This window comes from Pseudomonas sp. A-1, from assembly GCF_004801855.1.
Lineage (GTDB): Bacteria > Pseudomonadota > Gammaproteobacteria > Pseudomonadales > Pseudomonadaceae > Geopseudomonas.
Genome location: NZ_SSTC01000028.1, coordinates 1 through 50244, shown reverse-complemented (window position 1 = coordinate 50244; position 50244 = coordinate 1). Strand labels below are relative to the sequence as shown.

Below are 50244 nucleotides of genomic sequence, written 5' to 3'. Positions count from 1 at the left end.
TGGGCGGCGCAGCTCGGCTGTCCGGCGGCGCAGCTGGCGGCGCTGGAGAACCAGGCGCTGGGGCGCGGCCTGCCGCTGGTCCGCCGCGACGACGCCTACCGCACGGCGCTGGACCTGCTCGGCGTCACCCCCGACACGCCGCCGGCGGCCATCCGCCAGGCCTACCGGCGCCTGCGCAGCCGCCACCATCCGGACAAGCTCGGCCGCGCCGATCCGGTGCGCCTGGCCGCGGCCACCGAGCAGAGCCGTCGCCTGCAGGCGGCCTGGGAGCTGGTGCGCGCCCGCCACGGTCTGCGCTGAGCCCTGTAGCGGCGCAGGCCGATGGGATAGGCTGGCGGCGGACCGTGCGCAGTGCCCGGCCTACGGAGTCTTCGCCATGCCCCTTTCCGCCCACCTGGTTCGCTGCCTGATATCCGCGATGCTGCTGCTCGGCCTCTGCCTGACGCTGCCGGTACGTGCCGAGCCGGCGGCGCTGGCGGTGGATGCGGCGCAGCGCCAGTGGCTGGCCGATCATCCGCGGCTGCAGGTCGGCGTTGTGCTGCAGGCGCCCTATGCCCAGTTCGAGCGGCGCCAGCGCCAGCAGCAGCTGGTCGGCGCCCATGTCGAGCTGATGGGCGCGCTCGCCAGCCGCCTCGGCGTGGACCTGAACTGGCATGCCTATCCCGACCAGGCCGCGCTGGAGGCGGCGCTGCAGCGCGGCGAGATCGAGCTGGCCCCCGGCCTGCAGCAGACCCCGGCCGGCCTGCGCCTGTGGCGCTACTCCGATCCCTACCTGCGCATTCCGCACCTGGTCGTCGGCGAGCGCAGCGGCGCCGCGGCGGTCCGCCTCGACCGCCTGGGGCGCGGCGAGCCGGTGGCGGTGCGCGAAGGCAGCCCGGTGCAGCGCTTCCTGCGCAGCAGCCACAGCAGCCTCGAGCTGCGCCCGGCCAGCTCCGAGCGCCAGGCGCTGCGCCAGGTGCTGGCCGGCGAGGCGAGCTATGCGGTGCTCGACGAGGCGCAGTACAGCCGTCTGCACGGCGAAGTCGAGTTCGCCGCGCTGGCAGTGCTCGGCGAGGTCGGCTATCCGCTGCTGCTGCGCGTCGCCGTGCGCCCCGACCTGCCGGAGCTGGCCGGGCTGATCGACCGGGCCCTGCGCGCGCTGCCCGCCGCCGAGCTGGAGGCCATGCAGCGGCGCTGGCTGCAGCCGCCGGTGACGAGCCTCGGCGAGTCGGCCGGCTTCTGGCGCAGCCTGGCCCTGCTGCTCGGCCTGCTGCTGCTGGCGTTGCTCGGCGCGGCCTGGTGGCTGCGGCGCCAGCACGATGAGCTGGAGCTGCGTCTGGCCGTCGCCCGCCACGACCTGAGCCTGCGCGAGTCGGCCGAGCAGGCGCTGCGCCTGGCCCAGTTCTCCATCGACCACAGCACTGTCGGCATCCTCTGGGTCAACTGGGACAGCCACCTGCGCTACGCCAACCGCGCCGCCGAGCAGCTGCTCGGCTACCCGGCCAGGGGCCTGGTCGAGCGGCCGCTGAGCGAGCTGGCGCCGAACCTCGACATGGATCGCTGGCTGGCGCTGTGGAAGCGCGCCCGCGCCAGCGACGAGGCGCTGGCCTTCGAAACCCGCTGCCGCTGCGCCGACGGCGAGTGGCTGCCGGTGGACCTGTCGCTCAGCTTCCTGCGTTTTCGCGACACCGAATACCTGGTGATCTATCTCACCGACGTCACCGAGCGGCGCCGCGCCCGCGCCGCCCTCGAGGAGAGCGAGGCGCGCCTGAAGGGTATCGCCGGCAACGTGCCCGGCCTGCTGTTCCGCCTGGAGCGCGCCGCGCCGGGCGCCGAGGTGCACATCGCGTTCATCGGCGAGGGCAGCGCCGGGCTGGTCGGCTACCCGGCGGCGACCCTGCTCGAGCCCGAGCGCGGCATCCGCAGCCTGGTCCACCCCGACGAGCGCGAGCACTACTGGAGCAGCCAGCAGGCGGCGCTGGCGGCCGACGACGACTGGCGCTGGCAGGGCCGCCTGCTGACCCGCGACGGCACGCCGATCTGGGTCGACATCAAGGCCACCGCGCGGCGCCTGGAGGCCGGCCGGGTGGTGTGGGACGGCATGGTCTGGGACATCAGCGAACTCAAGCGCACCGAGCTGGCGCTGGCCGAGTCGCAGGCCCAGCTGCGCGAGCTGGCGGCGCACCTGGAGAGCGTGCGCGAGGAGGAGAAGGCGCGCATCGCCCGCGAGGTGCACGACGAGCTGGGGCAGATGCTCACCGTGCTCAAGCTGGAACTCTCCATGTGCCAGCTGGCCCATGGCGAAGGCGACGCCGACCTGCGCCAGCGCCTGCAGCACATGAGCAAGCTGCTCGCCCAGCTGTTCCAGGTGGTGCGCGACGTGGCCACCGCGCTGCGCCCGCCGATCCTCGACGCCGGCATCGCCTCGGCCATCGAGTGGCAGGCGCGGCGCTTCGAGGCGCGCACCGGCATCCCCTGCCTGGTCGAGGTGCCCGAACAGCTGCCGGCGCTCGGCGAGGGCAAGGCCACCGGGCTGTTCCGCGTGCTGCAGGAGGCGCTGACCAACATCATGCGCCATGCCCAGGCGCACAGCGTGGAGATCCGCCTCAGCCGCGAGGCTGGCGAGCTGCAGCTGTGCATCGCCGACGACGGCGCGGGCTTCGATCCGGCGCAGGTGCGCAGCGGCTCGTTCGGCCTGGTCGGCATGCGCGAGCGGGTCGCCATGTTCGGCGGCAGCCTGCGGCTGGACAGCACCCCGGGGCAGGGCACTACCCTGTACGTGAGGGTTCCCCTCGACCGGGAGGATAAGGAGACGGCATGATTCGGGTACTGGTGGCCGAAGACCACACCATCGTCCGCGAGGGCATCAAGCAGCTGATCGGCATGGCCAGGGACCTGACGGTGGCCGGCGAGGCCGGCAACGGCCAGCAGCTGCTGGAGATCCTCCGCCAGACGCCCTGCGAGGTGGTCCTCCTCGACATCTCCATGCCCGGGGTCAACGGCCTCGAGGCGATCCCGCGGATCCGCGCGCTGAGCAACCCGCCGGCGATCCTCGTGCTGTCGATGCACGACGAGGCGCAGATGGCCGCCCGCGCGCTGAAGATCGGCGCCGCCGGCTACGCCACCAAGGACAGCGATCCGGCGCTGCTGCTCACCGCGATCCGCAAGGTCGCCGGCGGCGGCCGCTACATCGACCCGGCGCTGGCCGACCGCATGGTCTTCGAGGTCGGCCTGACCGACTCGCGGCCGCCCCACGCGCTGCTTTCCGAGCGCGAGTTCTCGGTGTTCGAGCGCCTGGTGCGCGGCGAGGGCGTCAACGAGATCGCCCAGCAGCTGTCGGTCAGCAGCAAGACGGTGAGCACCCACAAGGCGCGGCTGATGCAGAAGCTCGACGCCCACTCGGTGGCCGACCTGGTGCGCTACGCCATGGAGCACAAGCTGGTCTGACGCCTGCGCGGGGGCGCATGGAACCGCTACCCGTGTAGGGCAATCCCTACAGAACATCTTCCGGCGGGCCTAGCCGATGTCGTCCTGCCCGCCGATTTGCCCGTCGCCGGCACCTGCCTACGCTGTAGCCATAGTCCACCCAGTCCTACAGGTGCGGTCATGGCCGAGACGCAAGGCAACGACATCCTGGTCAGCTTCCGTAGCGTGCAGAAGAGCTACGACGGCGAGAACCTGATCGTCAAAGATCTCAATCTGGACATTCGCAAGGGCGAATTCCTCACCCTGCTCGGGCCGTCCGGCTCGGGCAAGACCACCAGCCTGATGATGCTGGCCGGCTTCGAGACCCCCACCGCCGGCGAGATCCTCCTCGGCGGCCGGGCGATCAACAAGCTGCCGCCGCACAAGCGCGACATCGGCATGGTGTTCCAGAACTACGCCCTGTTCCCGCACATGACCGTGGCCGAGAACCTCGCCTTCCCGCTCAGCGTGCGCGGCATGGGCAAGGCCGACATCGCCGAGCGGGTCAAGCGCGCGCTGAGCATGGTGCAGCTGGAGGCGCTGGCCGGGCGCTACCCGGGGCAGATGTCCGGCGGCCAGCAGCAGCGCGTGGCGCTGGCCCGCGCCCTGGTGTTCGAGCCGCAGCTGGTGCTGATGGACGAGCCGCTCGGCGCGCTCGACAAGCAGCTGCGCGAACACATGCAGATGGAGATCAAGCACCTGCACCAGCGCCTGGGCGTCACCGTGGTCTACGTCACCCACGACCAGGGCGAGGCGCTGACCATGTCCGACCGCGTGGCGGTGTTCCACCAGGGCGAGATCCAGCAGATCGCCCCGCCGCGCGAGCTGTACGAGGAGCCGTGCAACGCCTTCGTCGCCAACTTCATCGGCGAGAACAACCGCATCAACGGCCGCCTGGTGCGCCGCGACGGCGAACGCTGCGTGGTCGAGCTGCCGCGCGGCGAGCAGGTCGAGGCGCTGGCGGTGCGCGTCGGCCAGCCGGGCGAGCTGGTCAGCCTGTCGGTGCGCCCCGAGCGGGTGCGCATCAACGGCCACAGCAGCGGCTGCGACAACCGCTTCTCCGGCCGGGTCGCCGAGTTCATCTACCTGGGCGACCACGTGCGCGTGCGCCTGGAGGTGGCCGGGCAGAACAACTTCTTCGTCAAGCAGCCGATCGCCGAACTCGACCCCGCGCTGGCGGTGGGCGACGTGGTGCCGCTCGGCTGGCAGGTCGAACATGTCCGCGCCCTCGATCCGCTGAGCGCGGAATAAGGATCGCGGCCCGATAGTGGCAAGTACCCCCAAACGCAGCATCCTGGAGAAGAATAAATGTCGAAATCCCTGAGGTTCGCGGCCCTGACCCTGGGCCTGGGTTGCACCCTGTCGGCCGTGGCGGCCGATCTGACCACCATCTCCTTCGGCGGCGCCAACAAGCAGGCGCAGGTCAAGGCGTTCTACGAGCCCTTCGAGAAGGCCAGCGGGCACAAGGTCATCGCCGGCGAGTACAACGGCGAGATGGCCAAGGTCAAGGCGATGGTCGATACCGGCAGCGTGAGCTGGAACCTGGTCGAGGTGGAGTCGCCGGAACTGGCGCGCGGCTGCGACGAGGGGCTGTTCGAGGAACTCGATCCGGCGCAGTTCGGCCCGGCCTCGGACTACATCGACGGCGCCATCCAGCCGTGCGGCGTCGGCTTCTTCGTCTGGTCCACCGTGCTGGCCTACAACGCCGACAAGCTGAAGACCGCTCCGACCAGCTGGGCGGACTTCTGGGACGTGGAGAAATTCCCCGGCAAGCGCGGCCTGCGCAAGGGCGCCAAGTACACCCTGGAATTCGCCCTGATGGCCGACGGCGTGGCGCCGAAAGAGGTCTACAAGGTGCTGGCCACCGACGAGGGCGTCGACCGTGCCTTCAAGAAGCTCGACCAGCTCAAGCCGCACATCCAGTGGTGGGAAGCTGGCGCCCAGCCGCCGCAGTACCTCGCCTCCGGCGACGTGGTGATGAGCTCGGCGTACAACGGCCGCATCGCCGCGGTGCAGGGCGAGAGCAATCTCAAGATGGTCTGGGACGGTGGCATCTACGACTTCGACGCCTGGGCCATCCCCAAGGGCGCCAAGGATCAGCAGGCCGCCCGCGAGTTCATCGCCTTCTCGGTCAAGCCCGAGCAGCAGAAGGCCTACGCGGAGAACATCGCCTACGGTCCGGCCAACAAGAAGGCCATCGACCTGCTGCCCAAGGAGCGTCTCGGGCTGATGCCGACCACTCCGGAGAACATCGCCAACCAGGTGGCCATCGACGTGACCTTCTGGGCCGACTACGGCGAGCAGCTGGAACAGCGCTTCAACGCCTGGGCCGCCAAGTAACAGCCTCGGCGGGACGGCGCTGCGCCGTCCCGTCCGCGGGAAGCATCCCGCCGTCTTGCCCGGCCGCCGGCGGCGGCCTTCTGTCCGGAGTTGAACATGGCCATGGCTAGCGCAGTGTCCGTCCCCAATGAGGTCGCCGGCCTCCCCCTCAAGCAGCGCCTGGCGCGCGCCGAGCGGCTCAACCGCCTGAAGTCGCAGGTGCTGATCCTGCCGCTGCTGGCGTTTCTCCTGCTGACCTTCCTGGTGCCGATCGGCGCGCTGCTCTGGCGCAGCGTCGACAACCCCGAGGTGGTCGGCGCCCTGCCGCGCACGGTGGCGGCCATCGAATCCTGGGACGGCCACGGCCTGCCGCCGGAGCCGGTCTACCGCGCCCTCGGCGAGGAGCTGCCGGTCGCCCGCAAGCAGCAGCTGCTCGGCGACCTGTCCAAGCGCCTGAACATGGAGCTGTCGGGCTATCGCAGCCTGCTGTCGAAGACCGCCCGCCAGCTGCCGCTGGCCGCCGAGCCGGTCTCCTGGCGCGAGGCGCTGGAGCGCATCGACGAGCGCTGGGGCGATCCGGCCTACTGGCAGGCGATCCAGCGCAACGCCAGCGGTACCACCGCCTACTACCTGCTGGCCGCCCTCGACCACCGCATCGACGAGCTGGGCGAGCTGGCCCCGGCCACCCCCGACCAGGCGATCTACCTGGAGATATTCGCCCGCACCTTCTGGATGGGCCTGGTGATCACCGTCATCTGCCTGGTGCTGGCCTATCCGCTGGCCTACCTGCTGGCCAACCTGCCGGCGCGGCAGAGCAACCTGCTGATGATCCTGGTGCTGCTGCCGTTCTGGACCTCGATCCTGGTGCGCGTCGCCGCGTGGATCGTGCTGCTGCAGTCGGGCGGCCTGATCAACGGCACGCTGCAGGCGCTCGGCATCATCGACGAGCCGCTGCAGCTGGTGTTCAACCGCACCGGCGTGTACATCTCGATGGTGCACATCATGCTGCCGTTCATGATCCTGCCGATCTACAGCGTGATGAAGGGCATCTCGCCGACCTACATGCGCGCCGCGGTGTCGCTCGGCTGCCATCCGTTCGCCAGCTTCTGGCGCGTGTACTTCCCGCAGACCCTGGCCGGGGTCGGCGCCGGCGGCCTGCTGGTGTTCATCCTGTCGATCGGCTACTACATCACCCCGGCGCTGCTGGGCAGCCCGAACGACCAGATGATCAGCTACTTCGTCGCCTTCTACACCAACACCACCATCAACTGGGGCATGGCCACGGCCCTGGGCGGCCTGCTGCTGGCCGCCACCCTGCTGTTCTACGCAATCTACAACTGGCTGGTCGGCGCCGGCCGCCTGCGCCTGGGTTGAGAGGAGAATCGTCATGCTGAGCCCGTACATGTCGCCCGTCGAGCGGATCTGGTACTACAGCCTGCGCACCCTCTGCGGCCTGATCCTGCTGTTCCTGATCCTGCCGGTGCTGGTCATAGTGCCGCTGTCGTTCAACTCCGGCACCTTCCTGGTCTACCCGCTGCAGGGCTTCTCGCTGCGCTGGTACGAGGAGTTCTTCACCACCGCCGAGTGGCTGCGCGCGCTGAAGAACAGCCTGATCATCGCCCCGGCCGCCACCGTGCTGGCCATGACCTTCGGCACCCTGGCGTCGATCGGCCTGACCCGCGGCGAGTTCCGCGGCAAGGCCCTGCTGATGGGCATCCTGATCTCGCCGATGGTGGTGCCGGTGGTGATCGTCGCGGTGGCCAGCTACCTGTTCTTCGCCCCGCTGGGCCTGGGCAACAGCTACATCTCGCTGATCCTGGTGCACGCGGTGCTCGGCGTGCCCTTCGTGATCATCACCGTGACCGCCACCCTGCAGGGCTTCAACCAGAACCTGGTGCGCGCCGCCGCCAGCCTCGGCGCGCCGCCGCTGACCGCGTTCTTCCGCGTCACCCTGCCGCTGATCGCGCCGGGGGTGATCTCGGGGGCGCTGTTCGCCTTCGCCACCTCGTTCGACGAGGTGGTGGTGACCCTGTTCCTCGCTGGCCCCGAGCAGGCAACCATCCCGCGGCAGATGTTCAGCGGCATCCGCGAGAACCTCAGCCCGACCATCGCCGCCGCCGCCACCCTGCTGATCGGCTTCTCGGTGGTGATGCTGCTGATCCTCGAGTGGCTGCGCGGACGCAGCGAGAACCTGCGCACCCAGCTGCCGGAGTGAGGCACGGCATGGACATAAGGAATGTGACGATGCGAGAGCTGTGCAAGGGCGGCCTGCTGGCCGCCCTGTTCGGAGCGGCGGCCCCGGCGCTGGCCGACTACGTGACGGTGGTTTCCTTCGGCGGCGCCAGCCAGGAGGCGCAGCGTGGGGCCTTCTACGAGCCGTTCAAGCAGGCCACCGGCGATGCGGTGGTGTACCGCGCCTACAACGGCGACCTCGCCAAGCTCAGGCAGCAGCTGGAGCAGAGCCACGTCTCCTGGGACGTGGTCGAGGTGGAGGCTCCCGAGCTGATGCGCGGCTGCGCGGAGGGCCTGTTCGAGCGCCTCGAGCCCGGCCTGGCGGGCAGTCCGGACGACTTCGTGCCCGGCGCGCTGCAGCCCTGCGGGGTCGGCATCTTCGTCTGGTCGATGGCCCTGGCCTACGACCCGCAGCGCCTGGCGCAGGCGCCGCAGGGCTGGGCCGACTTCTGGGACGTCCGCCGCCTGCCCGGCAAGCGCGGCCTGCGCGAGGGCGCGCGCTACAACCTGGAGTTCGCCCTGATGGCCGACGGCGTCGCGGCCCGCGACGTCTACCGGGTGCTGGGCAGCGCCGAGGGCGTCGAGCGGGCCTTCCGCAAGCTCGACGAACTGAAGCCGCACATCCGCTGGTGGAAGACCGGCGAGGAGCCGATCCGCGCCCTGCGCGACGGCAGCGTGGCGATGAGCGCCGCCTACAACGGCCGGGTCAGCGCCGCGCGCGCCGAGCAGCCGCTGGCGCTGGTGTGGGGCGGCAGCATCTACGACTTCGACTACTGGGCGCTGCCCAGGGGCGTGTGGAAGGGCGAGCTGGCGCGGCGCTTCGTCGCCTTCGCCAGCCAGCCGCAGCAGCAGAAGGCGCTGGCCGAGCGCATCGCCTACGGCCCGACCAACCGCCAGGCGCTGGCGCTGCTCAGCCCGCAGGTGGCGGGCGAGCTGCCCACCGCCGCGCAGAACATCGCCGGCGCGGTGGGCATGGACGCCGAGTTCTGGAGCCGGCACGGCCCGGATCTGGAGCAGCGCTTCGCCGCCTGGCGCAAGGGCTCGTGAGGCGCGCGCCGGGCGGCGTGGTCGTCCGGCAAGCCTTGCCCGGGGCGGGATGAAGCGGGAAACTTCGCCTTTTCCGGCTTCCTGCCCCGAGGTACCCATGCAGCCCTTCGCCATCGCCCCGTCGATCCTGTCCGCCGATTTCGCCCGCCTGGGCGAGGAGGTCGACAACGTCCTCGCCGCCGGCGCCGACATCGTCCACTTCGACGTGATGGACAACCACTACGTGCCCAACCTGACCATCGGCCCGATGGTGTGCAGCGCCCTGCGCAAGTACGGCATCAGCGCGCCGATCGACGTGCACCTGATGGTCAAGCCGGTCGACCGCATCATCGGCGACTTCCTCGAGGCCGGCGCCAGCTACATCACCTTCCATCCCGAGGCCAGCGAGCACATCGACCGCTCCCTGCAGCTGATCAAGGACGGCGGCGCCCAGGCCGGCCTGGTGTTCAATCCGGCCACTCCGCTGGACTGCCTGAAGTATGTGATGGACAAGGTCGACATGATCCTGCTGATGAGCGTCAACCCCGGCTTCGGCGGGCAGAAGTTCATCCCCGGCACCCTCGACAAGCTGCGCGAGGCGCGCGCGCTGATCGACGCCAGTGGCCGCGAGATCCGCCTGGAGATCGACGGCGGGGTCAACGTGAACAACATCGGCGAGATCGCCGCCGCCGGCGCCGACACCTTCGTCGCCGGCTCGGCGATCTTCAACCAGCCCGACTACAAGGCGGTGATCGACGCCATGCGCGCCGAACTGGCCAGGGTCCGCGGATGACGGCGGCGCCCATGGGCCTGCTGCACGGGCTGTTCGCCGGGCGCCTGCCGCGCCTGGCGATGTTCGACCTCGACGGCACCTTGGTCGACTCGGTGCCGGACCTGGCCGCCGCGGTCGACCGCACGCTCGCCGCCCTCGGCCGCGAGCCGGCCGGCCGCGAGCGGGTGAGGCTGTGGGTCGGCAACGGCGCGCGGGTGCTGGTGCGCCGCGCGCTGGCCGGCGGCCTCGAGCATGATGGCGTCGACGAGGCGCTGGCCGAACGGGCGCTGGCGCTGTTCCTGGAGGCCTACGCCGACAACCACGCGCTGACCCGTGTCTACCCCGGGGTGGTCGAGACCCTCGACCGGCTGCGTGAGGAGGGCGTGGCGCTGGCGCTGGTCACCAACAAGCCGTCGCGCTTCCTGCCCGAGCTGCTGGCCGACAAGGGCCTCGACGGCTACTTCCGGTGGCTGGTCGGCGGCGACACCCTGCCGCAGCAGAAGCCCGACCCGGCCGCGCTGCTGTGGGTGATGGACCAGGCCGGCGTGCCGGCGGCGGAGGCGCTGTTCGTCGGCGACTCGCGCAACGACGTGCGGGCCGCCCATGCCGCCGGGGTGACCTGCGTGGCGCTGAGCTACGGCTACAACCACGGCGAGCCGATCTCTCTGGAGAACCCGGCGCGGGTGATCGACGACCTGCGCGAGCTGTTCTGAGGTCTGCGCATGGCCCGCGGGGTGGCGATCCACCCTGCGGACTGTCCCGTGTTGCTTGCGTCACCGGGGACGCTGCGCTAGTGTGCGGCTCTACCCGTAGCAAACCCGCCGATAGAGATCAGATTCGTGGTGGTCACCTGCAAACTGTGGATGAAAGTCATCAAGGCTCTGGCCCGCTGGCGCTGGCGCGCCTGACATCGTCCCTGGCCGGCTCGCCGGCGCGCTTTGCATCCCGACCGTTTTCCAGGCCCCGAGGCTGATCATGACCCGTGAAGAATTCCTGCGTTTGGCCGCTGCCGGCTACAACCGCATCCCGCTCGCCCGCGAAACCCTCGCCGACTTCGACACCCCGCTGTCCATCTACCTGAAACTGGCCGACGCGCCCAACTCCTACCTGCTCGAATCGGTGCAGGGTGGCGAGAAGTGGGGCCGCTACTCGATCATCGGCCTGCCGAGCCGCACCGTGTTGCGCGTGCACGGCCACCAGGCGCGGGTGACGGTGGATGGCGTGGAAACCGAGTCCCACGACTGCGCCGACCCGCTGGCCTTCGTCGAAGCGTTCAAGGCGCGCTACAACGTGCCGACCCTGCCCGGCCTGCCGCGTTTCAACGGCGGCCTGGTCGGCTACTTCGGCTACGACAGCGTGCGCTACGTCGAGCAGCGCCTCGGCGCCTGCCCCAACCCCGATCCCATCGGCACCCCGGACATCCTGCTGATGGTCTCCGATGCGGTGGTGGTGTTCGACAACCTGGCGGGCAAGCTGCACGCCATCGTCCTCGCCGATCCGAGCGAGGCGGGCGCCTTTGAAGCCGGCCTGGCCCGTCTCGAGGCGCTGATGGCGCGCCTGCGCCAGCCGATCACCCCGCGCCTGGGCGTCGACCTGGCCGCGCCGCTCGGCCCGGAGCCGGCGTTCCGCTCCAGCTTCAGCCACGACGACTTCGAGAGCGCGGTGCGCACCATCAAGGAGTACATCCTCGCCGGCGACTGCATGCAGGTGGTGATCTCCCAGCGCATGTCGATTCCGTTCCAGGCCGCGCCGATCGACCTGTACCGCGCGCTGCGCACCATCAACCCGACGCCGTACATGTACTTCTTCAACTTCGGCGACTTCCACGTGGTCGGCAGCTCGCCGGAGGTGCTGGTGCGCGTCGAGGACGGTCTGGTCACCGTGCGCCCGATCGCCGGCACCCGTCCGCGCGGTGCGAGCGAGGAAGCCGACCTGGCGCTGGAGAAGGACCTGCTGTCGGACAGCAAGGAGCTGGCCGAGCACCTGATGCTGATCGACCTGGGCCGCAACGACGTCGGCCGCGTCTCCGCCACCGGCTCGGTGAGGGTCACCGAGCAGATGGTCATCGAGCGCTACTCCAACGTCATGCACATCGTCTCCAACGTCACCGGCCAGCTGAAGCCCGAACTCAGCGCGATGGACGCGCTGCGCGCCATCCTGCCGGCCGGTACCCTGTCCGGGGCGCCGAAGATCCGTGCCATGGAGATCATCGACGAGCTGGAGCCGGTCAAGCGCGGCGTCTATGGCGGCGCGGTGGGCTACCTGGCGTGGAACGGCAACATGGACACCGCCATCGCCATCCGCACCGCGGTGATCAAGGACGGCGAGCTGCACGTGCAGGCCGGCGCCGGCATCGTCGCCGACTCGGTGCCTGCCCTGGAGTGGGAAGAAACCCTCAACAAGCGCCGCGCCATGTTCCGCGCGGTGGCCCTGGCCGAACAAAGTGCAGAGTGAAGGGGACCTGACATGCTGCTGATGATCGATAAGCAGCATTGGCGTCCATTGATGTCCATGGACGTTCATGAGATGGCCTAAAGTCCAGTAAATACGGGGCTTAGAGATCCATCATCGTCCATGGCGTTCATTGGCAGCCACGGATAATGCGGGTATCGTTGCGGGTATCGAAGCACGGATACCCGCAACCATGCCCCTGACAGATGCCAAGCTCCGCAACGCCAAGCCCGGCGACAAGCCGCTCAAGCTCACCGATGGTGGTGGGTTGTACCTGGAGGTGCGTCCGACCGGTGCCAAGCTGTGGCGGCTGCGCTATCGCATCGATGGCAAGGAAAATGTGTTCGCCATCGGTAGCTACCCTGAAATCGGGTTGGCCGAGGCGCGCAACGAGCGGGAAAGGGCCAAGCCGCTGATCCGCCAGGGCATTCATCCGTCACACAATCGCCAGGCCGAACGGCTGGCCACCAGTGCAGCCAACGCCAATACCTTCGAGGCGGTGGCCCGGGAGTGGATCGCCAAGAAAGCGCCCGGCTGGACGCCTTACTACCTGCGCCAGGTCGAGAACTTCATGGCGGCAGACGTTTTTCCCTTCGTCGGTAAGCTGCCGATCCGCAATGTGTCCGCCGCACACCTGCTGGAAATCCTCAGCCGCATTGAAGCGCGAGGGGCTGCAACGGTGGCGCTGCTCGTCAGGCAGTGGTCATCGGCAATCTTCCGCTATGCGGTCGCGACGCTGCGTGCCGACAATGATCCGGCGGCCGCTCTGAAGGGCGCCATTCACCGCCCCAAGGTGCAGCACCACAAGCCCCTCTCTCGTGAGCAGATCGTCGAGTTCTCTAAGGCCCTGGAGCAGTACGGCGGCTACAGGACGACGGTGATCGCGCTGCGTCTGATGCTGCTGACCTTCGTGCGCACCGTGGAGCTGCGCAAGGCAGAGTGGAGCGAGTTCGACTTGGAGCGTGCAGAGTGGCGCATTCCTGCCGAGCGGATGAAGATGCGTGAACCGCACATTGTTCCGCTTTCCAGGCAGGCGGTCGAGCTGCTGCGTGAGCTGCACAGCCACACAGGCGGTCGCCCCCTGTTGTTCCCTAACTATCGCAATCCCAATGAGTGCATGACTGCCACCACATTGAACCGGGCGCTTGAGCGCATGGGATTCAATGGCAAGGACAGTATCGGCTTTTCAGCTCACGGTTTTCGAGCAACTGCTTCGACCATGTTGAACGAGATGGGGTTTCGCTCGGATGTGATCGAGCGACAATTAGCGCATGCTGAGAGAAACAAAGTGCGTGCAAGCTACAATCAAGCAGAATACTTGGATGAGCGCCGGAAGATGATGCAGGCATGGGCTGATGAGGTCGATGTTATGAGGGGGCGAGAAGGGTTCTCGCCCATTGCTCTTAATCGGCGAGATAAAGATTGTTCTCAAATTCCTTCCTGATTAATTTTTCCAATACTTGGGCGCGCTTCGTTTCACTATTTTTGGCTAGTTTGTCCAGTAGTTCTATCGCGCCATTCGTCAACATGACATTGACCTGTCTCTTGTCGCGACTGCGTTCGTTGAATTGTTTTCGGCTCCATCGGTTTTTTATGTTCTGAATGATTAGTTTTCTTTCGGTTGGATTGAAGTCTTCCAGATCGAAGAAGATTAGTAGTTCTTTGTAATTGCTGATCGGCTGCTCTCTCGATAATGGTTTATAGTGGTTTTTTTGAAGCCATTCCCAGGCGCATTTACAGCGTTCTGCGCCATCTTTTTTATCGTCAAACCACGCGAGTTCGCTATCTTTTGACTTGTGTGCAAGCCAGATATTGCGAAAATTATCAATTTTCTGTGACTTTTCTGCAAGGCTTATGTCCCAGAAATCGATCATCGCGATGAGCCTGTTTCTCCCTGTTAAGTGGGGAAAGTTGTTTGGGGTGCTAAGCGATTTCACTACTGATGTGATTGTGAATTCGACTGGGGTGGCGGCTTCTTGGATTATTGGAAGTAGCCACTGATATTGACGCTCATCATCTTCGATCCATTCCAAAAGTTTTTCATCTATCAGTAGCTTGTCTTTTTCTTGGTTTATTTTTCTAGTTAGTTTCGGGTTTTTATCTAGGTGGTTGGCAATTGCCTCTCGCATGGTTATGCCATTGCAAGATGATTGGTCTAGTTCGTTTTCTTGATACGTCCATATGAAAAGCCAGAGCCAGATATCATGGCGGGTGTTTTTGTTGGAGTTATTGAGTATTTTGCTCTGCTTGTCTGTGGATTTGTTTTTGTTAATGGTTTTGTCTTTGTTCATTTTCAGGGTGGATCCTTTGATTTGTTTGTATGCCGAGGTTGCATGGCTGGTGTTTCATTCTCTGCCAATTATATAAGTGTTCTATTGATTTTTTATGTATCCTCTACATGGTATCTATGATATTTCTATAGGTATTCTAGGAATTTACATCAAGGCTGTCACCATGTAATTCAAGGGGGCGGCGGCTACCTCAGTGGTTTCTATTTTTTTTCGACCCTACAACCCTACGGCTTGCGACTGGTTCTGGCTGCTACGGGGGGCTCAGACGCCCGGTGGCATCAGTATGATTACCTGATGCCTATCGTGGGTTTTGATGACCGTAAAAGATTAGGGGGGGCTTTTAATGCAGCCTGATTTGAGCTGTATGGGTCTCAAGATTTCAGCTGATTTAGAGCCGATAACAAAACCTCGGATGCAGTCGCGACAGACCGCGCCAGCTCTGGCGCCTGCTGCAAGTGTTAGGGGTTTTGATAGAGGCTCTTAGATAGTCAGTGCTGATGGCTGTGGATGCTTGGTTTTATAGGGTGCGATGCTGCGGTCAGGGCAGTGTAGGAATGATTTTTTTGCAGAGTATTTCTTAACTGCGAGTGCCAATCGTTTGGACGAATAGCGGTTAGGAGCCGATCATGAAATTCATGCGCCTGAACGATGTGAAAGCTGCCACTGGACTGGCCCGCTCGACTATCTACAAGTACGTCAAACAAGGTAGCTTCCCCATGCCAGTATCTCTGGGGGGGCGCTCTGTGGCTTGGGTAGAAAGCGAGGTTGTAGCTTGGATTGCTGCAAGGATCAGAGAGCGTGACCTGCAGTTGATATAATTCTGCATGATGGTCATTCCTTGGATATGAATTGAATTGATCAATACCCGCTGCCGCCTTCAGGCGGCAGCGGGTATTTTTGTCGGAGTTGTTTTTGCCTTGGATTTTGTCGTTTTCCCCTGCGTGCTCAATGTGTTTTGGCAGCGTTTCCTTTCTGTATTGGTATTATGCTTAATAGATTTATGATTAATAGATTTCAGGTTATGTGCTGAGTGGGATCCTGTAGTTGACTGTCTGTCTTTGATTGATGTCCGTGCTATTTGCGTGGCTGGAATGATCGTGTCTTTCGTGTCTTAGAATTTTTTGTGAAAGATTAACTTATTTAGGCTTGGTATGAACCAATCATCGAGGAGATGTTTTCATGCCTAGGCATTCTGATAATAAAAATCTGAATATATATAACGATAAGGCTTTCAATGGTCTTCCCGTTCAGATAGATAAGGGCCCCTTCATTCGGGAGTACCTGCGACGTCTGTACAACACTATGTGGAGCGCGTTGGATCAGTACCCGAGAGTATTCGCCTTCAGGGTTGATCTACGACTTCCTGCCTCTGGGATGCTGCCAAGTTATGCATTCACCAACGAAGTCATCAGTCGCTTCCTTGAGTCCTTCAAAGCGAAAATAAAACATAATCGGCGGAAAGCTAGACGGGGGAATCCATACGCTCATGGCTGCGAGGTTCGCTATGCCTGGTGCAGGGAGTTAGGGGCAGAGGGAAGGCCTCACTATCATCTGGTAATCCTGCTCAACCGGGACGCCTTCCATACGCTGGGTCGCTTCACTTCCTCACGGAGCAACATATTCAACCGCTTGGAAGAGGCTTGGGCCAGCGCCCTGAGAATTTCGATGGAGGCTGTGGTGGGCTTGGTTCACATTCCTGAAAACCCCACCTACCGTCTGAGCCGTACTGACGAGGAGGGGCATGCTGATTTCTTCTACAGAGCAAGTTATCTCTGCAAGGTGGCGACCAAGGCCTACGGTGACCGCCAGCACAGCTTCGGAGCAAGCCGGACCTGAACGCGAGCGAGGCTCGGGGCTGACATGCTGTGGGAGCGATACTGCTGCCTCGGTTTATGGATGCCCCTCCCGTCAAATGCTGGCATCCTTCCCCCCAATCTTGGCCGCCCACGGAGGTGGCCTGCCTGACTCGGGCAACCGCAGGGATGATCGTGCTCTCCCAGGGATCTCATCCCGGCTACGCCTCTCTGCGGTTCGCCCATTGCCGCGCTCTAGTCGGCAATCTGTAGACCTTGGGGAATACCGCGTGAACCAGCAAAACCTTGCACCCTTCATCTGGAATATCGCTGACCTGTTGCTGGGAGCATTCAAGCCCTCGGAGTACGGCCGCATCATCCTGCCGTTCACCGTGCTGCGCCGTCTGGAGTGCGTGCTGGAGCCGACTCGCGATGCCGTGCGTACCCAGTACGAAGCGCTCAAGGCCAGCGGTGTGGATCTCGACCTGCTGCTGCCCGGTACGGCGGGGGCCACCTTCTACAACGTCTCGCAGTTCTCCCTGGCCAGCGTGGGCTCGACCAGCACCCGTGCCAACCTGGAGGACTACATCGCCAAGTTTTCTGCCAACGCCCGTCAGGTGTTCGAGCACTTCGCCTTCGACAAGTGGCTGGAGAAGCTGGAAAGGGCCAACCTGCTCTACCTGGTGACCCAGAAGTTCGCCAAGGTGGACCTGCATCCGGACCAGATCTCCAACCACGAGATGGGCCTGGTCTTCGAGCACCTGATTCGCAAGTTCGCCGAATCGTCCAACGACGATGCCGGACAGTACTTCACCCCGCGTGACGTGGTGCGACTGGCTACCACCCTGGTGTTCGCCCCTGACCATCGGGCGCTGAATGGCGATGGTGTGGTGCGTACCGTCTACGACTGTGCGGCGGGGACGGGCGGCTTCTTGTCTTCGGCTATCGAGCAGGTCTACGAGTGGAACCCCAATGCGCGCCTGGTGCCCTACGCCCAGGAACTGAACCCCGAGACCTACGCCATCTCGGTCGCCGACAAGCTGATCAAGGGCTTCGAGACCAAGAACATCAAGCTTGGCAACACACTGTCCCATGATCTGTTGCCCCATGAGCAGTTCGACTACTGCCTGGCCAATCCGCCGTTCGGGGTGAAGTGGGAAAACGTGCAGAAGGCCGTGCAGGCCGAGCACAGCCAACTCGGTTCCTCGGGGCGCTTCGGTCCTGGCCTGCCGCGTGTGGGTGACGGCTCGCTGCTGTTCCTCATGCACCTGCTGTCCAAGCGCAAGCCGGCGGAGCAGGGCGGCACGCGCATCGGCATCGTGCTGTCCGGCTCGCCGCTGTTCAACGGCGGGGCCGGCTCGGGTGAGTCGGAGATCCGCCGCTGGATTCTGGAAAACGACTGGCTGGAAGCGATCATCGCCCTGCCCACCGACCTGTTCTACAACACCGGCATTGGCACCTACGTGTGGATTCTCTCCAACCACAAGGACGAGCTGCGCAAGGGCAAGGTCCAGCTGATCGACGCCACGGCCATGCACTCGCCGATGCGCAAGAGCCTGGGCAGCAAGCGCAAATACCTCACCGACGAGCAGATCGAGGTGATCGCCAGGCAGCACGAGGCGTTCGAGGAAGGCCCGCACAGCAAGGTCTTCGCCACCACCGACTTCGGCTACCGGCGCATCACAGTCGAGCGACCGCTGCGTCTGCGCTTTTCGGTCAACGCGGACAAGCTCACCGCCTATCGGAACACCAAGGGCGCCGACCAGGCGGAGGCCTTCGCCACGGTGGAAGGCAGCTTCGACAACCTGCCGGCGTTCCTCCAGGCTGCCGGCATCAGAAAGCTCTCCAAGGGCGCACAGAAGGCCGTGCTGGCCTGCTTCGGCGAACGCGACGCCGAGGCCCAGCCGCTGCTGGACGACAAGGGCAAGGTACAGGCCGACAGCGAGCTGCGAGAGTTCGAGAACGTGTCGCTCGGCCAGCCCATCGACGACTACTTCGCCCGCGAAGTGCTGCCCCATGTGCCGGATGCCTGGATCGATACCGGTAAGACCGATGCGAAGGACGGCCAGGTCGGCATCGTCGGCTACGAAATCAACTTCAACCGCTACTTCTACGTCTACCAGCCGCCGCGCCCGCTGGCCGAGATCGATGCCGATCTGAAGGCCGTAGAGGCCGAGATTGCCGCGCTGCTGGGCGAGGTGACGGCATGAGCCACTACAAGCCGTATCCGGCCTACAAGGACTCCGGCGTGGAGTGGCTGGGGGAGGTGCCGGAGCATTGGGCTGTATGCAAGCTGAGCTTTCGCTACTCGATTGAGCTGGGGAAGATGCTTGATGAGAAAAAGCTCACCAAGACCAGCCTGGTTCCTTATCTGCGTAATCAGGATGTGCAATGGGGCAGCATCAACACTCAGGATCTTCCCGAAATGGATATCCATCCCGAGGAGCTTGAGCGGTACACCATCCGGGATGGGGATCTTCTGGTTTGTGAGGGAGGGGACGTCGGCCGTGCTGCTATCTGGCGTGGTGAGAGTGCAGCTTTCGGCTATCAGAAAGCCTTACACCGACTACGCCACCGTTCATCAGGTGCGGATACGGCAGAGTTTTTCTTCTTTGCGCTTTTGACCGCAAAGTGCCGAGGGGTTTTCGAGGAGTCTGACTCAAAGGCAACCATTGCCCACCTGCCTGCTGAGAAATTCCGCCAGTATCGTTTTGCATTTCCGCCGCTGAGTGAGCAGCAAGCGATCGCCACCCACCTCGACCGCGAAACCGCCCGCCTCGACGCACTGGTGGCAAAGAAGACCCGCTTTACCGAGCTGCTGCGCGAAAAGCGCCAGGCGCTGATCACCCATGCCGTCACCAAGGGCCTTAATCCGAACGTGAGGATGAAGGACTCTGGCGTGGAATGGCTGGGGCAGGTGCCGGAGCATTGGGAGACGATGAGCCTGGCACGGGTCACAGTCGCCCGATGTGACGGGCCTTTCGGCAGTGCAATCAAGAGCGAAAACTATACGGACTCTGGTGTTCGGGTCATTCGACTGCAGAACATCGGTATCGGCGAGTTCAAAGATGGTGACCAGGCCTTTCTTTCCCCCGAGTACCGCACCGAAGTAATCGGCCACGGCCATGACGTTGAGCCGGGGGATCTGCTGATTGCCGGGTTGGGGGACGAGAACAATCCATTGGGGCGAACCTGCGTCGCTCCCAGCTCGCTCGGGGATGCAATCGTCAAAGCTGACTGCTACCGCTTCCGGACAGACAGAAGCAAGGCTCTTCCAGCTTTCCTTGCTCTGCAGCTATCTGCGACGGCCAGAGTTGAGTGTGGCTTTATCTCTACCGGATCTACCCGTGAGCGCTTGAATCTCGGGCTGGCTGCAAGCCGAGTTATCGCATTGCCTCCGTCAACCGATGAGCAGTCTGCCATCGTTGAGCGAGCGTCAATGGCCGCCGCGCGACTGGATGCTCTGCTCAGCAAAACCGAACACAGCATTGAGCTGCTGAAAGAGCGCCGCGCCGCCCTGATCACCGCCGCCGTCACCGGCCAGATCGATCTCAGGGAGCATCACTGACAGGGAGTCAGACATGAACTGGAGTATCGCCAAGGCCTCTGCCTATGGAGGCATTCTGCTCAGCCGTGGCGGCAACATCCTGCTGCGTGAGCCGGCCAATCATTTCGATGGCTATGTGTGGACCTTCGCCAAGGGGCGACCCGCGCCGGGAGATACCCCGGAGAAGACCGCCCTGCGTGAGGTGCGCGAGGAGACCGGCTACCCGGCCAGCATCGTCGATGTGCTGCCGGGAGTGTTCAAGGGCGGCACTTCAAGCAATGCATATTTCATCCTCTCGCCCGGCTGGCCGCAGGGGGCCACGGACTGGGAAACTGCCAGCACGCGCTGGGTTGGACTGGACGAGGCGCGGGAGCTGATCGGGCAGACCACCAACAACATCGGCCGCGAGCGCGATCTGGCGATTCTCGCGGCAGCGGAGCGCTGGTTCAGCGAGCACTGGGCACGCCTGCCGGCCATCCGCAACGACTGGCGTACCGAGCCGCTGCCGGAGCGCCATGTGCGTCTGCCGCTGGATTTCACCCTGGATGCCCGTGCTGCAGTCGCCGCACGACGGGGCTATGTGCCGACCGAGATGGAAGAAAAGTGGTTCTGCTACTTCGAGGGGAACACCCTGTACCAGCATCGCAGCTGGACCGGCTTCTGCATCGACCGGATTCACTTCGTCGAACACGACGGCGGCCTGCGAGCCACCCATGCCGAGGTGAACCGCGATCCCGAGCAGTACGGCAGCACGGATGATCGCGAAGATGCACAGCGGATCGAGCAGATGGTGCGGGATCTGGCAGAGTTCAACGCTCATGCATGACTGGCCCGAAGATACGCCCGGGGCCAGTCGCCCCAGTCCATCCGGACATATGGCCGCTTTGACGGCTATTCGATTGCGAGTGAGCGGGGTGAGACTCATCCGCCACGAATGCGAAATCAACCTGAGGGAAGTTGAATGAGCAAGCCAAAACCGACCGACCTCGATCTTCAGCTGCAGCCACTGCTGGGCAGTCTCGGCGAGCTGATCCGCCAGGCCCGCCAGCGGGCGCTGCGTGCCGTGGATACCATCCAGGTGCAGACCTGCTGGGAGATCGGCCGGCATATCGTCGAATTCGAGCAGGGCGGTGAGGCGCGTGCCGAGTATGGCAAGAAGCTGTTGTCGACCCTGGCCCGTGTGCTGGGCGCGGAGTTCGGCAAGGGCTTCGATGAGCGCAATTTGCGGCATATGCGGGCCTTCTATCAGGCCTTTCCAATTTGGAACGCAGTGCGTACCGAATTGAGCTGGACCCACTACCGCACCTTGCTCAAGGTCGACAGCGACAGCGCCCGCCAGTGGTACATGAACGAGACCGCCGAGCAGGGCTGGACCACCCGTGCCCTGGATCGACAGATCGGCACGCTGTACTACGAACGCCTGCTGGCCAGCCAGGACCGGACTGCCGTCGAGCAGGAGGCCGCCAGCAACCTGCAGCTGTTGGGCAAAAGCCCCCGCGAGTTCGTACGCGACCCGGTGCTGCTGGAGTTCCTCGGCCTGCCCAATGCCGGCGCCTTTCTGGAGAGCGACCTGGAGCAGGCGCTGATCGACCAGTTGCAGGGCTTCCTGCTGGAGCTGGGCAAGGGCTTCGCCTTCGTCGCCCGCCAGCAGCGCATCAGCACCGAGAGCAAGGACTTCTACGTCGACCTGGTGTTCTACAACTACCTGCTCAAGTGCTTCGTGATCTTCGACCTCAAGCGCGGCGAGCTGACCCACCAGGACATCGGCCAGATGGACATGTACGTGCGCATGTACGACGACCTCAAGCGCGGGCCGGACGACAACCCGACGGTGGGCATCATCCTCTGCGCGCAGAAGGACGCTTCGGTGGTGCGTTACTCGGTACTGCACGGCAGCGAGCAGCTGTTTGCCAGCAAGTACAAGCTGGTGCTGCCCAGTGAGGAGGAGCTGCGTGCCGAACTGGACCGCGAGCGGGCCTTGCTGGCCGAGCAGGCAACACTCGGAAAGACCGACTGAGGCTGCAGCGGCTGTATTTATTTGACGGGTATTTGACGGAATATCTCTATGCAACCGGAGGGTAATGAAACCTGTGGATGAGGCCGACCTGCAATGCTACTTGCGCAAGCATTACCCTCAGGAAAATGCTGCTTGCGAGTGGAAGGAATTCAAGAACCTTACCCATGCGGTGTCCGGGCGCAAGGGCGAGGATATCGCGAGCTACATCTCAGCCATTGCCAACATGGAGGGCGGGCATCTGGTGATCGGGGTGCAAGATGCCTCGCTGCAGATCATTGGCATCCAGAACTTCCATGATTACACCCCGGAGAACGTCCGGCAGCGGCTGCTGGGGCGGTGCAGCAATCTGGACTCCGAGGGTTTCCGGGTCGAGTCTTTCGTCACCGACGATACCCGACGCACTGTCTGGGTGTTCCATATCCCCCGTCATCGGCCGCGATTGCCGGTATATGCCCACGACAAGGCCTGGCAGCGGCTGGATGATGCACTGACCGAGATGCGCCCGGAGCGTCTGCAATCCATCCTGAACGAACCTGTGGATAGTACGGATTGGTCGGCACAGATCGTCGAGGCCGCCAGTCTTGCAGACCTTGATCCGGCTGCGCTGGCAGTGGCTCGCGAGAAGTTCGCCGAGAAGCACCGCAATGCGTCCTTTGCTGCCGATATCGCCAGCTGGGATCTGCCGACCTTTCTCGACAAGGCCAAGATCACCATCCAGGGCAAGATCACTCACACTGCGTTGCTGCTGCTTGGCAGGGCGGAATCCAGCCATTTTCTGCCTTGCCTGGCCCAGATCACCTGGAAGCTGGTTGGCGAGGAGCAGGCCTATGAGCACTTCGGTTTGCCCTTCCTGCTGACGACGACGCAGGTGCTGCACCGTATCCGCAACATCGGCTACAAGATCTTTCCGCAGAACCAGTTGCTGGCCACCGAGGTGAGCAAGTACGACACGCGAGTGATTCTGGAGGCACTGCACAACTGCATCGCGCACCAGGACTATCAGCTGCGCTCGCGCATCCTGGTGACCGAGCGGGTGGATCGCCTGGTGTTCGAGAATGCCGGTGGCTTTTTCGAGGGCAGGCCGGAAGATTACTTCAGTGGCGAGCAGACCCCGAGCCGCTACCGCAATACCTGGCTGACGCAGGCGATGGTCAGCCTGAACATGATCGATACCATGGGCTTCGGTATCAGCACCATGACCCTGTCGCAGCGCAAGCGCTACTTCCCGCTGCCCGATTACAGCAAGTCGGGAGCAGACCGGGTGGTGCTGGAGATCTATGGCCATGTGATTGACGAGAATTACTCTCGCCTGTTGCTGGAGCGGCAGGATCTGCCGCTGAACATCGTGATGCTGCTGGATCGGGTGCAGAAGAAGCTGCCCATCACGGATGACGCTGCTGCCTTGCTGCGCAAGCAGGGGCTGATCGAGGGGCGCAAGCCCAACTACTATCCAGCTGCGCAGGTCGCCAAGAGCATCGGCAAAAAGGATGATTACATCCGTAACCGAGCTTTCGACGATGCCTACTACAAGGATCTGATCCTCGGCTTTCTGGCCAAGTACGGCTCTGCTTCACGGGAGGAGCTGCTGAGCCTGGTCTTAGACAAGCTCTCGGATGCTTTAGACGAAAAGCAGAAGATGAACAAATTCCGGAATCTGCTGCATGCCATGTCGAAACGTGATCAAACCATCGTGAAATCAGGTGGTTTGCACAAGGGGCGATGGACGCTCAGGTCATCTACGGACGCTGATCAGTAGACGAACTCAAGACAAACTCAAGACAAACTTCCCCTTCGCGACGAAGGTTGGCAAGCCAAGGACTGCTGCATGAGCCACATCCACCACGAATGCGAACTGGAACGCTACATCGTCGAGCAGCTGGCGGCTGCCGGCTGGCTGGTGGGCAAGTCGGCTGACTACGATGCTGCGCGGGCTGTGTTTCCCGCCGATGTGCTGGGCTGGCTGGACGAGACGCAGCCGCAGGCGATGGCCAAGCTGCGGGCAATGAATGGTGCCGGCACCGAGGCGGTGATCCTCGATCGGCTGGTCAAGCAGCTGGAGAACAAGGCCACGGGGGGCACGGTCAACGTGCTGCGCTACGGTTTTGCCGTGGCAGGTGGTGGCACCCTGGCGATGAGTCAGGCGCTGCCGGAGGATGAGCGCAACGAGACGGTGATCGCGCGCTATGCCGCCAATCGGCTGCGGGTGGTGCCGCAGCTGCGCTATTCGCTGGACAAGGCCGATGAGATTGATCTGGCGTTCTTCATCAATGGCATCGCGGTGGCGACGGTAGAGCTGAAGACCGATTTCACCCAGTCGGTCGAGGCGGCCATGCAGCAGTACCGCATGGATCGCCCGCCGCAGCGCAAGAGCGGCGGGCTGGAGCCGCTGCTGGCCTTCAGGCGCGGGGCAGTGGTGCATTTCGCCATGAGCGACAGCGACATTCGCATGGCTACCAAGCTGGCCGGCGATTCGACCTTCTTCCTGCCGTTCAATCGTGGCAACGATGGCGCAGCCGGCAATCCGCCTGCCGAGGATGGCGGCTACCCGGTCAGCTACTTCTGGGAGCGCGTGCTGCAGAAGGACAACTGGCTGCACATCTTCCATCGCTTCGTGCTGCTGGAGCGCAAGGAAGTCCAGGATGCCAGCGGCAAGACCTCCTACAAGGAAGCGCTGATCTTCCCGCGCTTCCACCAGTGGGAGGGCGTGACGCGGATGATCGACGCGGTGCGCGTCGAGGGTGTCGGCCAGCCCTACCTGATCCAGCACAGCGCCGGTTCCGGCAAGACCAATACCATCGCCTGGACCGCGCACTCGCTGATCCGCGTGCGCCGCCCGGACGGCGAGCCGTACTTCCATAGTGTGATCGTGGTGACCGACCGTCAGGTACTGGACCAGCAGTTGCAGGACGCCATCCAGCAGATCGAGCACCAGGCCGGGGTTGTGTGCGCCATCGACCGCCAGCAGTCGAGCAAGCCGAAGAGCCAGCAACTGTCCGAGGCGATGCTGGCCGGTGTGCCGATCATCGTCTGCACCCTGCAGACCTTCCCCTATGCGCAGAAGGCCATTCTCAGTGAGCAGAGCCTGCGCCATCGTCGCTTCGCCATCATCATCGACGAGGCGCACAGCTCCACGGGGGGCAGCACCGCGGACGATCTGCGTTATGTGCTGACCGGTCAGAGCGAGGAGGAGTGGAAGAAGCTGAGCAAGGACGAGCGTCTGTCGGTCTGGCAGTCCTCGCGCAGCCGTCCGAACAATGCCAGCTACTTCGCCTTCACTGCGACACCCAAGCACTCGACCCTGAGCCTGTTCGGTCGCCCGCGCAACCCGGCGCTGCCTGCAGGCAAGGACAACCTGCCGACGCCGTTCCACCTCTACACCATGCAGCAGGCCATCGAAGAGGGTTTCATCCTCGACGTGCTGAGGAACTACGCCAGCTATCAGGTGGCCTTCAAGATCGGCAGCGAGTTCGTCGACGACAAGCGCGTGGACGAGAAGAGCGCCAAGCGCGCGCTGGCCAAATGGCTGTCGCTCAATCCGGTGAACGTCGGCCAGAAGGTCGAGCTGATTGTCGAGCACTTCCGCAAGAACGTCGCGCATCTGCTCGGCGGTCAGGCCAAGGCCATGGTCGTCACCGGCTCGCGGGCTGCGGCGGTGAAGTACCACTTGGCGCTGCAGGACTACTGCAAACGTAAGAGGTACGCCAACGTGCAGGCCATGGTGGCATTCTCTGGCGAGGTGCTGAACTACGACAAGGACACCAAGACCCTGCTGGACGGGAAGTCTCCCGAGGATCACCAGTTCAGCGAGAGCAACCTCAACCCCGGCCTGAACGGACGCGACATGCGCAAGGTGTTCGACACGCCCGAGTACCGGGTGATGATCGTCGCCAACAAGTACCAGACCGGCTTCGATCAGCCCAAGCTGGTGGCTATGTATCTGGACAAGAAGATTTCCGGCGTGGAAGCGGTGCAGACCCTTTCGCGGCTGAATCGCACCTTCCCTGGCAAGGACAAGACCTACGTCATCGACTTCGCCAACGAGGCGGAGGAGATCCTCGCGGCGTTCAAGACCTTCTACCGCGATGCCAAGGTGGCAGATATCCAGGACCCGAACATCGTCTACGACATCAAGCAGCGTCTGGATGGCATGTTCATCTACGACCAGGCCGAGGTCGACGCCTTCGGTGAGGCCATCGTCGACAAGGACGTGACCCACCAGAAGCTCTATGGCTTGACCCAGGCGGCGACCGACCGTTTCAACGGCAAGCTGAAGATCCTCAACGATGCCATCGACCTTTGGGAGAAGGAGTGGGAACAAGCGAGTGATGCCGGTGACGACGCGGCCATGAAGTACGCCGAAGCTCAGCGCAGCGAGTACTGCAAGAAACGCGACGAGTTGATGATCTTCAGCGAGAGCCTGTCCAAGTTCGTGCGCAGCTATGAGTACATCGCCCAGCTGGTGGAGTTTGGCGATCCCGATCTGGAGGCCTTCGCCAGTTACGCGCGGCTGCTGCGCAAGCGCCTGAAGGGAATCACTGCCGAGCAGGTGGATCTGGGCGATCTCAAGCTCAGCCACTACAAGATCAAGAAGGACGGCGGGCTGGTCGGTGTCGACGTGCAGGCCGAGGTGCCGGGTCTGTACGGCATGAACGACAACGGCCAGCGCGAAGCCCGCGACCGCGAAAAAAAATATCTCTCCGACCTGATCGAGAGACTCAACAACGCCTTCGGCAAGGAAATCACCGACACCGACCAGGTGGCCTTTGCCGTCCACGTTTCCGAGAAGCTGCGCGCCGACGATCTGGTGATGGCTCAGGTGCAGAACAATCCCATGGATCAGGCGATGAAGGCCGATCTGCCGATCAAGGCGATCAAGGCCATTGCCGGAGCGATGAGCAGCCACCAGGCCATGGCCACCAAGCTGCTCAGCGACGAGGCGACGCGGGATGTGTTCCTGACTGTGGTGTATGAGCTGCTGAAGAAGGATGCGGGAGCGGAGTTGCTGGGGACTGCCCGTTTGTGAGTCAGGCGGGGCCACTGCAGGTGTCGCCGTGCTGCCCTGTAGCTAGATGGATTTGGACGGAATGGGCGGTAATCCCGGCATTTTCGTCCAAAAAATGTCCATAAAAGGCAGGGCGGCCGGCGAGATGGGCGATGCCCTACAGCCATCCAGCGATGTGGGCGGTACTGCCGCGAAAAAAGAACGTCCGGCTGACGTGACCAGCGTAAGCAGCCTTTGAGCTGCTTACGCTGGTCTATGCTGCTCCATCAGCTCGCTGGACTTAGCGGCCGCGACAGGCCAGGGCCGCATTCGCGAGATGCTGGAGCACTGGGTCGGTTGGCATGGTCGTGGGAGAGGACAGCCTCTCCAGCTCCGTCGCCTCGTACTTATCCGTGAACTTGTCATACACGCAACTGCAGACAGACTTCACTCCACCGGTTTGAATGCAGCCGCTTATGAACTCCCCTTTGATTCTTGAGTTCTCATCACTGCAGCCCTGCAGCAGTGTCATCAGGGCTCCCAGTGCGATTGGAGCTTTATATCGCATGGCCTCTCCCTTATTTCAGCATCAGACTTACGCCTACGAGAGAGCCGATGAGCAGTCCGATAACCTGAGGGCCGAGCGCCCAGAAGATTTTGATCCAGACGAGCTGCAGGATGCCTCCGCTGGTGAAGACTGCATCAGGGTGTGCAAAGCGTCGGATGGCATCACCGATCATCGCCCCACCCCAGCCAAGGGCAGAGCCGGCGACTACGGCCATACATTTGGCGAAGAAGCCAGCCCCCAGCACGATGGCCGAGTTATTGAAGACGATTATGAAAATGGAAAGGGCCAGCGCAGCGACACCCCAGCCGATGGTGGCCGGTTTGAGGGGTAGATCGTGATTTTCGGCCAGGTCATTCTGCTCCGAATCCGAGGTGCGCAAATTTTTTCGGTCGAGTTCGCTCATGGAGTGTTCTCCTGAAATTAGAGGGGGTAGGCACAGCAATACTCAGCGCATGCCAGGGGCGCTGTTGGAGGGGGTGTTGATTGGCAGCCCTGCCAGGCGGCGGGCGCTGATGCCGAGACCAGGCGGGGCGGGTGCATGACATTCCCTATCAATGTGGTGGCTTTAGGCTGGACATCAACCTTTTAAGTTGATTCTCGACCTCTCGTGTTCTTCATGTCAATGAGGCGAAGCCCAACCATCCAGGTTGAGATGGAGGGCAACATGACGGGTGTCGATCAGAAGCAGTTGGCCGCGCTGGTGGGGCGGGCAATTTCTAGGCAACGGTTGCATTGCGGGTTGACTCAGGAGGAGGTGGCTGAGCGGCTGGGGATCGGTACTGAGGCGGTCTCGCGGATCGAGCGTGGCGTCGTGATCCCGAACATCGCCCGTCTTCTGGAGATGGCCGAGATTTTCGGTTGTGGCGCTGCCGAGTTGCTGGGGGAGGTCAGCCCGCTGGCCGATGACCAGGCACGGCGAGTCAGCCGGTTGCTTGAGCCGCTGGCCCAGTCCGACCAGCGGCTGGTCCTCGATCTGGTGGAGTCACTGGCTACCCGGTTGCGTGTCTGAGGCTGCCCCCGAAGGCGTATCGAAGCGCGCGCCACAGCGCAGGCAGAGGCAATCGAAACCGCCGAACTGATAGCGCTCCACATCCGCGATGAATGACTGCACGTCTGGATGGATGTGTGCAGCCGCACCCATCGCATTGCCCAGGCTGTGCAGTAGCCATTGCGCTGGCTCCCTCTCGGACTGCAGGGTTTTCCAGGCTTGCATGAACTCGCGCAAAGCACTGATGGCCAGCACGATGGTGCGCGCCGCCTGCCGGTCAATGACTGCCGAGGACTCACAGATCAGGCACTGAGTCTCCATGTCAGATCTCTCCTGGGCGCCGTTACAGATACCCCAGCTCAGCCAGTGACACGCAGCCTTCCGTACCGACCACGATGTGATCGAGGATGCGCACGCTCACCAGGTTCAGCGCGTCTTTGAGCTTGTAGGTCAGGTGGCGGTCGGCATTGCTCGGCTCCGGATCGCCCGATGGGTGGTTGTGCACCAGGATGACCGCCGCGGCATTGTGCTCCAGGGTCAGTTTGACCACTTCCCGCGGGTAGACGCTGGCTCCGTCCAGGGTGCCGCGGAACAGTTCGTGGAAGCCGATCACCCGATGCCGGGTATCGAGCAGCAGCAGGGCGAATACCTCGTGCGGGTAGTCTTGCAGCAGGGTTTGCAGGTGGGCGAACACGCTCTGCGGATCAGACAGCGGACGGCCTTTGGCCAGGCGTTTGCGTGCCAGTTGCTGGGCCATGTGCAGGATGTCGGCCTCGGTGACCGGCGACTCCATGACGTAGGTGCCGGGCACTTCTCCGGCTCTGAGCTTATGGAATTTCATGGTTTGGTTCCTCGAATCGATTCTGTGGAGTCAGTGCGCTTCGGCTGAGGGGGATTGGCGTTGCATCTGTGTCTCCAGACGCTCGGCCAGGCCCGGCTTGCCGGCTGGGGCAGTGGTTGCGGGAGTGACGTGCTGCCGGCCGGATTCCTCTTCGGTCGCCGGAAAGAACTCCTCGACGATGGCCCCGGTGTCTTCCTCGCTGTCCTCGAAGGCGCCGTTGGCGAAGCCTTGCCGGGCTGCCTGATCCAGCGCGGCCTGGTCGAAGCCTGCGTTGCGCCGGGCCTCATCGAGCTGGCGGGCCTGCTCCAGTGCTTCTTCCAGCGTCAGGCCACTACGTACCGTGATGTCGACGTAGAAGATCGGCGTGCCATGGCTCTGCCGGGTGGACTTGCCGCGCAGGCGCAGCTCCAGTGGTAGGCAGGCCAGCCTGTTGCCGGAGATCGCCTGCAGGTACTGCAACCGGGCCGCCAGGGTGCGGATGCTGTTGAAGCCGGTGGTGCGGAACACGAAGCTGCCGAGCGGATCGTCGTCGCCGATGGCCACGTTGAGCCGTCCGTAGGGCTTGCAGGCGTTGCCCTTGGCCAGCGGGCAGGCATCCGGTGAGGGGCACGGCAGTGATTGCAGCCCCTCGCTGGTCTGGCGGCGGCAGGTTTCGCCATTGCCGACGCACAGCGGCCGTCCGGTGTTGCGGTCGAACAGGCTGTAGTCGGCGCGGAAGTTCAGATCCGGCTCGTTGAACAGCAGACGGATCGGGATGCTGCGGATCTTGCCGCCCTGCTCCTTGCGCAGCGCTTCGTCGAAGGGGTGCAGCAGCCAGCCGTCGCGGACCTGCACCTGGGAGGTGATTGTGAACTGGTCGTCCTTCTCCGGCAGGCGCTTGCCGTTCTTCTCGACGACCTTGCCGATGGAAATCCGTCCGAGTACCGGCGGGGTGATTGCCAGGCCCTTGAGCATGGGGGTTCTCCTTGAGCTGAAAACAGAAAAGCCACCCAGGCCGCGAGGGCCGGGTGGCTCGTTGAAAGGGAGGTTCGGTGTTTAGGTGATCAGGAAGCGGCGACTGCCGGGCTTGGTCAGCGCGTACTGCTGCTGTAGCTCGGGGTGATCCTGTAGCAGTCGCTTGATGTCCAGGCCGACGCTGTCCTTGGCCTTCTTCCAGGTGACGCTGCCACCCTCGAAGACTGCCCGGGTGGCGTTGCCCATGGCCTGCTGCAGGGTCTGCTTGAGCTCGGCCTCGCGCTGCTCGTGAACGCTCAGCAGCTCACGCACCGCCTTCAGTTCGGCAAAGGTGGCCGACAGGTGCTCGTCGTGGCTGAAGTCCAGGCTCTGGCCGCTGTCCTCTGGGAACAGGCAGCGCAGCGCCTGCTCGGCTGATTCGCTGCCATCGGCCGGTGGTGGGATGTCGTCGATGACGTATTGCCAGAACTGCTGTTCCAGACGCATCAGCCGGGCGATGAGGAAATCGTCGCGCTCGATGCGGTGAATCTCGACGTGCTGACCTCCGAGCAGCACCGCCACATCGGCAGCCTGCTTGCCGGTTACCGCCAGCTGGTGCATCACCTGCAGCTGCACATACTCGGGCACGCCCTCCTTCCAGAGGCGTGCCCCGTTTATGCCGGCGGTCTTGCATTCGAGGATCTGCACGTCATCCGCGCCGATCACCTCCCGGTCGATGTTGGCCAGCATCCAGCTGAATTCGGGATCAGGGTGCTGCAGGACGGCATTCACCCGCCGCACCCGGTTGCCGCTGCGCTTGGTGTAGTGCGCAGCGACGATCGGCTCGAGGATGTTGCCCCAGTAGGCCGGGCTTTCCTCGTCGTGCGGGTCGGCCTTGGGCAGCGCAGCATCCCGGCCGGTCTTCTCCATCCACAGCTCCAACTGGGACTTGTAGGGGCTCAGGCCCACGGCAGCCGCAGCATCCGAGCTGCCGATGCCACGCTTGCGCACGGCCAGCCATTCCTCACGGGGCATGGTCTTGGTCTTGACCAGGCGCAGCGCCGGCCGGGGCTTGCTCTGGGTGGTACGGGATTGGATTTGTTCCATGGTGCATTCCTCCAGACGCAAGAACGCCCGGCCAACCGAAGCTGATCGGGCGCTCTCGCAAGGGGTGTGAAAGGGAGTGAGGTGGATGAAGCCGGCTCAGGCCACCAGCCGCAGCGCGGTATCCAGGGCCTTCTGCTTGAGCTGGGCACCCTGGCCGAACCAGGCCGAGTCCATGCGGTACTCGTTGCTGCGTGCCCGCCGCTCGTGATCGACGTACTCGGTGACCGCATTGAGCAGTCCCCAGGCCGTGCCCTGTGCGGATTCCAGGTTGGCCCCACGACCAGCGCCGCCATACAGGCTCTCGACCCGCTTGAGCGCCCGCTCGTTGGGCAGTGCTTCCGGCACGGCGCTGTTGGGCTGGATGTCGCAGAGCACGTCGAGGAAGAAATTTTTCGCCTCGTGCGGCCGGATCTTACGCTCGGCCAGATGCTTCATCCGGTACATGAACTCGTCCCAGCCGGACACCGCGATGCCCAGCTGCCGCTTCACCGCCTGCGCATCGAAGCGGGTGTTGTGCGGCACCTTGATGGCCTGCGGGGCGCCGTCGAGGGCGATGCTCAGGGTGTTGTTGCAGACCACCCGGATGGTGGTCGGGGTCGCCGTGGTGGCCAGGGTGCCGTCGCAGGACGTGGCCAGCAGCAGGTAGCCGTTGACCTGGTCGTTGCCCTTGAGTGCCGAACCCTGTCCGGTACGGGCCAGCGCCCAGAACTTGCGGCCGCCCTTGAGCACGCCCGCCGTTTCCAGCTCGTAGCCGGAGACCTCGGTCAGGTCGCGGTAGAACTCCAGCACGTCGCGGGGCTGGACGATCTGGTAGCGGTTGGAGACCACTGACAACGCCGCCTTGGTGTCCGAGCGATACAGCACCTTCTGTTCGGGAAAGGCATGGATGGTGCCCAAGTGCCCCTGGGTGTCAGCCATGAAGCGGACGGGGCTTTCCAGGATCTGCCAGTCCATACCGGCTTCACGCTGCCAGACTTCCAGCGGCTGATGTGGCGACAGCTCGCTGCCGAGACCGTGCCAAGGGGCTTGGCCGACGTAGGCCATTTGTTCGATGAGATGGGCCATGGTGAGATTCCTTGAGACGCAGGACGGCATAGAGGCTGCGCCGTGCGCAGCCTCTGCCAGGGAGTGGATGAGCAATGGGGGAGAAAGGAGCTGGAGCGCAGATCAGATCGGCAGGTTGAAGCGATGCCCGCACTCCAGGCAGAGGTTGTTGGCCAGCACATGGCGATCCAGTTTCTCGCCCAGCTGCGCGCCGAGCGCACAACCACCGGCACCACCGGCCAGGCCTCCGAGGATGGCACCGGCGACAGTACCGAGCGTGATGCCAATCGGGCCGGCTACAAGGGCAACTGCTACAGCGGCACCGACCTGACTGCCGGTCAGAGCCACACTGGCACCGCGAGCTGCGCCTCCGGCGGCGCCAATGGCGGCACCGATCTTCATAGCTGTACGCAGCGAGGCGATCTTGGGGGAGCTGCAGAGAGGACACTGCAAGGACATGACGTAGATCTCCGTGAGAGGGATGTCATGGCAGTGATGTGTGACTGAGATTTTTTTGAGTAACTCACTAATGGGGTATCTTGACGAGTTAGATTTCCGTTCTGGGGGTAACGAGAGACCGCAATAGCCGACAGCTGCCGCTCGGCAGCTGTCGGCTATTAACACCCTTCACGATTGAGGACCATTATAGCCATTATGTAGCTTTGGTTCTTAAAGCAACCATTCGAGGCTAAGAGCAATTACGCCGGTCTTGTGCTAGATACAAGAGCCGTGCTTCTTTCGAAAAGGTAGTGATGGGTTTGGAAAAACAGTTTGGCAGCTCTCTGCGCTACTGTTGTCATTCGACAACAAGTGATAGACAGTGCCTATATTGCCGCCAATGGCGGCATTCTGTTACCATTTTCACGGTAGGAATGTGGATAAAGTTCGGCGAGGGAGGCGTTGGGAGTGGTGACGGAGAATATTAATTCAAGCGCTATTCATGAAGCGACGGCCGCTGCCCTCGGATTTTATTTTCAGAGCCAGTTTGCGCTACTGACACTTATCTCGCAGACGGCCGGCGAGGCTGCCGTAGCGGTCGAGCGCTTGGACGATGTGGAGCTAAAGGTCGATGGGCAGCAGTTGCTTTATCAGCTCAAGCATTCTATTCAAGGTAGTCCTCCCGTTGTAACTCTGGCATCTGTGGCATTCTGGAAGACTATCAAGGTCTGGATCGACGCTCTACCTCTTGTTTCCCTTGCGGATACCACATTCCACCTCGTTTCAGTTGGGAAGGTGCCCATCGATTCACCGCTAGCTGCGTTATGCGATCCAGGTGGTGATCGCGAGGTGTTACTGGAGGCGATGGAGAAGGAAGCTGATCGCGTGGCTACTGAACGAGCCAGTGCAAAGTCAGCGGGCGCTAAGCTCCCGCATGCTGCCAGAGCGCCAGGGTGCGATGCTTTTCTCGCACTTGACCATTCCACCCGCCTGAACCTGTTGCGCCGAGTAGTCATTAAGCAGGACAGCGCGAACATTGGGCAAATACCTGATGAGGTGGCCAAGCGGTTACATCTCATTCCTCGCTCGCAACGCTTGCAGGCAGCGAATCGCCTGCTGCAATGGTGGGACTTACAAGTCGTATTCAGTTTGTGTGGTAAGCGTGAGCGAGTAATCCAGCGAAGCGAAATGGAACAGCAGATATCCTCAATTATCGCCGATCTGGAGAACGGGACACTGGTGGCAGAATTTTCAGGGCTCTCGCAACCAGAGGATTACGAGCCGGATGGAATGCTGACTCGTCAAATTGCGCTTGTTAAGGGAAGGCCTTCGGATATCGTAAAGGCTATTCGATCACAATGGCGGGCGAAGGAGCAGCGATCAAGTTGGATTGTTAATAATCCGCAAATGCACTCGAAAATCGCGAGCTACGACAGGCTACTCATTGAGCACTGGTCTGATCGTCATACCCATATGGTAGAGGATTGTGCAGATCTTGAGTCGTCCCAAGTAGAGGCAAAGGGACTAGAGCTTCTGCGCTGGACTCATGATCTTGCGCCGATTCAAGTCGAACCCATCGCCCACGGCTGGAGTGCTCATTATTACGTACAAGGCACTTACCAAGTGCTTGCAATAGACCGCCATGTGGGCTGGCACGCAGACTACTTGAAGCTTCTCCAGGATTAGAATCATGGAAATTGCTCACGATATTTTTGCAGAAACTAATCCGGCTTATTGCGCTTCTCTGTTGGCTGCATTCGTCCGAGCTTACCAAGCCAGAAGTGGATTAGAACCAGACATCACCTTATGCTACGCCGCCCTGCCTTTAGCATTGTCCGGAGACTTGGCAAAAACATTCGGACGAACTAGTCGCAAGACAGGTTTGTTGGAGTGGCTGCGTCGCAGTCCTGTAATTCAGATACGCCTTGCTGATCGGGTTAATGAGTCATTGGAAATCGTGACCGAAGCTATCAGGTTTGGCTGTTTTAGCAATCTGATTGAGATTAATATCGATGGCAGAGTGGCTCTTTGTTCCTCGCATGTGCTTAGGCATCTCAATGCGCATCTTTCGCAGGAGATGCAGGAAATTTTTGACAATATAGACCGCCTTGGTCATTGGTTTGCCTTGGCGGGATCAACAAGGACGGTATTCAACATGATGGGGCTTGAGCTATGAGCCGCTGGAATATTTCAAGCATCTTCTTCCTTGGTGAGGGCGGTCGCGTCCGTATCCTCAAATTGAAGCTCGGTGAGGTGAACATCTTCACTGGAGCGTCGGGAACCGGTAAATCGACGCTGATCAAGGCTATTGACTACTGCTTGGGATCGAAGGTATGTGAGCTTGCAGCTCATGTAAAACGCCACAGTATTGCTGTGGGCGTAAAGTGGGTGCTGGGTGATGCGCAGATGATCACAGGTCGAGTAATTCCGCCTGTTGGGCAAGACACTAGTACCAAAATGTTTGTCAGCAGCGGGCGCAATCTGACAATCCCAAGGTCGTTGAGTGAGTTTGAAGGTGCGACAACCCTTCAGGCGGGAAAATCCTATATCGAGCGAGCGTTTGGGATCGGCGGAGTAGTAAGCGCTTCGGATGAAAACGCCGCCCGTAAATGGCGCCCGACTGTGCGCCATGCAACGGCTTACATGTTTGTCCCAAAAGATGTTATATATAATGAGACTGCTCTGCTTCATGGCTTGGATCAGCCCGATGAGGCCCCGGCCATTATTGAAACGATGCCTTACTTTCTTGGGGTAATCTCTCAAGACACCGTGATTCAAGAGCGGCGGCTACGTGACCTTCGCAAGCGACTTGATCGGGAGGAGCGTCAGCTCCGGGTGCGCCAGGCTGAAGGTAGCGATTATAAAAAGCATGCAATGCGCTTGCTGATGGATGCCCATCGTTGCGGCCTGTGCGACCTTCCACCCAACGATGCTTTAGAATCTGATCTTCATAAAGCGCTGCTGAGACTCAAACGGCTGAAGATCGGTAGAGGGACGTCTCCGAATGAGAGCGAACTTTCTAACCTTCATACACAGCGTCGCAGCCTGCTCAGTGATATCGAAAAGGCTCGGCGCAGCTTGCGAGCGACACAAGCTGCGCTCCAGGAAATGTCGGGATTCGAAGGGGCGGTACGGCGCCAGTATGAGAAGCTGAAAATTGCAGAGCATCTTCAGCCAGTGGCCCACACATGCCCCTTGTGTGATACGCCTAGTGAGCGCGGGATCGCTGTCGCCAAAGCCATTCGCCAATCAATGGAAATCGTTCGCTCTGAAGGTGTAGCGGTTGAGAATGTACGACCTCGCCTTGTGGATCATGAGGACTCACTGCAGTTGGAGATTACAAGGCTCAACGAAAAGCTCAAGGGCGTCGATGAGCGCATAAAAACCTGGATCAGGCAGAGCGGCGAAGCCAAGGAAATGGATGAGCTTGCGCAGTATCAAGCGTACTTGATGGGTAAAGTTTCACAGTTCTTGGAGATGAATCCGGAAACACCGCTCCCCGGTCCTGATTTGGAAGTCCTGCGTGGGCAGATTCAGGAGTTGGAGGGGCTCATCGATAACGATGCTAAACAAGTTCTGCTTACGCGTGCAGAACGAAAAGTTTCGCAATATCTGTCAGAGGCATTTGCTTCGCTACCCACGGTCGCACCGTGCGTTGAGGCTGATTTAGAGTTCTCCTCAAAGCCGCCGGATATCGCGATTATAGAGAGGGATTCTGGAGCTGTATTGCGGTTACCCGATGCTGGGTCGGATGAAAACTATCTGGCTCTCCACATTGCGTTATCCTTCGCCTTACAGAAACACCTCGGGAAAATCAATGCACCGGTACCTGCCTTTCTCGCATTCGATCAGATCAGCCGGCCTTACTACCCTCAGCGCGGGGAAGACGAGGCGAGCATTGGAGAGAATGAGGAGGTCTTGGCAATGCGTCGGCACCTAGACTTCTTGTTCAACGCTACCGCGGATCAAAAAGATCTGCAGGTTCTGCTGATTGAGCATGCGTATTTCGGCGATGATCCCCGATATGTAGGGGCTACTCGTATGAGGTGGAACAAGCTCTCTGGGGATGCTCTGATCCCTCTGGACTGGCCGAAGAGAAAGAGCAGCTTATGAGGAGGTCTGGCATGAAGTGGCCAGTCCTCCTGGGGCTTTGTTCAGGTGCAAGCTAGTAAGGTCTAGGCTCTGTACGAAAAGTATCTGCGCTCGGTTATGCTGCGTTGAAAAGCGGCGAGGAATGCTCATTTACGATCAGTAAACTCCGCTTCCTCGCCGCTTTTCGCCTTGCCTGACCTTCGCTCGGCTGACTTTTCGTTCAGGCCTTAAGGCCTTGAGCTTGCTTCAACCTATTTAAGCCCAGTAGAAATGATAGATCATGCTGGCAAATCGTCAGGCCCCAAATACTCTATGTCGATCATGCTGACGTCTTGATCCACCTTGGCGCGCACCAGCCCTGCTCGTGCGATATTTAGCAGGGCCTGTACCGTACCCAGTGGCGTGCCGTCTGCGGAAAGCACATGTGGCTGACCGGCCCACTCGTGGATCTGAACGGGAGTGCCTGGCGGCGGTGGGGTGCCGAGCCATGCCACGGCCGCCCGATATCGGCGGCCAGTCCAGGTATGGTTTTCGCGCGGGATGAAACTCTGCATGAACTCGGTCCACATCGCCTTTGTATCGGCTGTCGGCCAATCGGGCAGGGAGCTCCAGACGGCGATGGTTGCTGAGGTAAGCCAGTGCTGAAGCGCCCGGCTCGTTTGAAATGTTGCCCCCGTGTCGGTGACTGCCTTGATGGCGGCGAGCCTCGAATTGAAGCCTGCTTGGATGAGGATTGAGGCCGAGCGATTCAGCGTCCCGGTTTCAACGGCGGCCACGGCCATGCCAAGTTCGTAGTCGTCGAGCAGGACGCCGTCGATGGTATCTCCATTGGCAGCAGCGCGAACACGTATGGCCTCCATTGCCCAAGGCAGACGATAGACAAGTCCCCCTTCAATGAACTGCAGTGTTTCCGACTCTTGACCGGCAGCGATGGCGGCAAGAGGCTGGCCGAGAAGCCAGGTGCGCAGGATGTCGCGCCAGTTGGCGGGCATGGGGTCGGGCCTGAAGGGATAGAAGGCGAAGACGCGCTCGGCGATGCTCGTGATCGCATCGATCGCTACCTCGGCCTCCCCCTTGAGAATGCCATCATTAGCCAGCACCAGGAGAAGATTGGCTTCCGTAGCGATAGCATCGAGTGCGTGCCCGGTCGTCAACCCGACACCGGCGAGGAAATAGCCTCGTCGACGCGCCGCCGTCGACTGACTCCAGATGTGCCGGCTACGCGAAACGAGCCCTGCCTTGAGGACCTGTTGCGCCTCTTCACTCCGCCGGAGCAGGCGACGGTGCCAGAGTGAGGACTGAAGGATGTCATCCAGTGCGGTTTCAATCCCATCGTCCGGGATATCGTTCTCGCCGATGAGGCTGAGGATCGCCGTGTCGAGCGTCGCGACGTGCTGCTCCCAGTTGCTCAGGGCTCGCTCGCGGTCCTCCGGCGTCTCATTCGCGACCTCGGGGAAGGTCCACGCTGTTGCGTTGTTGACGACATACTCAATGAGCTGGTTCAGGTCGCCGCCGATGCGGGCGTGCATGCGGGAGAGCAGCTCTATGACTAGCTGCACCAGCCCGCTCTCCATATTGCGCGTGCCGAGATCGTTGATGAGGGCTTCCCAGTTGCGCCGCCTCTTCGCGACATCGTCGAACATGGGAAAGAGAACGATGCCTTCCACGTCTACATAGGCACGTCCGGCTCGTCCTATAACGTTCTTGAACTCGGAGGTCTCGATCCGTTCGCCGTGGCGATGGAGCGAGTGCATGACCACGGCTGTAGCCGACAGGTTGAGGCCCTGCGCGAGCGTCGGCGACGAGATGGTGACCTTGAGGACGTTGTCACGTAGCAGGCGCTCGACCTCCTTGCGATAGGCAGTTGGCAGGGCGCCATGATGCAATGCGACCCCGAGGCGCAGGCATTTGAGGATGGCGCTGTCCGGCCCAAGCCATTCCTCTCCGAGCGCGATCGCGGTGTTGAGGACAAGAGGGTCGGCCTCGAGCAGCGAACGAAGCGCCCCTCGCTCATGGAGATCCACGATTACGCCTGCGAAGGGCTCGACGCTACGCCGCTCCGGGCAGAAGATGAGGACAGTCTGCCCATCCTCGACCAGCCGCCAGGCCGTCGCGAGGCAGAGCTCGCGCTGATCGCAGGGGAATAGCTTGGTTCGACGACGCTTTGGTGGCACCCAGTTCGGGGGCACGGCCCCCACGAGAAATCGCTGGACCCACGGCCGCTCGTCGCCAACGCGCAGGTTCAGACGCGCGCTGAGCGATGACCAGACAACCTCGCCGAACCGCAGCCGCGTGGGGCGCCAGTCATGCTTGATTAGGCCACCTGGGTGATCCCGCCGCAGCCATCCGGCGAAGTCGTCAAGCTGGTCACCATCGGGCAAGATCGCTGAGAGGCACACGATCCGCCGCTGGTGCGCGTCCGGACGACGAAGCAATCGCTGGATCTGCACCTCGTAGCGAACCTCGCGCTCGCTGAGGCCGATCATGTGACCTTCGTCGAAGACGAGCAAGCCGACGTCATCGAGGAGGGACGAATCGTTGCGGAGCGCGAAGTCGAGCTTCTCCGGTGTCGCGACAACGATGTCACGCTCTCGGATCGCGTTTTTATCGAAGCCGCTTACCCCGATGCTGCCGTAGAGCGCCGAGATTGTCTTCCCCAGAGGACCGAAGGTCCTCTGCAGGGTCGTCTCGGTCTGCGCCGACAGCGCGCGCAGTGGTGTAATGAAGACCACCCGCTTGCCGCCAGCCAGGCAGCGTAAGATGCACAGTTCGGCAATGCGTGTCTTGCCGGCGCTGGTGGGCAGCGAAACCACAAGATCATCGGATTGGTCGGCTGCGCGAGTTGCCGCTTCGATCTGGGACGGCCACAGGTCTACTTCGGCCTTCGGGCGTCGTTGCAGCAGTGCGATGAATAGCTCGCGAAGCCGGGGCCAGTCGGCCGCTTCGCCACCAGCCGGTTGGAGCGGTACCCTCTCGTGGAAGGTGTTCGACCAGAGGTCCGACAAGAGGTGGACCGCCATGCGATGCGACCACCATTGCGGCAGTATGTTCAGTTCGCTGCAGATGGAGAGACCTGTCCGAAGCCGCTCCAGCGCCTGGTCGAGTAGTGTCTGTTCGCCGCGTTCCAGCGCGAGAAGGAACAGGGACATGGCCGCCATGAAGGCATCGTTCAGCGCCGTGTCGAGGCTGTCGAAAAGGAACTCGTCGCCGTCATCGGTCAAGTCCACCGCCTCGGCATGGTCAAGTTTGGTCTGGATGTCGGCCGCTATTCGGGCATCGCTGCCTTCGCCGGAAGCTCGATATTCGAGCACGTTGGCGCGAAGGGCGCTGAAGTTTCGCCGCATCAACAGGGCGAGTACCTGTTCCGTAGGCGTGAAATTTTCGTCTGCTTCGACAATCGCGAGCAGCGAATAGGCGCGGGCGGAGAGATGGGCAAGATGATAGCTCGCCGCCGCCATGATGAAGTGAAAGTCGCGTTCGACCTCCTGGGGATTACCCTTGGCGATCACGGCCTCTAGGGCTGTGGCGGCCTGCTCGAAGGCAGTGCGGGCCAGCGCCGCGTCTCCACCGATCTCTCGTAGGCGAAGGCCGAGCCCGAGAAGGGCGTAAGCATAGGAGTGCAGGTCGTAGCTGAGCTGCGGCGCAAAGACCGGCGCGTCAGGCGGAAGCTCGCCGTCGCGCCAGATGATCGCGCGCGCTTGGCCGCGCGCGATGAGACGACTGCGAAAGCCGGCCGTCGCTGCTTCTGCGATATCGGCTGCGATTGCTTCAGGCGTTGTTGGCATCGTCGATCACTCGATCATAGACCTCGCCGATGAAGTCGGCGTGTTCCTCTACATGCAGACCAACCCCCCACTGATTGATTGGTCCCGAGTAGGCTTGGATAGAAGCGGTTAGCAGGGGAGCCGGCGCGTTGCCAGAAAAGGTGAAAAGCAGATGTTGGACGTTCTGAGCCGGGATCCCGTGCTTGAGCAGTGCATCATCGATTGCGTCGGCGAGCGGCAAATTACCCAGTTCAACAAGGCGCGCCGAGATGAAGGACAACGCGTGGGGGGACGGCAGGCCACCATCCTTGTCTAGGCCGGCCCGTGCTTCGACGAGGACTTGATTGGTCAGCCTGGCGCGGCTCTTCGCCTCCGTCTTCAGGAACTGTAGGTTCTGGGTTTGAGTGTCTTGGCGGATGCCGATCACGTCGTCGCCGCGCATCGCCATGTTGCGATGGTCTTTCCAGCGTAGGCGCTTGATCGGAGCGCGATAGCCGCCGCTATGGGAGTCGATCCATTCCGTTGCGTAGATCTCGCCAAGATCACCGGAGCGTATCGCCTTGGTTGTGGGAAGCTTGCTCTGAATCAGCGTAGCTGCGGCCGGCTTGCCGAGACGAGTGAGCGCGCGCGCTACATGCTCCTCCGAAGCATAATGCCCTGCAACGACGGCGGCCGTTGCTTGGATCCCCGTCGGAAGGTTGACGGCCTGACAGGTTATCACTCGGTGGCGGTTGTTCCCAACCGGCTCGTTGGTCCAGCGGCACCAATCGTTGAACTGCACCACGCTTTTCTTCCCTGTCAATGTAGAAATAACTCGCGGACGCAAACGGAGGGCGATCCCGCCTCGGTAGAGGGGCGAGCCCTGCGTATAAGGACGTGGGTGATCCTCTCTTAAAGTTTCTGGACAACGCAACTGCGTTGTAAAGTTTAAGCGGCCTTTCAGTGGCGCTCTGTAAAGTAACTGCCGATAGGCCTTTCGAGAGCGGCGCAGCTCAATCAGTTGCTCGATCAGGAAGTCTGCCGTGGCGTGGAGGCATGAGTGCGGGCGTGACGAGCGATCAAGCCCGCTTCCTCTTCCTCACGAAAGCACCTGAGCCACTTGTAGGCTGTACGGAGACTGATACCAGCGGCTTGCGCCGCTTCCTTGGCCCGCAGCCCATTGAGTATGCGCTGTACCAAAAGGGCTCGACCTCAAGGGGTAATACGGGCATGTTTATGCAGGCTAATCCGGGGCTCTTGGAGGGCTGTGTTGCTCGCACTTCCAGAATTCTGAGAATGCTCCGGATGAACAACCTACTGAGAGATCACAGCTAGCGAGTTCGGCATCAGCCGTGCCACCCTCCACGAATACCTGCGTGTCGGCTAGTAGTCGGCCACATCCGATTTGATTCCGTTACAAAATGAAAGGAGATGACATGTCCAAACTGGCCGAGTTCCGCCGCGCCGAGCGTGAGCTGCAGAAACAGATGGCTCTCTTGGAGCAACTGCAGGCCGACGCCAGCCTGCAGCGCGAAATGGAGTTCGAGGAGAGGCTGAAGGCGCTGATGGACGAGTACGGCATCGACCTAGCGGAGGTGGTCGCCATCCTCAATCCGCAGTCGGTCGAGCTTGAGCCGGTTGCTCCTGCTGCTGTGAAGCAGCGTCGTCCCCGCCAGGTGAAGGTCTACGTGCAACCGGTCACCGGCAAGCGCATCGAGACCAAGAGCTTGAACCATGCACTGCTGAAGGAGTGGAAAGCGGAGTTCGGGGCTGATGTTGTTGAGGGGTGGCTGCAGGCTTGAGTTCTACGCAGTGACGGTGTCCCGCCGGGCGGTGAGTGCATGCCCTTCAGTGGCACCAGAGCGGGCATTTCTGCTGCGACGCGATACATGCGAGAATCCAAGGCTTTAGTGCGGGCGCTTCACGATCGTCGACGCAGGGGTATCCAGAGAAAAAGCGGGTATCCAAGCGGGTATCAAGCCTGCGATTCAGGCGAAAAGCCTAGCAAAATCAGGAGGTTAAGCCGCTTATGCTGCTGATGATCGACAACTACGACTCCTTCACCTTCAACCTGGTGCAGTACTTCGGCGAGCTGGGCGCCGAGGTCAAGGTGGTGCGCAACGACGAGCTGAGCGTGGAGCAGATCCGCGCGCTGAATCCCGAGCGCATCGTGGTCTCCCCCGGCCCCTGCACCCCCAACGAGGCCGGCGTGTCGCTGGCGGTGATCCGCGAGTTCGCCGGCCGGCTGCCGCTGCTCGGCGTCTGCCTGGGTCACCAGAGCATCGGCCAGGCGTTCGGCGGCGAGGTGGTGCGCGCCCGCGTGGCCATGCACGGCAAGACCAGCCCGGTGTTCCACAAGGACCAGGGCGTGTTCGAAGGCCTGGCCAATCCGCTCACCGTGACCCGCTACCACTCGCTGGTGGTGCGCCGCGAGAGCCTGCCGGACTGCCTGGAGATCACCGCCTGGACCCAGTTCGAGGACGGCAGCGTCGACGAGATCATGGGCCTGCGCCACCGGACGCTGAACGTCGAGGGCGTGCAGTTCCACCCCGAATCGATCCTCACCCAGCAGGGCCACGAGCTGCTGGCCAATTTCCTCAAGCAGAGCGGAGGCGTGCGCTGATGGACATCAAGGAAGCCCTCAACCGGGTGGTCAACCAGCTGGACCTGTCCACCGCCGAGATGCAGGACGTGATGCGCCTGATCATGACCGGCCAGTGCACCGACGCGCAGATCGGCGCCTTCCTGATGGGCCTGCGCATGAAGAGCGAGACCATCGACGAGATCGTCGGCGCCGTGCAGGTGATGCGCGAGCTGGCCGCGCCGGTGACCATCGACGCCGAGCGGCTGGTCGACACCTGCGGCACCGGCGGCGACGGCATGAACATCTTCAACGTCTCCTCGGCGGCCGCCTTCGTGGTCGCCGCCGCCGGCGGCAAGGTGGCCAAGCACGGCAACCGCGCGGTGTCCGGCAAGAGCGGCAGCGCCGACCTGCTGGAGGCGGCGGGCATCTACCTGGACCTGAGCCCCGAGCAGGTGGCGCGCTGCATCGAGACGGTGGGGGTGGGCTTCATGTTCGCCCCGGCCCACCACGGCGCCATGCGCCACGCCGCCGCGGCGCGCCGCGAGCTGGGCCTGCGCACCATCTTCAACATGCTCGGCCCGCTGGCCAACCCGGCCGGCGTGCGCCACCAGGTGCTCGGCGTGTTCACCAAGGCCCTGTGCCGGCCGCTGGCCGAGGTGCTGCAGCGCCTCGGCAGCCAGCACGTGCTGGTGGTGCATGCCCAGGATGGCCTCGACGAGGTCAGCCTGGCCGCGCCGACCCATGTCGCCGAGCTCAAGGACGGGGTGATCAGCGAGTACCTGATCCAGCCGGAGGACTTCGGCATCAGGAGCCAGAGCCTGATCGGTCTCAACGTCGAGGGCGCGGCGCAGTCGCTGGAGCTGATCCGCGACGCGCTCGGCCGGCGCCGCACCGAGGCGGGGCAGAAGGCCGCCGACATGATCATCCTCAACGCCGGCGCGGCGCTGTACGCCGCCGATCACGCCACCAGCCTCAAGGAAGGCGTGCAGCTGGCCCACGACGCCCTGCACACCGGCCTGGCCCGCGAGAAGATGGACGAGCTGGCGTCGTTCACCAACGTGTTCAAAGTGGAGAACCAGGCATGAGCGTACCGACCGTGCTGGAAAGGATCGTCGCCCGCAAGGTCGAGGAAGTCGCCGAGGCCCGTGCCCAGGTCAGCCTGGCCGAGCAGGAGGCGCGCGCACGCGAGGCCTCCGCGCCGCGCGGCTTCGCCCGCGCCCTGCAGCAGCAGGCGGCGCAGCGCCGGCCTGCGGTGATCGCCGAGGTGAAGAAGGCCTCGCCGAGCAAGGGGGTGATTCGCGCCGACTTCGACCCGGCGCAGATCGCCGCCAGCTACCAGGCCGGCGGCGCCACCTGCCTGTCGGTGCTCACCGACGTGGACTTCTTCCAGGGCGCCAACGCCTACCTGCAGCAGGCGCGCGCCGCCTGCGCGCTGCCGGTGATCCGCAAGGATTTCCTGATCGATCCCTACCAGGTGATCGAGGCGCGCGCCATCGGCGCCGACTGCGTGCTGCTGATCGCCGCCTGCCTGGACGACGTGCAGCTGGTCGAGCTGGCCCAGGTGGCCAGGGAGCAGAACCTGGACGTGCTGGTCGAGGTGCACGACGGCGCGGAGCTGGAGCGCGCCCTCACGCATCTGGATACCCCGCTGCTCGGCATCAACAACCGCAACCTGCACAGCTTCGAGGTCAGCCTGCAGACCACCCTGGAGCTGCTGCCGCGCATTCCGGCCGACCGCCTGGTGGTCACCGAGAGCGGCATCCTCGCCCGCGCCGACGTCGAGCTGATGGAGCGCCACGACGTCTGGAGCTTCCTGGTCGGCGAGGCGTTCATGCGCGCGCCCGAGCCGGGCGAGGAGCTGCGCCGGCTGTTCTTCCCGGGCTGACCCGTCGCGCGCAATGCAAAAGGCCGTCCCTGGGGACGGCCTTTTCGTTCGGGGCGGATGGCTTCAGCGGGTGCCGAACACCACCATGGTCTTGCCCTTGACGCTGACCAGGCCCTGCTCCTCGAGGGACTTGAGCACGCGGCCGACCATCTCGCGCGAGCAGCCGACGATGCGGCCGATTTCCTGGCGGGTGATCTTGATCTGCATGCCGTCGGGGTGGGTCATGGCGTCGGGCTGCTTGCACAGCTCGAGCAGGGTGCGCGCCACCCGGCCGGTGACGTCGAGGAAGGCCAGGTCGCCGACCTTGCGGGTGGTCTTGCGCAGGCGGTCGGCCAGCTGGCTGCCGAGGGTGTAGAGGATCTCCGGGTCCTGCTGGGTCAGCTCGCGGAACTTGGCGTAGCTGATCTCGGCCACCTCGCACTCGGTCTTGGCGCGTACCCAGGCGCTACGCTCCTGCTCGTGGCCTTCGCGGTCGAACAGGCCCATCTCGCCGAAGAAGTCGCCGGGGTTGAGGTAGGCGATGATCATCTCGCGACCGTCGTCGTCCTCGATGAGGATGGTCACCGAGCCCTTGATGATGAAGAACAGGGTTTCGCAGCGGTCGCCCGCATAGATGATGGTGCTCTTGGCGGTGTAGCGGCGGCGGTGACAGTGCGCCAGCAGCTTGTCGAGGTTCTTGAGCTTTGGTGTAAGGCTGATTGCAACCATGCCCGGTCCCTAAAGGTGGAAGAATGAGCCCGAAGGTGCCGGGCCGTATCTGGATCCGTTATTCCGATCAGCGAGTGTGCCAGCATTACGCCTGCAGCTTAACAGCCGGCGCCCCGACAATAACCGAAAATTGCGTTGCCTATCACACAGACTCGACGAAAGAGCCGCACCCTGGGGCTATGGTAGACTGTCGCCCTTTTATCCGAGCACGGAGTCAGGCTGATGAAAGCACGCATCCAGTGGGCCGGCGAGGCCATGTTCCTTGGCGAGTCGGGCAGCGGCCATGTGGTGGTGATGGACGGCCCGCCCGAGCACGGTGGGCGCAACCTGGGCGTGCGACCGATGGAGATGCTGCTGCTCGGCCTCGGCGGCTGCAGCAGCTTCGACGTGGTCAGCATCCTCAAGAAGTCGCGCCAGGCGGTGGAGAGCTGCGAGGCCTTCCTCGAGGCCGAGCGTGCCGAGAGCGAGCCGAAGGTGTTCACCAGGATCCACCTGCGCTTCGTGGTCAAGGGCCGCGGCCTCAAGGAGGCCCAGGTCAAGCGCGCGGTCGAGCTGTCGGCGGAGAAGTACTGCTCGGCGTCGATCATGCTGGAGCGCGGCGGGGTGGAGATCAGCCACGGCTACGAGATCGTCGAGCTGGGCGCCTGAGCCGTCCGGCCACAATCTGCCGGCAGGCTCTAGGCGAGCGAGCCTGCCATCTGCATAATGTCGCGCTTATTTTTTTAGAGGCGCCGCGTGATCCCGATGGATGGCGCGGCGCCTTCTTTATAGCCACCGCCTTGGCGAAGAGGTGCAAGCCGTCCTACGCAGCTGCCGCGTGCCGCTGACGGGCATGCCATAACCGCGGCAACGCCGCATACACCTGGGGAGTTACCGACGGTGATGAAAAGCAAACTCAAGCTCCATGGGTTCAACAACCTGACCAAGACCTTGAGCTTCAACATCTACGACATCTGCTACGCCGAGACGCCGGAAGACCAGCAGGCCTACGTCCAGTACATCGACGAGGTCTACGATGCCGAGCGCCTGACGCAGATCCTCACCGATGTGGTCGAGATCATCGGCGCCAACATCCTCAACATCGCCCGCCAGGACTACGATCCGCAGGGCGCCAGCGTGACCATCCTGATCTCCGAGCAGCCGGTGGAGCCCACCGACAGTCAGATCGAGGAGTCGCCGGGTCCGCTCAAGGAAACCATCCTGGCCCACCTGGACAAGAGCCACATCACGGTGCACACCTATCCGGAGATCCATCCGGTGGAAGGCATCGCCACCTTCCGTGTCGACATCGACGTGTCGACCTGCGGGGTGATCTCGCCGCTGAAGGCGCTCAACTACCTGATCCACTCGTTCGACTCGGACATCGTCACCGTCGACTACCGCGTGCGCGGCTTCACCCGCGACGTGGAGGGCAGGAAGCACTTCATCGACCACGAGATCAACTCGATCCAGAAGTACCTCTCCGACGACACCAAGGAGGCGTACCAGATGACCGACGTCAACGTGTACCAGGAGAACCTGTTCCACACCAAGATGCTGCTCAAGGACTTCGATCTGGACAACTACCTGTTCGGCGACGCTACCAACAACCTCTCCGCCGAGCAGCGCGCCCAGGTTGAAGAGCGCGTGCGTCACGAGATGCTGGAGATCTTCTACGGCCGCAACATGCCGCACTGAGATCGCCGCGCAGCAGCAGAAAGGGCACCCTCGGGTGCCCTTTCGCGTTTTTGGCTTACGGCTTCAGAGGCGGTAGGTAGCCTTGGTCATCACCCTGGACAGCAGGGTCATGCCGGCCTTGACCGGCGCCGGGAAGCGCAGGCCGCCGGCATCCAGCGCGGTGGTGGCGTGCTGCAGCTCGTCCACGCGCATCTGCTCGAGGATGGCCTGCGAGCGCGCATCGCCCGGCGGCAGCTGGGCCAGGTGCTCGTCGAGGTGCTTGACCACCTGGTCCTCGGTGGCGGCGACGAAGCCCAGGCTGACCCGGTCGCTGACCAGCCCGGCGGCGGCGCCGATGCCGAACGACAGGCCGTAGAACAGCGGGTTGAGCAGGCTGGGCCGGCCGCCCAGTTCGCGGATGCGCTGCTCGCACCAGGCCAGGTGGTCGATCTCCTCGTCGGCGGCCTGCTCCATGGCCTGGCGCACCTGCGGCAGTTTCGCGGTCAGCGCCTGGCCCTGGTAGAGCGCCTGGGCGCACACCTCGCCGGTGTGGTTGATGCGCATCAGGCCGCAGACGTGCTTGGCCTCGGCCTCGTTGAGCTCGACCTCGTCCTTGTTCCGGGCGGGCGAGGGGCGGCCCGGCTGGCCGCTGAACGGCAGCAGGGTGCGCAGGGCGGCGTCGGCCTGCTGCAGCAGGCGATCGGCCGGGGAGTAGTGGCGTTGGCTGGTCATGGCGACCTCCGGCAATGGCGACGGCGGCAAGTCTGGCGCAAGCCGGTACGGGCGGGCTTGCGCGGGATCAGGGGGCGTGCGATCAGCCCGGCGGCCAGTGCATCTGGCGCTGGCCGAGCACGTGCATGTGGATGTGGTAGACGGTCTGGCCGCCCTGCTCGTTGCAGTTCATCACCACGCGGAAGCCTTCCTCGCAGCCCTGCTCGCGGGCCAGACGCTGGGCGGTGTGGACGATGTGGCCGAGCAGCGCCTTGTCCTCTTCGCCGATATCGTGAAGGGTGGCTATGTGCTTTTTCGGAATCACGAGAAAATGCACCGGCGCCTGCGGAGCGATGTCGTGGAAGGCGACCACCTGGTCGTCCTCGTAGAGCTTGCGCGCCGGAATGTCGCCGTTGACGATCTTGCAGAACAGGCAGTCCACAGGCGTCTCTCCATTGGTTGCGGATGGGCCGATTTTACCGGCTGCGCCCGCCGCCGCCCACCCCACAAGGAGTCCGTGTGAAGAACGATATCCATGACCTGGGCCTGGTGCTCGACTCGCGCGTGCGCCTGATCGTCGTCGAGTCCTGGGACGAACCGCGCGTGCTGGAAACCCTCAGCGGCCTGGCGGTCCGCCGCGGCCTCGGGCTGTACCTGTGGTCGGTCACCGAGGGCGTGCAGCGTCTGGGCTTCGGCGGCGAGCCGCTCGGCGAGGGCGACAGCCGCGAGCCGGAGGTGGCGCTGCGCCTGGTCAAGGCCGATCCGCACGCCAACCTCTACGTGTTCTGCGACCTGCATCCGTTCCTCGGCGACAACCCGCGCCTGGTGCGCCTGCTCAAGGAGGTGGCGATGGCCGCCGGGCAGCCGGGGCCGACCCTGGTGCTGGTCTCCCATGCGCTCAAGCTGCCGGCCGAGCTGCAGCGCCTGGCGGCACGCTTCAGCCTGGCGCTGCCCGGCGAGGACGAGCTGCTGGCCATCGTCCGCGAGGAAGCGCAGCGCTGGAGCGAGCGCAACCAGGGCGCGCGGGTACGTACCGACAACCGCACCCTGCAGCAGCTGGTGAAGAACCTGCGCGGCCTGGCCCATGCCGAGGCGCGCCTCTTGGCGCGCAACGTGATCTGCAACGACGGCGCCATCACCCAGGACGATCTGCCCGAGCTCAATCGTGCGCGTTTCCAGCTGCTGGACATGGACGGCGTGCTCGGCTTCGAGTACGAGACCGCGCGTTTCGCCGACGTCGGCGGCCTGGACAACCTCAAGCGCTGGCTGGGCGAGCGCCGCGATGCCTTCTTCGCTGCCGCAGCGGCCGACCGGCCGCGCGGCGTGCTGCTGGTCGGCGTGCAGGGCGGCGGCAAGAGCCTGGCGGCCAAGGCGGTGGCCGGGCTGTGGGGCCTGCCGCTGCTGCGCCTGGACTTCGCCTGCCTGTACAACAAGTACTTCGGCGAAACCGAACGCAACCTGCGCGAGGCGCTGAAGATGGCCGAGCAGATGGCGCCCTGCGTGCTGTGGATGGACGAGATCGAGAAGGGGCTGGCCAGCGGCGAGCACGACGGCGGGGTCAGCCAGCGGGTGCTCGGCACCCTGCTGACCTGGATGGCCGAGCGCAGGGCGCCGGTGTTCCTGGTCGCCACCGCCAACGCCATCCACCGGCTGCCGCCGGAGCTGGTGCGCAAGGGGCGCTTCGACGAGCTGTTCTTCGTCGACCTGCCCGCTGAGGCGGCGCGCGCCGAGATCTTCCGTATCCACCTGGCGCGCCGCGAGCTGGCGCCGGAGCAGTTCGACCTGGCGCTGCTGGCCGCGGCCAGCACGGGCTTTTCCGGGGCGGAGATCGAGCAGGCGGTGGTCAGCGCCCTGTATGCGGCGCAGGCCCGGCAGTGTGCGGTGGATCAGGCGCTGCTGCTCGCCACCCTGCAGCAGACCGCGCCGCTGTCGGTGGTGATGGCCGAGGAGCTGGCGGCGCTGCGCGCCTGGGCCGCCGAGCGCACGGTGCGTGCCGACTAGGTGTGCAGTCCCAGGAAGTCATGGTGCATTCTTGAACCCTCACCAGGAGGATGCGCTATGGCAACAGGTCTT

At 63.0% G+C, this 50244-nt stretch carries 45 protein-coding genes; 31 read left to right on the top strand and 14 right to left on the bottom strand.

Translation table 11 applies throughout. The features are described from left to right. The 12 genes from E5198_RS08645 to E5198_RS08590 all read left to right on the top strand — a co-directional run. On the top strand, positions 1-300 hold a 300-nt coding region (locus E5198_RS08645), incomplete at its 5' end, for a DnaJ family molecular chaperone (RefSeq protein WP_168772500.1). A gap of 76 nt (positions 301-376) precedes the next feature. Beyond that, complete coding sequence (locus E5198_RS08640; RefSeq protein WP_256659014.1) at positions 377-2800, top strand: PAS domain S-box protein; 2424 nt, start codon at positions 377-379, stop codon at positions 2798-2800. Beyond that, the gene (locus tag E5198_RS08635; protein ID WP_136489591.1) at positions 2797-3426 is read left to right on the top strand and encodes a response regulator transcription factor; all 630 of its coding nucleotides are present in this window, start codon (positions 2797-2799) and stop codon (positions 3424-3426) included. The genes E5198_RS08640 and E5198_RS08635 overlap by 4 nt, the downstream gene beginning before the upstream one ends. Before the next feature lie 159 nt (positions 3427-3585). Continuing rightward, complete coding sequence (locus E5198_RS08630; protein ID WP_136489590.1) at positions 3586-4695, top strand: ABC transporter ATP-binding protein; 1110 nt, start codon at positions 3586-3588, stop codon at positions 4693-4695. Positions 4696-4752: 57 nt separating this feature from the next. After that, positions 4753-5784 (top strand): ABC transporter substrate-binding protein, encoded by a 1032-nt coding sequence (locus E5198_RS08625; RefSeq protein ID WP_136489589.1) that lies wholly within the window; start codon positions 4753-4755, stop codon positions 5782-5784. Between the two features lie 102 nt (positions 5785-5886). Beyond that, on the top strand, positions 5887-7137 hold the full coding sequence (locus tag E5198_RS08620; RefSeq protein ID WP_136489594.1) for an ABC transporter permease: 1251 nt from the start codon (positions 5887-5889) through the stop codon (positions 7135-7137). Between the two features lie 13 nt (positions 7138-7150). Continuing rightward, a complete protein-coding gene (locus E5198_RS08615; RefSeq protein WP_136489588.1) occupies positions 7151-7978 on the top strand; it encodes an ABC transporter permease in 828 nt (275 codons plus the stop codon). A 29-nt stretch (positions 7979-8007) separates the two neighbouring features. Further along, positions 8008-9042 carry an ABC transporter substrate-binding protein gene (locus E5198_RS08610; protein ID WP_136489587.1) on the top strand — a complete coding sequence of 345 codons (1035 nt, stop codon included), beginning with the start codon at positions 8008-8010 and terminating at the stop codon, positions 9040-9042. 97 nt (positions 9043-9139) lie between these two features. Continuing rightward, on the top strand, positions 9140-9814 hold the full coding sequence (rpe, locus tag E5198_RS08605; protein ID WP_136489586.1) for a ribulose-phosphate 3-epimerase: 675 nt from the start codon (positions 9140-9142) through the stop codon (positions 9812-9814). A gap of 11 nt (positions 9815-9825) precedes the next feature. Continuing rightward, positions 9826-10506, top strand: coding sequence for a phosphoglycolate phosphatase (locus E5198_RS08600; protein ID WP_136489585.1), 681 nt, complete (start codon positions 9826-9828; stop codon positions 10504-10506). Between the two features lie 262 nt (positions 10507-10768). After that, positions 10769-12247: an anthranilate synthase component I gene (gene trpE, locus E5198_RS08595; RefSeq protein ID WP_136489584.1), complete on the top strand. Its 1479-nt coding sequence runs from the start codon at positions 10769-10771 to the stop codon at positions 12245-12247. Positions 12248-12437: 190 nt separating this feature from the next. After that, entirely contained in the window at positions 12438-13688 is a 1251-nt protein-coding gene (locus E5198_RS08590) for an integrase arm-type DNA-binding domain-containing protein (protein ID WP_136489583.1), read from the top strand. Here the strand turns inward: E5198_RS08590 and E5198_RS21825 are convergent. Next, on the bottom strand, positions 13648-14535 hold the full coding sequence (locus E5198_RS21825) for a hypothetical protein (RefSeq protein ID WP_136489582.1): 888 nt from the start codon (positions 14533-14535) through the stop codon (positions 13648-13650). The two genes, E5198_RS08590 and E5198_RS21825, sit on opposite strands and share 41 nt — an antisense overlap. A gap of 626 nt (positions 14536-15161) precedes the next feature. On the opposite strand from E5198_RS21825, the gene E5198_RS08580 reads away from it, so the two are divergent. The 8 genes from E5198_RS08580 (at position 15162) to E5198_RS08545 (ending at position 26915) form a co-directional block, all read left to right on the top strand. Then, positions 15162-15353, top strand: a complete 192-nt coding sequence (locus E5198_RS08580) for an AlpA family transcriptional regulator (protein ID WP_136489581.1) — start codon at positions 15162-15164, stop codon at positions 15351-15353. A 361-nt stretch (positions 15354-15714) separates the two neighbouring features. Continuing rightward, a complete protein-coding gene (locus E5198_RS08575; protein ID WP_136489580.1) occupies positions 15715-16371 on the top strand; it encodes an inovirus Gp2 family protein in 657 nt (218 codons plus the stop codon). Between the two features lie 247 nt (positions 16372-16618). Beyond that, positions 16619-18538 (top strand): class I SAM-dependent DNA methyltransferase, encoded by a 1920-nt coding sequence (locus E5198_RS08570; protein WP_136489579.1) that lies wholly within the window; start codon positions 16619-16621, stop codon positions 18536-18538. Beyond that, positions 18535-19896 (top strand): restriction endonuclease subunit S, encoded by a 1362-nt coding sequence (locus E5198_RS21765; RefSeq protein ID WP_178084054.1) that lies wholly within the window; start codon positions 18535-18537, stop codon positions 19894-19896. The genes E5198_RS08570 and E5198_RS21765 overlap by 4 nt, the downstream gene beginning before the upstream one ends. A 13-nt stretch (positions 19897-19909) precedes the next feature. Beyond that, positions 19910-20701 carry an NUDIX hydrolase gene (locus tag E5198_RS21820; protein WP_218569048.1) on the top strand — a complete coding sequence of 264 codons (792 nt, stop codon included), beginning with the start codon at positions 19910-19912 and terminating at the stop codon, positions 20699-20701. Between the two features lie 135 nt (positions 20702-20836). After that, complete coding sequence (locus tag E5198_RS08555; RefSeq protein ID WP_136489578.1) at positions 20837-21892, top strand: YhcG family protein; 1056 nt, start codon at positions 20837-20839, stop codon at positions 21890-21892. 64 nt (positions 21893-21956) lie between these two features. Next, positions 21957-23648, top strand: a complete 1692-nt coding sequence (locus tag E5198_RS08550) for an RNA-binding domain-containing protein (protein WP_136489577.1) — start codon at positions 21957-21959, stop codon at positions 23646-23648. Between the two features lie 69 nt (positions 23649-23717). Continuing rightward, positions 23718-26915, top strand: coding sequence for a type I restriction endonuclease subunit R (locus E5198_RS08545; RefSeq protein ID WP_136489576.1), 3198 nt, complete (start codon positions 23718-23720; stop codon positions 26913-26915). A gap of 536 nt (positions 26916-27451) precedes the next feature. Here E5198_RS08545 and E5198_RS08540 read toward each other — a convergent pair. After that, on the bottom strand, positions 27452-27844 hold the full coding sequence (locus E5198_RS08540; RefSeq protein ID WP_218569047.1) for a hypothetical protein: 393 nt from the start codon (positions 27842-27844) through the stop codon (positions 27452-27454). A gap of 261 nt (positions 27845-28105) precedes the next feature. Here E5198_RS08540 and E5198_RS08535 point away from each other — a divergent pair, with 261 nt between their 5' ends. Further along, positions 28106-28450, top strand: a complete 345-nt coding sequence (locus tag E5198_RS08535; RefSeq protein ID WP_136489575.1) for a helix-turn-helix domain-containing protein — start codon at positions 28106-28108, stop codon at positions 28448-28450. Here E5198_RS08535 and E5198_RS08530 read toward each other — a convergent pair. From E5198_RS08530 to E5198_RS08505, 6 genes are all read right to left on the bottom strand, one after another. Next, a complete protein-coding gene (locus tag E5198_RS08530; protein ID WP_136489574.1) occupies positions 28424-28750 on the bottom strand; it encodes a hypothetical protein in 327 nt (108 codons plus the stop codon). The two genes, E5198_RS08535 and E5198_RS08530, sit on opposite strands and share 27 nt — an antisense overlap. 22 nt (positions 28751-28772) lie before the next feature. Next, complete coding sequence (gene radC, locus E5198_RS08525) at positions 28773-29270, bottom strand: DNA repair protein RadC (protein ID WP_136489573.1); 498 nt, start codon at positions 29268-29270, stop codon at positions 28773-28775. Between the two features lie 30 nt (positions 29271-29300). Further along, the gene (locus tag E5198_RS08520) at positions 29301-30224 is read right to left on the bottom strand and encodes a hydrolase or metal-binding protein (protein ID WP_136489572.1); all 924 of its coding nucleotides are present in this window, start codon (positions 30222-30224) and stop codon (positions 29301-29303) included. 81 nt (positions 30225-30305) lie between these two features. Next, complete coding sequence (locus E5198_RS08515; RefSeq protein ID WP_136489571.1) at positions 30306-31310, bottom strand: YqaJ viral recombinase family protein; 1005 nt, start codon at positions 31308-31310, stop codon at positions 30306-30308. Between the two features lie 96 nt (positions 31311-31406). Continuing rightward, the gene (locus E5198_RS08510; protein WP_136489570.1) at positions 31407-32375 is read right to left on the bottom strand and encodes a DUF932 domain-containing protein; all 969 of its coding nucleotides are present in this window, start codon (positions 32373-32375) and stop codon (positions 31407-31409) included. Positions 32376-32477: 102 nt separating this feature from the next. Then, the gene (locus E5198_RS08505) at positions 32478-32756 is read right to left on the bottom strand and encodes a hypothetical protein (protein WP_178084053.1); all 279 of its coding nucleotides are present in this window, start codon (positions 32754-32756) and stop codon (positions 32478-32480) included. Between the two features lie 504 nt (positions 32757-33260). Between E5198_RS08505 and E5198_RS08500 the strand changes: the two genes are divergently transcribed. Genes E5198_RS08500 through E5198_RS08490 form a run of 3 tightly spaced genes read left to right on the top strand, consistent with a single transcriptional unit; the run spans position 33261 to position 36905 of the window. Continuing rightward, on the top strand, positions 33261-34478 hold the full coding sequence (locus tag E5198_RS08500) for an ABC-three component system protein (RefSeq protein WP_256659013.1): 1218 nt from the start codon (positions 33261-33263) through the stop codon (positions 34476-34478). A gap of 4 nt (positions 34479-34482) precedes the next feature. Continuing rightward, positions 34483-34968 (top strand): three component ABC system middle component, encoded by a 486-nt coding sequence (locus E5198_RS08495; protein WP_136489568.1) that lies wholly within the window; start codon positions 34483-34485, stop codon positions 34966-34968. Continuing rightward, on the top strand, positions 34965-36905 hold the full coding sequence (locus tag E5198_RS08490) for a DUF3732 domain-containing protein (RefSeq protein WP_136489567.1): 1941 nt from the start codon (positions 34965-34967) through the stop codon (positions 36903-36905). The genes E5198_RS08495 and E5198_RS08490 overlap by 4 nt, the downstream gene beginning before the upstream one ends. A 257-nt stretch (positions 36906-37162) precedes the next feature. Here the strand turns inward: E5198_RS08490 and E5198_RS08485 are convergent, their stop codons facing one another. The 3 genes from E5198_RS08485 to E5198_RS21975 all read right to left on the bottom strand — a co-directional run bounded on the left by E5198_RS08485 (position 37163) and on the right by E5198_RS21975 (position 41827). Continuing rightward, positions 37163-40669: a DEAD/DEAH box helicase gene (locus tag E5198_RS08485; RefSeq protein WP_136489566.1), complete on the bottom strand. Its 3507-nt coding sequence runs from the start codon at positions 40667-40669 to the stop codon at positions 37163-37165. Then, on the bottom strand, positions 40653-41432 hold the full coding sequence (locus E5198_RS08480) for a Hachiman antiphage defense system protein HamA (protein WP_136489565.1): 780 nt from the start codon (positions 41430-41432) through the stop codon (positions 40653-40655). Before E5198_RS08480 ends, E5198_RS08485 begins: the two co-directional genes overlap by 17 nt. Before the next feature lie 224 nt (positions 41433-41656). Beyond that, a complete protein-coding gene (locus tag E5198_RS21975) occupies positions 41657-41827 on the bottom strand; it encodes a leucine zipper domain-containing protein (protein WP_372239871.1) in 171 nt (56 codons plus the stop codon). Positions 41828-42063: 236 nt separating this feature from the next. Between E5198_RS21975 and E5198_RS08470 the strand changes: the two genes are divergently transcribed. From E5198_RS08470 to trpC, 4 genes are all read left to right on the top strand, one after another. Continuing rightward, on the top strand, positions 42064-42429 hold the full coding sequence (locus E5198_RS08470; RefSeq protein WP_136489564.1) for a histone-like nucleoid-structuring protein, MvaT/MvaU family: 366 nt from the start codon (positions 42064-42066) through the stop codon (positions 42427-42429). Positions 42430-42656: 227 nt separating this feature from the next. Continuing rightward, positions 42657-43250, top strand: coding sequence for an aminodeoxychorismate/anthranilate synthase component II (locus tag E5198_RS08465; RefSeq protein ID WP_136489563.1), 594 nt, complete (start codon positions 42657-42659; stop codon positions 43248-43250). After that, on the top strand, positions 43250-44296 hold the full coding sequence (trpD, locus tag E5198_RS08460) for an anthranilate phosphoribosyltransferase (RefSeq protein ID WP_136489562.1): 1047 nt from the start codon (positions 43250-43252) through the stop codon (positions 44294-44296). The genes E5198_RS08465 and trpD overlap by 1 nt, the downstream gene beginning before the upstream one ends. Further along, entirely contained in the window at positions 44293-45096 is an 804-nt protein-coding gene (trpC, locus tag E5198_RS08455) for an indole-3-glycerol phosphate synthase TrpC (protein WP_136489561.1), read from the top strand. Before trpD ends, trpC begins: the two co-directional genes overlap by 4 nt. Positions 45097-45159: 63 nt before the next feature. Here trpC and crp read toward each other — a convergent pair whose 3' ends face one another. After that, the gene (gene crp / locus E5198_RS08450; protein ID WP_136489560.1) at positions 45160-45804 is read right to left on the bottom strand and encodes a cAMP-activated global transcriptional regulator CRP; all 645 of its coding nucleotides are present in this window, start codon (positions 45802-45804) and stop codon (positions 45160-45162) included. 222 nt (positions 45805-46026) lie between these two features. On the opposite strand from crp, the gene E5198_RS08445 reads away from it, so the two are divergent. Both E5198_RS08445 and speD read left to right on the top strand, forming a co-directional pair. Next, positions 46027-46452 (top strand): OsmC family protein, encoded by a 426-nt coding sequence (locus E5198_RS08445; RefSeq protein WP_136489559.1) that lies wholly within the window; start codon positions 46027-46029, stop codon positions 46450-46452. A gap of 234 nt (positions 46453-46686) precedes the next feature. Next, positions 46687-47481 carry an adenosylmethionine decarboxylase gene (speD, locus tag E5198_RS08440; RefSeq protein WP_136489558.1) on the top strand — a complete coding sequence of 265 codons (795 nt, stop codon included), beginning with the start codon at positions 46687-46689 and terminating at the stop codon, positions 47479-47481. 63 nt (positions 47482-47544) lie between these two features. On the opposite strand, the gene coq7 is transcribed toward speD, so the two are convergent. Next, the gene (coq7, locus tag E5198_RS08435; protein ID WP_136489557.1) at positions 47545-48192 is read right to left on the bottom strand and encodes a 2-polyprenyl-3-methyl-6-methoxy-1,4-benzoquinone monooxygenase; all 648 of its coding nucleotides are present in this window, start codon (positions 48190-48192) and stop codon (positions 47545-47547) included. Positions 48193-48274: 82 nt separating this feature from the next. Beyond that, positions 48275-48613 carry a histidine triad nucleotide-binding protein gene (locus E5198_RS08430; RefSeq protein ID WP_136489556.1) on the bottom strand — a complete coding sequence of 113 codons (339 nt, stop codon included), beginning with the start codon at positions 48611-48613 and terminating at the stop codon, positions 48275-48277. 77 nt (positions 48614-48690) lie between these two features. Here E5198_RS08430 and E5198_RS08425 point away from each other — a divergent pair, with 77 nt between their 5' ends. Further along, positions 48691-50172 (top strand): AAA family ATPase, encoded by a 1482-nt coding sequence (locus E5198_RS08425; protein ID WP_136489555.1) that lies wholly within the window; start codon positions 48691-48693, stop codon positions 50170-50172. Positions 50173-50244 lie beyond the last annotated feature (72 nt).

What these genes read in the sequence shown, in the direction of transcription:
- E5198_RS08510 (WP_136489570.1), bottom strand. Translation starts at nt 32,375, where the DNA reads ATGGCCCATCTCATCGAACAAATGGCCTACGTCGGCCAAGCCCCTTGG.
- radC (WP_136489573.1), bottom strand. Translation starts at nt 29,270, where the DNA reads ATGAAATTCCATAAGCTCAGAGCCGGAGAAGTGCCCGGCACCTACGTC.
- E5198_RS08575 (WP_136489580.1), top strand. Translation starts at nt 15,715, where the DNA reads ATGCCTAGGCATTCTGATAATAAAAATCTGAATATATATAACGATAAG.
- E5198_RS08545 (WP_136489576.1), top strand. Translation starts at nt 23,718, where the DNA reads ATGAGCCACATCCACCACGAATGCGAACTGGAACGCTACATCGTCGAG.
- E5198_RS08635 (WP_136489591.1), top strand. Translation starts at nt 2,797, where the DNA reads ATGATTCGGGTACTGGTGGCCGAAGACCACACCATCGTCCGCGAGGGC.
- E5198_RS08610 (WP_136489587.1), top strand. Translation starts at nt 8,008, where the DNA reads ATGCGAGAGCTGTGCAAGGGCGGCCTGCTGGCCGCCCTGTTCGGAGCG.
- trpC (WP_136489561.1), top strand. Translation starts at nt 44,293, where the DNA reads ATGAGCGTACCGACCGTGCTGGAAAGGATCGTCGCCCGCAAGGTCGAG.
- trpE (WP_136489584.1), top strand. Translation starts at nt 10,769, where the DNA reads ATGACCCGTGAAGAATTCCTGCGTTTGGCCGCTGCCGGCTACAACCGC.
- E5198_RS08445 (WP_136489559.1), top strand. Translation starts at nt 46,027, where the DNA reads ATGAAAGCACGCATCCAGTGGGCCGGCGAGGCCATGTTCCTTGGCGAG.
- E5198_RS08620 (WP_136489594.1), top strand. Translation starts at nt 5,887, where the DNA reads ATGGCTAGCGCAGTGTCCGTCCCCAATGAGGTCGCCGGCCTCCCCCTC.
- coq7 (WP_136489557.1), bottom strand. Translation starts at nt 48,192, where the DNA reads ATGACCAGCCAACGCCACTACTCCCCGGCCGATCGCCTGCTGCAGCAG.
- E5198_RS08555 (WP_136489578.1), top strand. Translation starts at nt 20,837, where the DNA reads ATGAGCAAGCCAAAACCGACCGACCTCGATCTTCAGCTGCAGCCACTG.
- E5198_RS08530 (WP_136489574.1), bottom strand. Translation starts at nt 28,750, where the DNA reads ATGGAGACTCAGTGCCTGATCTGTGAGTCCTCGGCAGTCATTGACCGG.
- crp (WP_136489560.1), bottom strand. Translation starts at nt 45,804, where the DNA reads ATGGTTGCAATCAGCCTTACACCAAAGCTCAAGAACCTCGACAAGCTG.
- E5198_RS08615 (WP_136489588.1), top strand. Translation starts at nt 7,151, where the DNA reads ATGCTGAGCCCGTACATGTCGCCCGTCGAGCGGATCTGGTACTACAGC.
- trpD (WP_136489562.1), top strand. Translation starts at nt 43,250, where the DNA reads ATGGACATCAAGGAAGCCCTCAACCGGGTGGTCAACCAGCTGGACCTG.
- rpe (WP_136489586.1), top strand. Translation starts at nt 9,140, where the DNA reads ATGCAGCCCTTCGCCATCGCCCCGTCGATCCTGTCCGCCGATTTCGCC.
- E5198_RS08465 (WP_136489563.1), top strand. Translation starts at nt 42,657, where the DNA reads ATGCTGCTGATGATCGACAACTACGACTCCTTCACCTTCAACCTGGTG.
- E5198_RS21825 (WP_136489582.1), bottom strand. Translation starts at nt 14,535, where the DNA reads ATGAACAAAGACAAAACCATTAACAAAAACAAATCCACAGACAAGCAG.
- E5198_RS08625 (WP_136489589.1), top strand. Translation starts at nt 4,753, where the DNA reads ATGTCGAAATCCCTGAGGTTCGCGGCCCTGACCCTGGGCCTGGGTTGC.
- E5198_RS08590 (WP_136489583.1), top strand. Translation starts at nt 12,438, where the DNA reads ATGCCCCTGACAGATGCCAAGCTCCGCAACGCCAAGCCCGGCGACAAG.
- E5198_RS08600 (WP_136489585.1), top strand. Translation starts at nt 9,826, where the DNA reads ATGGGCCTGCTGCACGGGCTGTTCGCCGGGCGCCTGCCGCGCCTGGCG.
- speD (WP_136489558.1), top strand. Translation starts at nt 46,687, where the DNA reads ATGAAAAGCAAACTCAAGCTCCATGGGTTCAACAACCTGACCAAGACC.
- E5198_RS08505 (WP_178084053.1), bottom strand. Translation starts at nt 32,756, where the DNA reads ATGAAGATCGGTGCCGCCATTGGCGCCGCCGGAGGCGCAGCTCGCGGT.
- E5198_RS08495 (WP_136489568.1), top strand. Translation starts at nt 34,483, where the DNA reads ATGGAAATTGCTCACGATATTTTTGCAGAAACTAATCCGGCTTATTGC.
- E5198_RS08540 (WP_218569047.1), bottom strand. Translation starts at nt 27,844, where the DNA reads ATGAGCGAACTCGACCGAAAAAATTTGCGCACCTCGGATTCGGAGCAG.
- E5198_RS08550 (WP_136489577.1), top strand. Translation starts at nt 21,957, where the DNA reads ATGAAACCTGTGGATGAGGCCGACCTGCAATGCTACTTGCGCAAGCAT.
- E5198_RS08490 (WP_136489567.1), top strand. Translation starts at nt 34,965, where the DNA reads ATGAGCCGCTGGAATATTTCAAGCATCTTCTTCCTTGGTGAGGGCGGT.
- E5198_RS21765 (WP_178084054.1), top strand. Translation starts at nt 18,535, where the DNA reads ATGAGCCACTACAAGCCGTATCCGGCCTACAAGGACTCCGGCGTGGAG.
- E5198_RS08515 (WP_136489571.1), bottom strand. Translation starts at nt 31,310, where the DNA reads ATGGAACAAATCCAATCCCGTACCACCCAGAGCAAGCCCCGGCCGGCG.
- E5198_RS21820 (WP_218569048.1), top strand. Translation starts at nt 19,910, where the DNA reads ATGAACTGGAGTATCGCCAAGGCCTCTGCCTATGGAGGCATTCTGCTC.
- E5198_RS08520 (WP_136489572.1), bottom strand. Translation starts at nt 30,224, where the DNA reads ATGCTCAAGGGCCTGGCAATCACCCCGCCGGTACTCGGACGGATTTCC.
- E5198_RS08470 (WP_136489564.1), top strand. Translation starts at nt 42,064, where the DNA reads ATGTCCAAACTGGCCGAGTTCCGCCGCGCCGAGCGTGAGCTGCAGAAA.
- E5198_RS08580 (WP_136489581.1), top strand. Translation starts at nt 15,162, where the DNA reads ATGAAATTCATGCGCCTGAACGATGTGAAAGCTGCCACTGGACTGGCC.
- E5198_RS08630 (WP_136489590.1), top strand. Translation starts at nt 3,586, where the DNA reads ATGGCCGAGACGCAAGGCAACGACATCCTGGTCAGCTTCCGTAGCGTG.
- E5198_RS08640 (WP_256659014.1), top strand. Translation starts at nt 377, where the DNA reads ATGCCCCTTTCCGCCCACCTGGTTCGCTGCCTGATATCCGCGATGCTG.
- E5198_RS08485 (WP_136489566.1), bottom strand. Translation starts at nt 40,669, where the DNA reads ATGCCAACAACGCCTGAAGCAATCGCAGCCGATATCGCAGAAGCAGCG.
- E5198_RS08535 (WP_136489575.1), top strand. Translation starts at nt 28,106, where the DNA reads ATGACGGGTGTCGATCAGAAGCAGTTGGCCGCGCTGGTGGGGCGGGCA.